The sequence below is a fragment of the Candidatus Pantoea rara genome, from assembly GCF_051136265.1.
GTDB classification, from domain to species: domain Bacteria; phylum Pseudomonadota; class Gammaproteobacteria; order Enterobacterales; family Enterobacteriaceae; genus Pantoea; species Pantoea rara.
The window spans coordinates 57672-115342 of the sequence record NZ_CP194944.1 but is presented as its reverse complement, the minus strand read 5'-3'; the positions used below and the strand labels follow the sequence as shown (position 1 = coordinate 115342).

At 48.6% G+C, this 57671-nt stretch carries 54 protein-coding genes and 2 pseudogenes (2 of these 56 cut by a window edge); 23 read left to right on the top strand and 33 right to left on the bottom strand.

Annotated features, from left to right (window positions below; genetic code table 11):
• On the bottom strand, positions 1–135 hold the 5' end (the start) of the coding sequence (locus ACR8BF_RS21235) for a sensor histidine kinase (protein ID WP_179899103.1). 1035 nt of this gene lie to the left of the window's left edge; 135 of the gene's 1170 nt are visible here — the first part of the coding sequence; the start codon lies at positions 133–135; the stop codon falls past the left edge of the window.
• Positions 132–827: a response regulator gene (locus ACR8BF_RS21230; RefSeq protein WP_179899102.1), complete on the bottom strand. Its 696-nt coding sequence runs from the start codon at positions 825–827 to the stop codon at positions 132–134. The genes ACR8BF_RS21235 and ACR8BF_RS21230 overlap by 4 nt, the downstream gene beginning before the upstream one ends.
• A 129-nt stretch (positions 828–956) precedes the next feature.
• On the opposite strand from ACR8BF_RS21230, the gene ACR8BF_RS21225 reads away from it, so the two are divergent.
• Together ACR8BF_RS21225 and ACR8BF_RS21220 are read left to right on the top strand one after the other, a co-directional pair.
• On the top strand, positions 957–1745 hold the full coding sequence (locus ACR8BF_RS21225) for a MipA/OmpV family protein (RefSeq protein WP_179899180.1): 789 nt from the start codon (positions 957–959) through the stop codon (positions 1743–1745).
• An 8-nt stretch (positions 1746–1753) separates the two neighbouring features.
• Positions 1754–1876: a hypothetical protein gene (locus ACR8BF_RS21220; protein ID WP_255434364.1), complete on the top strand. Its 123-nt coding sequence runs from the start codon at positions 1754–1756 to the stop codon at positions 1874–1876.
• Positions 1877–1951: 75 nt separating this feature from the next.
• Here the strand turns inward: ACR8BF_RS21220 and ACR8BF_RS21215 are convergent, their stop codons facing one another.
• The 4 genes from ACR8BF_RS21215 to ACR8BF_RS21200 are packed head-to-tail and all read right to left on the bottom strand — an operon-like array spanning position 1952 to position 5338.
• On the bottom strand, positions 1952–2266 hold the full coding sequence (locus ACR8BF_RS21215) for a PTS lactose/cellobiose transporter subunit IIA (protein WP_179899101.1): 315 nt from the start codon (positions 2264–2266) through the stop codon (positions 1952–1954).
• Positions 2263–3663 (bottom strand): glycoside hydrolase family 1 protein, encoded by a 1401-nt coding sequence (locus tag ACR8BF_RS21210; RefSeq protein ID WP_434746237.1) that lies wholly within the window; start codon positions 3661–3663, stop codon positions 2263–2265. Before ACR8BF_RS21210 ends, ACR8BF_RS21215 begins: the two co-directional genes overlap by 4 nt.
• A 20-nt stretch (positions 3664–3683) precedes the next feature.
• Positions 3684–5012, bottom strand: a complete 1329-nt coding sequence (locus ACR8BF_RS21205; RefSeq protein WP_434746236.1) for a PTS sugar transporter subunit IIC — start codon at positions 5010–5012, stop codon at positions 3684–3686.
• Positions 5009–5338 carry a PTS sugar transporter subunit IIB gene (locus tag ACR8BF_RS21200; protein WP_179899179.1) on the bottom strand — a complete coding sequence of 110 codons (330 nt, stop codon included), beginning with the start codon at positions 5336–5338 and terminating at the stop codon, positions 5009–5011. Before ACR8BF_RS21200 ends, ACR8BF_RS21205 begins: the two co-directional genes overlap by 4 nt.
• A gap of 284 nt (positions 5339–5622) precedes the next feature.
• Between ACR8BF_RS21200 and ACR8BF_RS21195 the strand changes: the two genes are divergently transcribed.
• Positions 5623–6576: a LacI family DNA-binding transcriptional regulator gene (locus ACR8BF_RS21195; protein WP_179899098.1), complete on the top strand. Its 954-nt coding sequence runs from the start codon at positions 5623–5625 to the stop codon at positions 6574–6576.
• 12 nt (positions 6577–6588) lie between these two features.
• Here ACR8BF_RS21195 and ACR8BF_RS21190 read toward each other — a convergent pair whose 3' ends face one another.
• The 3 genes from ACR8BF_RS21190 to ACR8BF_RS21180 form a co-directional block, all read right to left on the bottom strand.
• The gene (locus tag ACR8BF_RS21190) at positions 6589–7473 is read right to left on the bottom strand and encodes an ROK family protein (protein ID WP_179899097.1); all 885 of its coding nucleotides are present in this window, start codon (positions 7471–7473) and stop codon (positions 6589–6591) included.
• Positions 7474–7692: 219 nt separating this feature from the next.
• Positions 7693–8976 carry a beta-ketoacyl-ACP synthase II gene (fabF, locus tag ACR8BF_RS21185; protein WP_434746235.1) on the bottom strand — a complete coding sequence of 428 codons (1284 nt, stop codon included), beginning with the start codon at positions 8974–8976 and terminating at the stop codon, positions 7693–7695.
• 237 nt (positions 8977–9213) lie between these two features.
• The gene (locus ACR8BF_RS21180; protein WP_313537129.1) at positions 9214–9828 is read right to left on the bottom strand and encodes a TetR/AcrR family transcriptional regulator; all 615 of its coding nucleotides are present in this window, start codon (positions 9826–9828) and stop codon (positions 9214–9216) included.
• 395 nt (positions 9829–10223) lie between these two features.
• On the opposite strand from ACR8BF_RS21180, the gene ACR8BF_RS21175 reads away from it, so the two are divergent.
• Positions 10224–11057 (top strand): transcriptional regulator, encoded by an 834-nt coding sequence (locus ACR8BF_RS21175; protein WP_313552785.1) that lies wholly within the window; start codon positions 10224–10226, stop codon positions 11055–11057.
• Entirely contained in the window at positions 11054–11551 is a 498-nt protein-coding gene (locus tag ACR8BF_RS21170) for a FidL-like protein (RefSeq protein ID WP_179899093.1), read from the top strand. The genes ACR8BF_RS21175 and ACR8BF_RS21170 overlap by 4 nt, the downstream gene beginning before the upstream one ends.
• Positions 11552–11627: 76 nt before the next feature.
• On the opposite strand, the gene ACR8BF_RS21165 is transcribed toward ACR8BF_RS21170, so the two are convergent.
• From ACR8BF_RS21165 to ACR8BF_RS21115, 11 genes are all read right to left on the bottom strand, one after another.
• Positions 11628–12059 (bottom strand): DcrB-related protein, encoded by a 432-nt coding sequence (locus ACR8BF_RS21165; RefSeq protein WP_313537123.1) that lies wholly within the window; start codon positions 12057–12059, stop codon positions 11628–11630.
• 13 nt (positions 12060–12072) lie between these two features.
• Complete coding sequence (locus ACR8BF_RS21160; protein WP_313537120.1) at positions 12073–14235, bottom strand: peptidase domain-containing ABC transporter; 2163 nt, start codon at positions 14233–14235, stop codon at positions 12073–12075.
• Positions 14236–14252: 17 nt separating this feature from the next.
• On the bottom strand, positions 14253–15512 hold the full coding sequence (locus ACR8BF_RS21155; protein WP_314985710.1) for an HlyD family secretion protein: 1260 nt from the start codon (positions 15510–15512) through the stop codon (positions 14253–14255).
• A gap of 25 nt (positions 15513–15537) precedes the next feature.
• Positions 15538–16860, bottom strand: coding sequence for a TolC family outer membrane protein (locus ACR8BF_RS21150; RefSeq protein WP_434746234.1), 1323 nt, complete (start codon positions 16858–16860; stop codon positions 15538–15540).
• 37 nt (positions 16861–16897) lie between these two features.
• A complete protein-coding gene (locus ACR8BF_RS21145) occupies positions 16898–17554 on the bottom strand; it encodes a response regulator (protein WP_434746233.1) in 657 nt (218 codons plus the stop codon).
• 56 nt (positions 17555–17610) lie between these two features.
• The gene (locus ACR8BF_RS21140) at positions 17611–18645 is read right to left on the bottom strand and encodes a fimbrial protein (protein WP_434746232.1); all 1035 of its coding nucleotides are present in this window, start codon (positions 18643–18645) and stop codon (positions 17611–17613) included.
• A gap of 39 nt (positions 18646–18684) precedes the next feature.
• The gene (locus tag ACR8BF_RS21135; protein ID WP_434746231.1) at positions 18685–21270 is read right to left on the bottom strand and encodes a fimbria/pilus outer membrane usher protein; all 2586 of its coding nucleotides are present in this window, start codon (positions 21268–21270) and stop codon (positions 18685–18687) included.
• A gap of 26 nt (positions 21271–21296) precedes the next feature.
• Positions 21297–22076 (bottom strand): fimbrial biogenesis chaperone, encoded by a 780-nt coding sequence (locus ACR8BF_RS21130; protein WP_434746230.1) that lies wholly within the window; start codon positions 22074–22076, stop codon positions 21297–21299.
• Positions 22077–22094: 18 nt separating this feature from the next.
• Positions 22095–22625, bottom strand: a complete 531-nt coding sequence (locus ACR8BF_RS21125; RefSeq protein ID WP_179899085.1) for a fimbrial protein — start codon at positions 22623–22625, stop codon at positions 22095–22097.
• 103 nt (positions 22626–22728) lie between these two features.
• Entirely contained in the window at positions 22729–22956 is a 228-nt protein-coding gene (locus ACR8BF_RS21120; RefSeq protein WP_179899084.1) for a hypothetical protein, read from the bottom strand.
• A 9-nt stretch (positions 22957–22965) separates the two neighbouring features.
• Complete coding sequence (locus ACR8BF_RS21115; RefSeq protein WP_313700725.1) at positions 22966–23283, bottom strand: hypothetical protein; 318 nt, start codon at positions 23281–23283, stop codon at positions 22966–22968.
• A gap of 1029 nt (positions 23284–24312) precedes the next feature.
• Here ACR8BF_RS21115 and ACR8BF_RS21110 point away from each other — a divergent pair.
• Together ACR8BF_RS21110 and ACR8BF_RS21105 are read left to right on the top strand one after the other, a co-directional pair.
• Complete coding sequence (locus ACR8BF_RS21110) at positions 24313–24903, top strand: helix-turn-helix domain-containing protein (protein WP_434746229.1); 591 nt, start codon at positions 24313–24315, stop codon at positions 24901–24903.
• 36 nt (positions 24904–24939) lie between these two features.
• Positions 24940–25569: a helix-turn-helix transcriptional regulator gene (locus ACR8BF_RS21105; RefSeq protein WP_434746228.1), complete on the top strand. Its 630-nt coding sequence runs from the start codon at positions 24940–24942 to the stop codon at positions 25567–25569.
• Between the two features lie 595 nt (positions 25570–26164).
• Here ACR8BF_RS21105 and ACR8BF_RS21100 read toward each other — a convergent pair.
• Positions 26165–26344 (bottom strand): hypothetical protein, encoded by a 180-nt coding sequence (locus ACR8BF_RS21100; protein WP_434746227.1) that lies wholly within the window; start codon positions 26342–26344, stop codon positions 26165–26167.
• Between the two features lie 728 nt (positions 26345–27072).
• Between ACR8BF_RS21100 and ACR8BF_RS21095 the strand changes: the two genes are divergently transcribed.
• Positions 27073–31242 (top strand): S6 family peptidase, encoded by a 4170-nt coding sequence (locus tag ACR8BF_RS21095; RefSeq protein ID WP_434746226.1) that lies wholly within the window; start codon positions 27073–27075, stop codon positions 31240–31242.
• A gap of 180 nt (positions 31243–31422) precedes the next feature.
• Here ACR8BF_RS21095 and ACR8BF_RS21090 read toward each other — a convergent pair whose 3' ends face one another.
• The 3 genes from ACR8BF_RS21090 to ACR8BF_RS21080 form a co-directional block, all read right to left on the bottom strand.
• Positions 31423–31626 (bottom strand): Hha/YmoA family nucleoid-associated regulatory protein, encoded by a 204-nt coding sequence (locus tag ACR8BF_RS21090; RefSeq protein ID WP_179899078.1) that lies wholly within the window; start codon positions 31624–31626, stop codon positions 31423–31425.
• Positions 31627–31864: 238 nt separating this feature from the next.
• Positions 31865–32302, bottom strand: coding sequence for a PACE efflux transporter (locus ACR8BF_RS21085; protein WP_434746225.1), 438 nt, complete (start codon positions 32300–32302; stop codon positions 31865–31867).
• A 437-nt stretch (positions 32303–32739) separates the two neighbouring features.
• A complete protein-coding gene (locus tag ACR8BF_RS21080; protein WP_434746224.1) occupies positions 32740–33750 on the bottom strand; it encodes a LacI family DNA-binding transcriptional regulator in 1011 nt (336 codons plus the stop codon).
• A 108-nt stretch (positions 33751–33858) separates the two neighbouring features.
• On the opposite strand from ACR8BF_RS21080, the gene ACR8BF_RS21075 reads away from it, so the two are divergent.
• From ACR8BF_RS21075 to ACR8BF_RS21060, 4 genes are all read left to right on the top strand, one after another.
• Entirely contained in the window at positions 33859–34872 is a 1014-nt protein-coding gene (locus tag ACR8BF_RS21075) for a Gfo/Idh/MocA family protein (RefSeq protein ID WP_434746223.1), read from the top strand.
• Positions 34873–35014: 142 nt separating this feature from the next.
• Entirely contained in the window at positions 35015–35551 is a 537-nt protein-coding gene (locus tag ACR8BF_RS21070) for a tetratricopeptide repeat protein (RefSeq protein ID WP_434746291.1), read from the top strand.
• A 36-nt stretch (positions 35552–35587) separates the two neighbouring features.
• The gene (locus ACR8BF_RS21065) at positions 35588–36088 is read left to right on the top strand and encodes an RNA polymerase sigma factor (RefSeq protein WP_179899177.1); all 501 of its coding nucleotides are present in this window, start codon (positions 35588–35590) and stop codon (positions 36086–36088) included.
• Complete coding sequence (locus ACR8BF_RS21060; protein ID WP_313700710.1) at positions 36085–36870, top strand: anti-sigma factor family protein; 786 nt, start codon at positions 36085–36087, stop codon at positions 36868–36870. Before ACR8BF_RS21065 ends, ACR8BF_RS21060 begins: the two co-directional genes overlap by 4 nt.
• 33 nt (positions 36871–36903) lie before the next feature.
• Here the strand turns inward: ACR8BF_RS21060 and ACR8BF_RS21055 are convergent, their stop codons facing one another.
• Complete coding sequence (locus tag ACR8BF_RS21055) at positions 36904–37473, bottom strand: YceI family protein (RefSeq protein WP_434746292.1); 570 nt, start codon at positions 37471–37473, stop codon at positions 36904–36906.
• A 709-nt stretch (positions 37474–38182) separates the two neighbouring features.
• Between ACR8BF_RS21055 and arnB the strand changes: the two genes are divergently transcribed.
• Genes arnB through arnF form a run of 7 tightly spaced genes read left to right on the top strand, consistent with a single transcriptional unit; the run spans position 38183 to position 45532 of the window.
• Entirely contained in the window at positions 38183–39319 is a 1137-nt protein-coding gene (gene arnB, locus ACR8BF_RS21050) for a UDP-4-amino-4-deoxy-L-arabinose aminotransferase (protein ID WP_179899072.1), read from the top strand.
• 1 nt (position 39320) lies between these two features.
• On the top strand, positions 39321–40304 hold the full coding sequence (arnC, locus tag ACR8BF_RS21045) for an undecaprenyl-phosphate 4-deoxy-4-formamido-L-arabinose transferase (RefSeq protein WP_313700707.1): 984 nt from the start codon (positions 39321–39323) through the stop codon (positions 40302–40304).
• On the top strand, positions 40301–42280 hold the full coding sequence (gene arnA / locus ACR8BF_RS21040; RefSeq protein WP_179899070.1) for a bifunctional UDP-4-amino-4-deoxy-L-arabinose formyltransferase/UDP-glucuronic acid oxidase ArnA: 1980 nt from the start codon (positions 40301–40303) through the stop codon (positions 42278–42280). The genes arnC and arnA overlap by 4 nt, the downstream gene beginning before the upstream one ends.
• A complete protein-coding gene (arnD, locus tag ACR8BF_RS21035) occupies positions 42280–43182 on the top strand; it encodes a 4-deoxy-4-formamido-L-arabinose-phosphoundecaprenol deformylase (RefSeq protein WP_313700703.1) in 903 nt (300 codons plus the stop codon). The genes arnA and arnD overlap by 1 nt, the downstream gene beginning before the upstream one ends.
• Complete coding sequence (gene arnT / locus ACR8BF_RS21030) at positions 43182–44849, top strand: lipid IV(A) 4-amino-4-deoxy-L-arabinosyltransferase (protein WP_434746290.1); 1668 nt, start codon at positions 43182–43184, stop codon at positions 44847–44849. Before arnD ends, arnT begins: the two co-directional genes overlap by 1 nt.
• Positions 44850–45170: a 4-amino-4-deoxy-L-arabinose-phosphoundecaprenol flippase subunit ArnE gene (arnE, locus tag ACR8BF_RS21025; RefSeq protein ID WP_179899067.1), complete on the top strand. Its 321-nt coding sequence runs from the start codon at positions 44850–44852 to the stop codon at positions 45168–45170.
• A complete protein-coding gene (gene arnF / locus ACR8BF_RS21020; RefSeq protein WP_313537343.1) occupies positions 45167–45532 on the top strand; it encodes a 4-amino-4-deoxy-L-arabinose-phosphoundecaprenol flippase subunit ArnF in 366 nt (121 codons plus the stop codon). Before arnE ends, arnF begins: the two co-directional genes overlap by 4 nt.
• A gap of 97 nt (positions 45533–45629) precedes the next feature.
• On the opposite strand, the gene ACR8BF_RS21015 is transcribed toward arnF, so the two are convergent.
• Positions 45630–46325, bottom strand: coding sequence for a haloacid dehalogenase type II (locus ACR8BF_RS21015; RefSeq protein WP_434746289.1), 696 nt, complete (start codon positions 46323–46325; stop codon positions 45630–45632).
• A 399-nt stretch (positions 46326–46724) separates the two neighbouring features.
• On the opposite strand from ACR8BF_RS21015, the gene ACR8BF_RS21010 reads away from it, so the two are divergent.
• Both ACR8BF_RS21010 and ACR8BF_RS21005 read left to right on the top strand, forming a co-directional pair.
• A complete protein-coding gene (locus ACR8BF_RS21010; RefSeq protein ID WP_434746288.1) occupies positions 46725–49049 on the top strand; it encodes a P-loop ATPase, Sll1717 family in 2325 nt (774 codons plus the stop codon).
• Positions 49050–49068: 19 nt separating this feature from the next.
• On the top strand, positions 49069–49923 hold the full coding sequence (locus ACR8BF_RS21005; protein WP_434746287.1) for a DUF4231 domain-containing protein: 855 nt from the start codon (positions 49069–49071) through the stop codon (positions 49921–49923).
• Positions 49924–49952: 29 nt separating this feature from the next.
• On the opposite strand, the gene ACR8BF_RS21000 is transcribed toward ACR8BF_RS21005, so the two are convergent.
• The 5 genes and pseudogenes from ACR8BF_RS21000 to ACR8BF_RS20980 form a co-directional block, all read right to left on the bottom strand.
• A complete protein-coding gene (locus tag ACR8BF_RS21000) occupies positions 49953–50357 on the bottom strand; it encodes a TIR domain-containing protein (protein ID WP_434746286.1) in 405 nt (134 codons plus the stop codon).
• 626 nt (positions 50358–50983) lie between these two features.
• A pseudogene (locus tag ACR8BF_RS20995) lies at positions 50984–51220 on the bottom strand (type II toxin-antitoxin system RelE family toxin).
• A gap of 47 nt (positions 51221–51267) precedes the next feature.
• Positions 51268–51366, bottom strand: a pseudogene (locus tag ACR8BF_RS20990) (type II toxin-antitoxin system Phd/YefM family antitoxin); the annotation flags it as partial.
• A 289-nt stretch (positions 51367–51655) separates the two neighbouring features.
• Positions 51656–52126: an SgcJ/EcaC family oxidoreductase gene (locus tag ACR8BF_RS20985; RefSeq protein WP_313700687.1), complete on the bottom strand. Its 471-nt coding sequence runs from the start codon at positions 52124–52126 to the stop codon at positions 51656–51658.
• Complete coding sequence (locus ACR8BF_RS20980) at positions 52126–52407, bottom strand: DUF1471 domain-containing protein (protein ID WP_434746285.1); 282 nt, start codon at positions 52405–52407, stop codon at positions 52126–52128. The genes ACR8BF_RS20985 and ACR8BF_RS20980 overlap by 1 nt, the downstream gene beginning before the upstream one ends.
• Before the next feature lie 749 nt (positions 52408–53156).
• On the opposite strand from ACR8BF_RS20980, the gene ACR8BF_RS20975 reads away from it, so the two are divergent.
• Positions 53157–54194 carry a tyrosine-type recombinase/integrase gene (locus tag ACR8BF_RS20975; protein WP_434746284.1) on the top strand — a complete coding sequence of 346 codons (1038 nt, stop codon included), beginning with the start codon at positions 53157–53159 and terminating at the stop codon, positions 54192–54194.
• Positions 54195–54518: 324 nt separating this feature from the next.
• Here the strand turns inward: ACR8BF_RS20975 and guaD are convergent, their stop codons facing one another.
• Entirely contained in the window at positions 54519–55877 is a 1359-nt protein-coding gene (gene guaD / locus ACR8BF_RS20970) for a guanine deaminase (RefSeq protein ID WP_434746283.1), read from the bottom strand.
• Positions 55878–56226: 349 nt separating this feature from the next.
• On the opposite strand from guaD, the gene ACR8BF_RS20965 reads away from it, so the two are divergent.
• Complete coding sequence (locus ACR8BF_RS20965) at positions 56227–57222, top strand: alpha/beta hydrolase (protein ID WP_313537318.1); 996 nt, start codon at positions 56227–56229, stop codon at positions 57220–57222.
• A gap of 129 nt (positions 57223–57351) precedes the next feature.
• Here ACR8BF_RS20965 and feoB read toward each other — a convergent pair whose 3' ends face one another.
• Positions 57352–57671: the 3' portion of a Fe(2+) transporter permease subunit FeoB gene (feoB, locus tag ACR8BF_RS20960; protein WP_434746282.1), read on the bottom strand. The gene runs 2008 nt beyond the window's last position; the window shows 320 of its 2328 coding nt (coding positions 2009–2328); its start codon lies beyond the right edge, outside the window; its stop codon occupies positions 57352–57354.

Genomic DNA, 57671 nt, shown 5'->3' with positions numbered 1-57671 from the left:
GTAATAGACCCAGTACGCCTGTACCGCAAAGCGCAGCCACATACAGAAGGCGATCAGGATGACGCTGCCAATCGCCAGAAACATGACCCTGACGCAGATCCAGCGCCACAGAGAGTTGTAGATGTTTTTATTCATGGCTGTCTGAACCGGTAACCCACGCTACGCACCGCCGGTAACACGTCAGAGATGCCTGCAGCTTCCAGTTTACGGCGCAGGTTGTAGACGTGTGTATCCACCACCCGCTCCAGCGCATCGCTTTCTGGCAGACAGTGCTCCAGCAGAAACAGACGGGTAAACGGACGCGTCGGCGCACGCATCAGGGTGACCAGCAGGGAAAATTCAGTGGGTGTCAGATCGAGACGGCGTGGTGTGCCGCTGTCGCATTCAATGACAGCAGTGAGGGCGATCGGGTCGACGACCAGATCGGCCCAGCGCAGGATTTCGGTGACCGGCGCGCTATTCTGACTGCGGCGCAACACCGCCTGCACGCGCGCCACGACTTCGCCCGGATGATAGGGCTTGACCACATAGTCATCCGCGCCATAGCGGAGTGCACCGATGCGGTCCGGCGCATCGCTCATCGCCGTCACCATGATCACCGGCGTATCGTCGCGACGTCGCAGTGCGGCCAGCACTTCGGTGCCGTTCATGCCAGGCAACATGATATCCAGCAGGATCAGATCGGGCTGCCAGCGTCTGGCGGCATCCAGCCCGCCAGGACCGTCACCGGCAATCATAACCTCATAATTTTCACGTTTCAGGTACGCCTCAAGGACGCCAGCCGCGTCAGCGTCATCTTCAATAATCAGGACACGTTTTAACTGCATTTCAGATCACCTTGACTGTTTCTTCATAAATCCCTGGTCATTCATTGACACTCGCCTCGCATACTCCCGGCCAGTGACGCGGCACTGAATCCCTCAGCTCCGCACCTGATGTGATAATGAGGAAACATGATGATAACCGGAAAAATAACGCTTCACATGGTCTGTTTTTCGCTGGGATTAAGTGCCGCAGCCGTCAGAGCAGATGACAGTGCCACGCCGCCGCCCAGCGTGACGCTGGGCATTGCAGGCATCAATGCACCGCGCTACAGCGGCGCAGATAAGCAGCACTGGCAGCTGACCCCAATTATTCAGGCGCGCGACGGGGCCTTCTTTCTCGATTCGCAGAAAGGGATTGGCTACGATCTTCAGGCGGATAATGGGCTTTATCTGGAACATACGCTGGGCTATGGGCTGGGTCGATCTGACCGGAACTCCTCATGGCGCGACGGTGACGACCGGCTCAGGGGTATGGGTAAGATCGATGCCACGGTCAACACCGCGCTGGCGGTGGGATGGTCAGTCACGCCGTGGTTTGTGCTGGAGGGCAAAGCGACGCTGCCCCTGAGTGACAGTCAGGGCGTGCAGTATCGGACTTCGGTTACGCTTATCCCCTGGCAGACCAGCGACGATACTGTGGCACTGCAGGTGGCGGGACTGTTTGGCGACGGACGTTATATGAACACCTGGTACGGTGTTAACCGCGAGCAAAGTGCCCGCAGTGGATTTGAACGCTATGACGCGGCGGGTGGATTTTATGGTACTGACACCAGCCTGACCTGGAGCCATCAGTTCACGCCAGCCTGGGCTGCCAGTGTCATCGGTGATTACACCTGGCTGGACAAGCATGCCTCAGATAGCCCGATTGTCGCGCGGCACAACGGTGCCTCTGCTACCCTGGCACTGAGCTATACCTTCTGAATGGCGCCATGAAAAAAAACGGGATGCGCAGCCACCGTTGTTTGCTTGCTGCGCTGATTCTGTTGTATCTGCTGGTATATGCAGTGATTGTTGTGGCGCTGAGTCTGTTCGATGCGCCGGTGCGGGGATAAGGTACGACAGCGGCTATTTGCTGCTGTGAGGCGCAGCGTGACTGCGCCATAAATTTTTACTTTCTGCTAACGGCATCAGGTTCGTTGTTCGCGTTGATAAAGATGAATGATCTCTTCAGAGAGTTCACGAGCCAGCATCGAGGTCATCAGGTGATCCTGAGCATGAACCATAATTAAGGTCATGGGCTGCCGGCCTTCCCCTGCATCCTGTTCGATCAGTCGGGTTTGCATTTTATGTGCCTGCCGGGTAAAGGTATCCGCCTCGTGCAGCAGATCCCGCGCCTGTTCAATTTTACCCTGACGCGCCGCCTGTAATGCCTCAAAGCAAAGGCTGCGCGACTGGCCTGCATTAACAATAATTTCCATAACAGCCTCTTCCTGATCGATCATGCTAAATTCTCCGGATGGGTAAAACCGTTACGGGTAGCAGTGGCAGCAAACCATTCACCGCTTTTTTTCACTGTGCGTTTCTGGCTGGTGATATCAAGCTGGACAAAACCGTAACGGTTTTTATAGCCGTTGCACCATGACCAGTTATCAATAAAGGTCCACATATGATAACCGAGACACTGGCTGCCCTCGCCAATCGCCCGGTGAACCCACTTAAGATGTTCCGCAACAAAGTCGATGCGGTAGTGATCCTGTATCTGCCCTGCCTGAATGAATCGTTGTTCATCCTCGACACCCATTCCGTTCTCTGAAATAAAGCAGCGAGGATTGCCATAATTCAGCCGCAGGTTGGTGAGAATGTCATAGATGCCGGGCTCGTAAATTTCCCAGCCCCGATAAGGGTTCATCTTCCTTCCGGGCATCTCATAACTGTCAAAAAACCATTCAGGCATAAAAGGGGCTGCCGGATTGATCGCGCTATCGCGGCATTTCACCCGTCGTGGCTGATAGTAATTGACCCCCAGCAGATCGATGATGCCGTCAGCGATCAGCGCGCTGTCCTCAGGCTGCGTCAGCGGTAGCTGGTCGTACTGCCTGAGTAGCGCAACCAGATCCGCCGGAAATTCGCCGCGTAAAACCGGGTCGAGAAAACTGCGGTTAAACAGCAGGTCTGCATGATGAGCGGCCGTCAGATCCGCCGGGTTCTGTGACCGGGGATAGGAGGGTGTCAGATTCAGCACGATGCCGATCTCTCCGGCCGTGTTACAGGACCGGAAAGCCCGAACCGCCGAGGCATGTGCCAGCACGGTATGGTAGGCCACCGTCGCCGCGCGGCGAAAGTCCACCACATTGGGATAATGGAAATCATAAAGATACCCTCCCTCGACGGGCACAATCGGCTCATTAAAGGTAAACCAGTGCAGGACACGATCGCCGAACAACTCAAAGCAGAGACGGGCGTAGCGACTGAATGCTGCAACGACCTTACGATTCTCCCAGCCGCCCTGTTCCTGCATCGCCATCGGCATATCGAAGTGAAACAGCGTAATAAAGGGCGTAATACTCTGTGCCAGCAGTTCATCAATGACCTGGTTATAGAAGACCACCGCCTCCTGATTGACGTCGCCGGTGCCATCAGGGATTAACCGAGACCAGCTGATGGAGGTGCGAAAACTATTGTGATTCAGTTGCTTCAGCAGGGCGATATCCTGGTGCCAGTGCTGATAAAAAGTGGACGTCTCACCCGGGCCAATCTGCTGATGAAAACGTGAGGGTTGTTGTGAATACCAGTGATCCCAGATGGTGGCACTTTTGCCACCGTTCAGGCTATCGCCTTCAGTCTGCAAAGCGGAACTGGCACTGCCCCACCAGAACGAATCAGGAAATGTATAGTGCATGATGCCTCTCTCTTAAGTAATCAGGATGTACCGGCGGTTTCTGCCAGCGAAGCAGGCGACTGCGCCTTTTCCTGCTCATTTTTTATCAGCGATCGTTCATAAGCTCGCAGGAACGGCAGGTAACACAGCGCAGAAAGCACCATGCAGACCAGGCACATGACCACAGGACTGATTGCCCAGTTAGCCGCCCAGGAGGCGCCAATTGGCGCGGGCGTCGTCCACGGCGTGAGCGAAACCACCTGAGCCAGCCAGCCCATCCGGGTGGCGGTATAAGCCAGTACGGCGTTTAGCATTGGCACGCAGACAAAGGGAATAAACATCAGAGGGTTCATGATGATCGGTGCGCCAAAGAGGATGGGCTCATTGATATTGAAAAAACTTGGCACGATGCCCATCCTGCCGATAGTTCGCAGATGGGTGGCGGGACTGCGCAGTAACAGGAAAGCCAGGGGTAAAGTCGATCCGACACCACCGATCAGAAGATAGTGATCCCAGAAGCCCTGCAGATAAATGTGTGGTAACACAGTACCTGCCGCCAGGGCGGCCTGATTAGCAGAGAGATTAGCCATCCAGAAGGGATTCATGATGCCGGTTACAATCAGCGCGCCGTGAATGCCGGCGAACCAGAAGATCTGACACAGCAGCACCGACAGCAGAATGGCAGGTAAAGAGTCAGATGCGGAGACCAGGGGAGCGAGCAGATGCATAATGGCCTGTGGAATGATCATGCCTGTTTTAGCTTCAATAAACAGGTTCAGCGGATGAAGGGTGCCGATAATCACCACCACCGGAATCAGAATCTCAAACGATCGTGCTACGCCAGTTGGCACCTCTTTTGGCAGACGGATAGTGATGTTGTTGTGCTTCAGCCAGGCGTAAACGCGGGTAGCGTAAATGGCCGTAATCAGCGCGGTAAAAATGCCCTGACCGGAAAGATACTCAGTGGAAATTGTGTGATTGGAGTAAGGCGCTGCCACCAGCAAAAAAGCCATAAAGGCCAGCAGGCCTGACATCACCGGATCCAGCGCGAATTGCCGCCCCAGGCTGGCCCCGATACCTACCGAGATAAAAAAGGTCATCACGCCCATACTGAGATTAAACGGCAGCATCAACTGGTCACGATAGGTGGCGGAAAAGTCGAGCCAGGCCCTGGCCACACTGTTGGTGCTGGTGGCGGAAAAGGGGGGAAAGATAAACACCAGCATAAATGAGCCAATGATCATAAACGGCAGGGCGGCAGTGAAGCCATCACGAATGGCAATCACATACTTTTGCTGACCCAGTCGGCCGGCAAGTGGCGTAATTGATTGCTCGATCACTGCAATCATCGACTGATAGAGTGAGCTCATAAATCCGCCTTTTCATTTGCTGCTGCGATCAGCGACAGGGCAAAATCCAGCACCTTGTCTCCCCGCTGCATGCCGTAATCCATCATATCGATCGGTTGTACCGGGATACTCTGGCCTGCTGTTTTTTCCGTCAGGCTTTGCAGCATGTATTTTACCTGTGGCCCAAGCAAAACCACCTGATAATGGGAAAACTGCTCATCAAACTCCGCCACGCCAAACGCCTTGATCTCGGCGGCTATTCCCTGCTGAGCAGCCGCTTCCTCCATTTTTCGCACCAGCATGCTGGTAGACATGCCTGCTGAACAACACAACATGATTCTGTACATGGTTACTGTTCCCTGCCTTAGACACTGAAGTGAGGCTAATTGGATATCATATGGAAACCGGTTTCCATGAAAAGTCAGAAGAAGTGTGATGCCCATCAATAAGCAGGGTTTAAGGATATTTTTATTTCGATTAGGATCACAAAAATAGGTGGATAAGCGAAGGTAATGCGAACATATGGAAATTCGGTTTCCATGTGAAACTGAAATGGCTATACTTCCGGCGGCAAACACATGCACAGCCGGACTACGCTGATTATAACTGGCCGCCTTTTCAGGGGAGAAAAATGTCTACTATCAACGATGTATCGCGGCTGGCTGGGGTTTCTAAAGCCACAGTTTCCCGGGTGTTGAGCGGTTCACGCGGCGTTAAGGAAGCCAGTCGGCTGGCTGTATTAAAAGCCGTTGAAGAGTTGAATTATCGGCCTAACGTTATAGCCCAGTCATTATTTAGTCAGACTACGCACTGTATTGGTGTGATCTGTGCCCAGGAAAATGTTAACCAGATTACTGCATGGCTTTTTGCGCTGGAGAAGCAACTACGCCAGCATCAAAAACATCTGCTATTGCGCTTTGCCCGCAGTAAAAGTGAAATCCTGACAGCCCTTGACGAGCTGAGTTGCGGCCTGTGCGATGATGTGCTGATCATCGGCGCGCATTTTCCGCTTAATATCGACGATGAGCATGTGATTCTGGTCGACTGTGCCGAAGCGGAAGGGCCAAACAGTCTGCAATTCGATCACGCTTTTGCCGCAGAGACAGCCTGCAACTTCCTGATCAATCAGGGGCGCCGTCAGATCGCTGTCATCCAGCCAGAGAACAGCAGCACGGCCGGGCAGGTCTTACAGGGCTACAAAGTAGCGCTGGAAAATAATGTCTTACCTTTTAACCGTAATCTGGTGATTAGCGATGCGGTCTCATCATCTGTAGCGATTCAGATGCTATTGAATAATGCCGGTAGCCGAAATTTTAACGCATTGCTGGTGGCGAACGAAATGGAAGCACAGAATGTCATCGGCCAGTTACAGGCATTCAAAAAAGCGGTGCCGGACGACATAATGGTATTTAGCCTTGCAGGTTCAGTTAATTTACCGGGGTTGCCCACTATTCCGGCCATTGAATATTCGCTTGATGCGATGGCGTCACGAATCGTCAGTTGGTTAACTGCCACTACCCAGCAGGTGCTGGGCAGCGCAGTATTACGGGGTGATTTAATTATTCCCGACTGGCGACAGCGCTAATAATCTGCGCGGTTAAGCGAGATTATGCTGCCTGCGTTGCAGGAAATGCCAGGTTGCGCCCAGCATGCCGGAGTCGTTGCCGTAGGTCGCAGTATCAATCGGGATATCAAGATCATATTTTGCCAGCTGCTCAGCCAGTTCACTGAGGAATGGCTCACGCCCGGTCATTCCCCCACCGATAAATATCATCTCCGGATCGAACACGCTGAACAGGTTATATAAGCAGGCCGCCAGATCCTGGTAGAATTTATTGACCACCTGCTGCGCGGCTTCTTCATTGCGGTCATAAGCGTCAAAGACATCTTTACCACTGACGTCGTCGGTGGGCCGACCGGTGAGCTGGCTGTAATTCTCCCGCAGTGCCGTCATGGTACAGCTCTGGCTCATGGTGTGGCGTTCAATATTGCTGCTGGTGGGACGCGACGTCAGCAGGCACCCAAACTCGCCCGCCCTGTTTCGGTTACCCCGGATCAGCGCGCCGTTGCAAAATGCCGCTCCGCCTAAGCCGGTGCCGATAGTCAACATCAGAAAATCATTGCGTTTTTTCGCTTTTCCCAGCCATTGCTCCGCCAGCAGGGCACAGTGTGCATCGTTTTCGACTGTGGCAGGCAGCGCGGTTTTTTCTGTCAGCCACTGGCTCAGATGATACTGGTCAAAGTCACGAATGGTGCCACCCATCGCAATATATCCGGCTTTTGCATCAACATAACCGGGCGTGCTGACGGCAATGCCTGCACAGCCGGGATTTTTCTCAAGCCATTGCAGGATTTCATCAAGTATTTTGTCGCGTGAGTTATGGGAAATATCCGCACTGTCACTGCACAGAATGGTCCCCTGTTCATCAATCACGCCCATTTTTAAAGAGGTACCACCAATATCGAAAGCTGCAATTTTCATCAACGTTCTCTGAGGTTGTTTTCATTCGATTAATTGTAGTGCTGAAAGAAAAGGGCAGGCGTCGGGAGGACGGCATTTTTTGTCAGGGAAGGTACAGATTTATAAAGCTATTGCAAAAGGGTAGCCTCTGGAATTATCCAGCGAAGCGTCATGTTCCGGAGAGTTGAACCCTGCGCGGCCAGTGTGGCTGGTGGCGCAGGTTGAGTCGTCACTAAGACGTCATTGCCACTTACGAAGCAGCAGGCTGGCGTTGACGCCACCAAAGCCGAAACCGTTCGACATGGCATAGGTCAGTTCGGCCGGGCGTGCATTGAGCGCCACCAGGTCAAGATTGCCTGCAGCGTCATCGGGATGATGAAGGTTCAGCGTCGGCGGGATAAGCTGCTGACGCAGTGCCATCAGGGTGAATATCGCCTCAACGCCGCCCGCTGCACCCAGCAGATGGCCGGTGGCAGATTTGGTTGACGAGATCGCGACCTGTGAATTATCGCCAAATACAGCCTGGATAGCGGCCAGTTCGCCGTGATCGCCAACCTGTGTCGAGGTCGCATGAGCATTAATGTGCTGGACGTCGTCCGCGCTGATACCCGCCTGGCGCAGAGCAGTTCTCATTGCCCGCGCAGCACCACTGCCATCTTCCGGACCTGCGGTAAGATGGTAAGCATCGGCACTGGTACCATAACCAATAATCTCCGCCAGTGGCGTCGCACCCCGTGCCTGGGCATGGGCCAGCGACTCAATCACCAGCAAACCAGCACCTTCGGCCATCACAAAGCCGTTTCTGTCGCGATCAAACGGACGTGAGGCGTGATGCGGGTGATCCTCATAGCCTGCGCACAGGGCACGCGCTGCCGCGAAACAGCCCAGCGTCACGCGATCCAGCGCTGCTTCGGTCCCGCCACAAATCGCAATGTCCGCTTCGCCGCTTCTGATTAATCTTGCTGCATCACCAATGGCCTGTACGCCTGCGGCACAGGCTGTAACAGGTGCCCCCAGCGGGCCGGTAAAACCGTATTTAATCGAGACATGGCCAGCGGCCATATTGGCCAGAAACGACGGGGCAGTGAAGGGCGAGAGTCTGCGCGGACCGCGCGCATCTGTGGTGCGCACGGCGTCAGCAATAGCGCCAAAACCACCAACACCGGAGGCAATAATGGTCGCGGTGCGTTCACGCGCGCCCTCATCTTCAGGATGCCAGCCCGCCTGGGTCAGGGCTTCTTCTGCAGCAAGCAGCGCAAATTCAATAAATCGCGACATTTTTTTACGCTCTTTCGGCGCAATGAACGACTCCGGGTCATATCCCGCCAGCGGGTCTTCATCAATGTCGGGCACACAGCCACCTACTGAAATACCGGTGCCGGCAGTGAGCGTGTCGGGCAGAATGCGGATACCGGACTCACCCGCCGTTAATCGCGCCCAGACGTTTTCAACGCCACAACCTAACGGCGAAACGATGCCCGCGCCGGTAATGACGATGCGTTGTGATGAGGATGATTCACTCATGTAGTTGCTCCCGTAAGCTGTCCGGTCAGCGATTGACATGCTGACGCGGAGAGTTGAAACGCGCCTGAAGCGCAAATAGCGAGGCCCTGCACAGGGTAGTGCGCTGTGCGGGCGCAGAGATGAAACAGCGCAGAATGAGATAAGTGGAACAGCATCAGAATCCAGAGTGATGACAAAACAAGTTGCTATAGTTAATCTTGTGACTAATTAAGTCAATAGTCACCGTATGCACTTCACTCAGGGTGCAAGGCTACGTAATACCAGGGCGGCCAGTTGTGCAGAGGCTTCTTCCGCGTCATCGAGGCTGTACTGCAGCAATAACGGATTGGCGTAGGGTTTGATAACCCGATAGATGGCCTCTGCTGCTTCGTCAGCGGGGGTTTTACGTTCAAATTCACCCGCTTCACGCCCGCGACGCAGAATCTGCTGAATCAGGCTAAGCAGTCGCTCTTCATGTGCCCTGGCTGAGGGCCAGCGATCGCGCGACGCCACGGCGGCAATGTCATAAAGTTTGCGTTCGTGAAAAAAGAGTTCAGTGCCGGTGACGGTAAGCGTCCGAAACAGCCGCCGCAGCTGTTCCGATGCGCCAGATGCATCGCAGATTGCGACGTCTACGCGCTGCATCATCATCGCCAGCCGGGTAGAACAGATCACTTCCCCTATCGCCTGTTTGGATTCAAAAAATTTATAAATATAGGCTTTTGAAAAGCCGATTGCGCGGGCAAGGTCAGAGACGGTGGTTTTTTCATAGCCGTAGTGCGCGAAGTGCTGCATGGCTGCATCAACAATCTGGTCACGAATGTTGTGCCCGGCCGGGCCGCGTGTGCCATTTTCCGTTACGGATTGGGTCATTGTTATCGCCTGATAATCGGAGTGGGTGAACAATTAAGTGACTACTGTTATAAGTAGTCACATTTTATGCCCTGTTGCTGGCAAAATCCATGATTTGCGGCGGATGAAGGGTGCTGAGGGTCGTTAACCTGCACATTCAGCATGCCGCTGGCGTCGCGGCTGAAATGTGTTTGCTAAAAGCGCTGACAATGCAGCCACTTTCGCAGATGACAGGTGCAGACGAGTCGTTCCAGGGCGTAAAGCCAGAGACATCAACCCAGTGCCGGCCTGAAAGCCACATTTTAGTGCCAATGTAAATTCACCACGGTGAGTTAACTGATTCAGGTCTCTTTAGTGCTTCTTTAAATAAGCTGAATTATACTGTCGCGAATCAGCGTAAATTCAGTGATTTCTTAATGATTTATATTATCGATGAACAGATTACCTACAATTCAGATGACTGTACGCTGAGCCATCTTCCTACTCAGGAAACGCTGAGTCTGAGTATTTCATCGGGTCGGCTATTTGAGCAGTTACTTAATTCTGACGGTGAAATACTGTCGCGCGATAGCCTGTTGACCGAAGTCTGGGATAAATATGGTCTGCGCGGATCAAATAGCAATCTGAATCAGTATCTGAGTATTCTGCGCAGAGCACTTGCAGCTTATGGCTGTGAAAACCTGATCATCACCATTCCGAAAATCGGCATTCGACTCAATACTGACATCAAAATAGAACGCGAATCGTCTCCGGCTTTTGTTGCGACGCCGGTTCAGGTTGATGACATGCCCGCGGAGCTGGTAGTGTCTGTCGCGGAGGGGCAGAGCGTGCAACCGGCTCCCGTTATCGCAGAGCCTGTTGTTGAAAAATCTGCTCTAATTCTCAGACAGGCCCTGTTCGCCCTGATCATGCTGGTGTTGCTGGGAAGTGCTTTCTGGTATTTCACTGCACGTCAGCCTGCTGAAAAGAGCGCCTCTATGAACAACATTAAACTGGAAGGCGGCTGTGAAGCGGTTATTATTCCGGGATTAGATGTGTTTGAACGAAAGTCACTGGAGAAGCAAATTCTTGAAATGCTAAAAGAGAATAATCAATCCTGTTTACCGGGACGACGCATCTTTTTCGATAAAAACACGGCATTCACAACAAAAGATTATGGCAGGACCATTCTTTCTGTATGTAACCTGAACAGCAGTGGTCATATCGTTTCCTGCGACAACTTCTACTATCTTGACTGGAGAATGTTTTGAAACGGAAAGCCACTTTCACGCTGACGATAACGCTGGCTATGCTCTTGCTGGTGACCTTTGCAGGAATTAACTATTTTAAACCCAGTGAAAATGATCTGCCTTTCCGTTGCTCAGCGTTCAACCGCTACGATCTTAGTCGCAATGACAATAAAAAGATTGAGTTTGCTGTTTCCCAGGATCTGCGTTTTATTAATTCTGATTCGGGGTATCTGTTACTGAATGGACAGGTGACTTTTGGTGATCAGGTCACAACGGTTAATCGACGTATTGCGCTTAGTGCCGGTAATAAAATTGATAGTGACACTTACCGCTACAAAATAAGAACGATTATTACTTCGGCTAACGATACGACGCAGGATGCCGTATTTAATCTGCTGCTGGCTGAGATCACTCTTGATCCTGGTTATCTTCAGCTGGATATTACTCAGGTCGATAAAAAAGCGTATCTGGTTGGCGGACCACTCTCCTATCTCTTCACCTGTCAGCGTTACTAAACACAATGACTGATAGCTTAAACGCAGACCGGAAGAGCACGTACTCTTCCGGTCTGTTTTATCTTTGCATTGCTGGTTACCAGGTACGGAAGCTTTTCAGAGTATCAGAGAAAAGCTGAATGTCTGTAGCGGTTATGATGCTCGCTTTTGACAGAGAGAAAATCAATATATCTTCCATGTTAAGCGTGAATACGGCTTGTTTTTGATAAAGACGAAGATTATCTGGCCGCAGAAAGTCATAAGTGATCATAATACCCGTCGTCAGGTTATTCCCTAAAGCCACGGGCTGATGAGCTTCCTGTTGCCAGTCTTTCATCTGTTTTTGCAGGATAGCGAGCTGGCTAAGAATATACTCTTCCGGATTGTTATGGTTGCCTAACTTATCACGGGAAATAGTGATGGGTGGCAGAGCAGATCGTGTATCAGCCAGGGTGTTCAGTGTTCGCTCGCAATAGCCTTCCGGCAAGGTGATTGTGCCTTCAGTGAAGCGGCAAATAGTCTTATCCATGGGTCATCTCCGTTTAATTATGGCTTTCTGCCTGCCCAAATAACTGCTCTGCGGTGACTTCGCTGAGCTTACCGTTATTTAACAGGACGATTTTATCGGCACTTCGTATAGTTTCCGGGCGGTGTGCAATGATGATTCGGGTAATCTTCATCTGCTTAATTGCGTTGTTGATCTGCGCTTCGTTATAGATATCCAGATGACTGGTGGCCTCATCCAGCACCAGGATTTGTGGATCGCGATAGAGCGCGCGCGCCAGCAGGATACGTTGCAACTGGCCCCCCGATAAAAACGAGCCCATATCGCCTACCAAACTTTGATAATTCATCGGCATTTTCATGATATCGCCATGAATCTGAGCCACACGGGCCACGCGGGTAATCTTTGCGTGGTCGGGCTCGTTGTCAAAGAAGCTAATGTTCTCGCTGATTGAGCCTGAAAAGAGAATGTCATCCTGCATTACGCAGCCGATGCGGTTACGATGATGTTCAAGTCCCGTCTGAGTGATGTCCATGCCACCCACGGTGATCGTGCCTTCTTCCGGGTGCAGCAGGCCAAGAATAATTTTGGCCATCGTCGTTTTACCCTGGCCGGATGGCCCCACAATGGCAAGACTCTCACCTGCTTTAATCTCCAGATTGGCACCATCGACAACCCAGGGTTCAGTCGGCGCATAGCGAAAACGGATATTGATAAGCTTGATATCCTGCGGTACGTCTGGCTCATTGTCGGTTTCCTTACCTGCCAGACCAGGATTGCCTTCAGAACTGGCTTCTGTTTCAGAAAGAACAATATCGGCCAGGCGTTCACCATGCATTCTCAGCATACGGAAATCGATGATGGCATTGATCAAACCCGAACCACGACTCATGAATTGATCGGAAAAGCTGATAAAGGCGGTCAGCATACCGGCAGAGAAATTGCCATCCAGGACCTGTAGCGCAGCAAGCCAGACCAGCACCACCCGACCCACTGAGGTCAGCAATCCCTGAGCCGAACCAAACAGGATATTGAGCTTCTGTAACACGATGCCTTTATTGGTGGTATCCACCAGAAAGTTCATGTAAGCCGAGAGTCGGGGCACCTGTTTATTATTTGTTTTGACCGCCTGGATCCCGCGCAGCGTTTCAAGCAGAGAAGATTGGGTTCGGGCCGAGCTGATGATTTGTTCCTCATTAGCGCGGCGAACCGGATCGTAGGCCATGAAGCGCAGCAGTGCATAGGCGAGAAAAAGTCCAATGACCAGCCACGCCAGTTGCGCGTTATAAATGAAAAGCATGACGACCGTGACGATTGACATGACACCGTCCAGTACGGTGCTGATAAAACGGGATGTCAGCGTACTTTGAATCGTATTAAGCGAACCGTAACGAGAGAGAATGTCTCCGACGTGGCGTGACTCGAACCATTCCAGCGGCAGCTTCAACATATGATGGCAGACGTTTACGGTCCACTGCACACTCAGCTGGCTCGAGAACCAGCTCATGACCCACGACCGCAGGGCTGTGACGATAGTCTGAAACAGGGCGATCATGATAAAGCCCACACCGAGCAACGACAGCAAAGAGTAGTCAGCCGAAACGAGCACCATATCCATAACCCACTGCATAAAGAAGGGGCCGAGGACGCCGAAAAGCTCCAGTGCGATTGAGAGGATAAGCACCTGAGCAAAGGCAGACTTTACGCCAGTCACGCTGCCCACCAGCTTCATCATGGAGATGCTTTCTTTCTCTTCTTTTACTTCAAAGGTGGAAGAGGGAACCAACTCCAGCGCGACGCCGGTGAAGGCAGTCGATGCTTCTTTAAATGTCAGTTCTCTGATCCCGCGCGCAGGATCGTGAAGAGTAATTTTATTGCCACGTACTTTCTTCAATACCACAAAGTGGTTCAGTTCCCAGTGCAGAATGCAGGGCATGCGCAGTTTAGACAGCTCTTCCATTTCCACTCGCAGTGCGCGGGAAGTCATGTTGAGTTGTTGTGCCATAGCGATGACATCAGCCAGTGTGGCGCCTTTGAGTGATGTGGCGAACTGGCGACGTAACGTGATCATGTCGATCTGATGACCATGATAATTAGCCACCATGCCAAGACAAGCCAGCCCGCACTCCGTTGCCTGTGACTGACGAATCATCGGTAAGCGGTTAAACCATTTAAAATTGAGTTTCTCTAATAACAACACAGAACAGACCTTCTAAATCAGAGAGAAATTTTGTGTCCCAGCGCGAAAATCGGCTCCAGTACCCATTCATAGAGACGACGTTTGTCGACAATAAAGTCGGCATCCAGCGCCATACCTGGCTTAAGTTTTTCATTCTGCGAATAAGCAGAAATAGTTTGTTTATCCAGAGAGACCAGTACCCGGTACTGCTGTTCCTGAATATTGTTTTTACCGGTTAAGGTGGTGACTTCCTGAGGAGAGAGGGCCGTTCGCGAGACCTCGAGCACCCTGCCATATTGCTGACCAAATTTTTGGTAGGGGAAGGCCTTATAACGCAGTACGACACGCTGACCTGGCTGGATAAAGCCAATGGATTGCGTGTTGACCATGATGCGGGCAACAAGATTGGTGTTATTGGGCAGAATCGCGACGGCCGACTGGCCGGCGTTCAGCATCTGACCATTTTTAACCATGATCAAGCCGACATAACCACTTTTCGGCGCACGAAGCTCAATGGATCGGCGCGCTTCATTTTCTGCCAGTGATTGACGGTTATCTGCCAGTTGACGTTCGATATCGTTACGTTTTTTCTCATCATCCAGCGGCTTTTCATGCAGTTGCTGCTCAGCCTGAACAATTTTTTGCGACGTATCCAGCAGCTGACGCTGGTACTCCTGGTAACGCGCCTGGCTGTCGAGAAGATTTGATTCCTGCTCTTCCAGTTGACGGTTTGAGGCGTACCCCTCCAGGTGCATTGCGTTGAGTTTATCCAGTTGCAGTTTTACTAACGCCACCTGTTTGCGACGGTGTGTTAGCTGTAGTTTCAGCTGTTCCCGCTGAAGTTTCAGACTGGCGATGGTGTCGGATAACCCTTTCATTTCGACGTCATGCAATTTGGCTAGTGTCTGAAGATCCTGCTGAAGTCGTTCCCGCTGACCCACCAGATTTTCGGCGATAACCTGACGAGTCTGTCCTATCTGCGTGGAGACTTCTGACGACAACACCATAAGCACATCATCTTTTTTGACCCGCTGTCCCTCTTTAACCGGAATATCCACCACTGTTGCGCTAACAGGAGGCGGAACGATTAACATGCCATTTTCAGGCAGCAGTTCACCGGTAGAGGATTCATATTTGGTGTAGCTGCCAAATATGAAAAAGAGGGCAGTAACAGCAGTAATAAAAATCACCACGGAAATAACAAGCCAGCGATAGGGTGGACAATAAAGTGCCACGATGCCCAGGTTACCCCGGTTAGCGGCATCAAGTGCCTCCTGGCGGAAGAGTGACTGTTCCATTTATTGATTCATCATGATTAAAGGATTAACGGCACTGAAAGAATTTCAGCATGTCGGGTGATAACGATCCGGTGCTTTGTGCCAGATTGATCAGGGCGTTGAGATAACTTAAACGGGCTTCAGCCTGGTCTTTGAGTGCGGCGTAATATTTTTGCTGGGCATCCAGTTCGTCGTTAACCGTGCGGAAGCCCATTTCCCGTCCATACCGGACCGACACAACTTTTTCACGTGCTGAGTCGACCGCATTCTTCTGAGCACTGATTAAGGCTTTGCCATTGGTCAGGCTCAGCCATGCAGAGCGGGTATCGGTTGCTGCTTTGCGTTGCGCTTCCATCGTGGAATATTTTGCCGCCTGACGACGATAGGCCGCTTCAAAAGATTGTGAAACCTGACTGCCGCCAGCAAACAACGGAACAGATACGTTTACGCCGTACTGCAGGTTATTACTCTTTGAGTTCGTCCCAAAAATCGCGTCATACAGGATATTGTCGTCGTCGTCGTTACGGCTCCAGTTCTTGCCATATCGCGCATAGAGTGAAACCACTGGCATGTGCGCGCCATCAGCTGCCAGCACATCTGCGTCTGCCTGATCAGTCTGAAACAAGGCAATCTTAATATCGCTGTTACGTTGCTGGCTGGCATTGATTGCCTCAGTCAGAGAAGAATAGGGCGATGCTTTAAGACACTGGAAATTAACTGGCTCTATACTGTCCGGGCTGATACCGGATAAACGGCGAAATGCCTCTCCTGCCAGCAATAGTTGATTACCGGCCTCTATTTCCTTAGCTTGTGCAAGCGCGTAGTTAGCCTTTGCCTCATCCAGTTCCGTACGGGTATTCTGCCCATTGATTAAACCGGTCTGAAGTTTTTGCTGTTGTTGGTTAAAATTATGGCTGGCGGCTTTTGCTGCCTGCAAAACTTCCTGTTGATATAGCACCGTAAAATAAGCATTGCTGATGGAATTAAGTAACTTCTCTTCAGCCTGTTTTGCCTGTGCTTCAGCAGTGTTGGCAATAGCAACACCTTTACGCCATCCGGCATATTTACTCATATCAAACAGTGGCTGTCGGACGCTAAGATCGTAACTATGGTTAGTTACCCCACTCTGATATTTTTTATCAGGCTGTTCCTGACGATCCCAGTTTCCTTCCAGTGTTAATGTTGGCAGCATTCCAGCCATACCCTGCCAGTATTTTTGTTTATCTGCAGCACTGGCCATTTGGCTGGATTGTAATGCAGAGTCATAGGTCAATGCAGCCTGAGCAGCTTGCTCGAGGCTGGTTGCCAATGTGCAAAATGGAGCACAGGTTAGTGCCAGCAATGCAATGTTCAGATTATGGGATTTCATGATTTTCGCTATATATAAAAATCTTTGTGCAAGGGGGTTAAATGAGTTTCTGTGCAAAAACATACTTAATCAAATCTGTATTTGACTGGAGCTGAAGTTTACGCATGGCGTTATATTTCTGCGTTGCAACGGTGCTTATGCTGCGTTTACGCGCTTTTGCTATGTCCATCAGGCTATATCCAATGGCGAATAAGCGAATGACCTCTACTTCTGATGGCGATAAAAGTGCCGAATCTGCAGGTGCAGAAAAAACAATTTTTTTCATCTGTTCTGAGTAGTATATTCCTGAATTAGATGAGCACACCCAATTGAATGCCTTGACCAGATCACGAATGTCATCTCGTTTGTGCACAATGGCATTAACCGGGATTCGTAATAAGCCTTTCAAAATAGCCTGGCTGTTTTGTGCAGTGAAAACAATAATTTTTAAGTTCTGATTTTGCTTATGTATCTGCTCTATTTTCCGTACTCCATTGACATCATTACCCTCAAGATTAAAGCAAAAGTCCGTTATTAATATGTCTGGGGCATCCTCTTTGAGGATAGGAAGTAAATGATCGCATTCAACCGGATAAGCAAAAATATCAAGTTCTAAAAACTCGTTTATGAGTATGTTTTGAATGGAGTGAAGAATAAATGGACTTTCATCAGACACACCAAGTCTAAGCTTGTTTTCTTTCCCGAATTTATACACAGACAATCCTTTTCTGTAGATAAAATTTGAAGAAGGGCTCTGCAGAGCCCTGCTAATTACTGGTAACTAAGCGTGTATGTCGCTACCGCATTTGCTGTGCCAGGATTTATTTTCGCTGCTGTCTGATAATAACGCGCATAGAGGGGCACCGTGATTAAAGCAGATGAGAGTGGGTAACTCGCAATGTTAAACGGTGTTGCGAGTGCAATTGGTTGCTGATTTTCATTAAGAATTTGTACCCCGACACCACTGGCCGTCGAAGTTGTATTAAGCGCGACTACGCCAGCCTCTGAGAGTCCACTGGACGCATCACCATCGAGCTGCATCATAACGTCAAATGTCCCTGATAGCAGAGCCTCACAGTTCAGCCGAATATTAAACGCTGTCGTAGCGCTGGTCTGGCCTATTCCTGAGCCTAAGCCACTGCTGGGGTTGGTGGTGTAGCTGCCCAATGGTACTGGTAGATTGGTATTACCCGCGACTGAGCAGGTCTGATCTTTTACAGTGAAACCTGTTTTGATATTGGTGAAGTTAAAGGTCTCATCGGTACCTTTTACTAACGAACCAACATCAAATGGGTTCACATAGCTTTTGAGGTAAGTCGATGGCGTCATAGTATTGGATGTCTTTACAATTTGATAAGGTACGTTCAGAGAGACATCCGTATAGGCACCGATGGTTCCGCCGCTGGTTAAAGCATATGTGCTAATCTTTATACCGGTTGGAATACTTGCTACTTCGGTACCCATCTCACCACCATAGCCGGTATAGAGTGTTAATCCATAGCCGAGAGCATTCTCTGGTATCGCCTTACGTTTAAAATAAACTTCGCCGATCAACCCAGCTGCATACTGCTGCAAATTGCTCAGCGCGCATTGGAAGTTAGCCGTTGCTGTGCCGCTATAAACAATTGTGCCCACCGGCACAGCGGCTGAAATGTTGATGCCTAATGATTTCACGTCAACCAACGAACGCGTGGTCGTCATTTTACACATCAATGTCACATCGGTTGATGAGCCCGCAGCATTAACGTTAAAAATAGTCATCAGTATCAGACTTATTGTTAATAAAACAGAGCCAGTGAGGCGCATTATTTTCTTTCCTGATAGTAAACACATGATGTCACCTCATTAACCCTGATTATCTTTATTATCGGTATTGGAAGCGTAACGAACTGGCTGCATTGGATCATTGCTGCAGGTTGTCGTTAGTCTTGCCAGTGTTTTATTGTCACTGGACTGAATTGATCCAGACTCAAGGTTAACCAGGCAATTATCATTTCGCGTTTTCCCCCATGAAACATGAAGACGACTGACATCTTTGTTTATTCTGACGTAAATCTGGCCACCCTGTGAAACCGTCGTCACCAGATTGCCATTTTCGTCATTCACTGACGCACCAAAAGGTAATGCATTACCATCAGGCTGATTCGCCCTTATTAATAGTGGTTTCCCCTTAGTGGTTTTATAATCCAGTCTGACCACTGCACCTTCAACTGGAATAACACGCTGTTGGGTTGATTCCAGCTCAACGTCAAGCGGAATACCCTTAGGATCAATCGCCAGCTCATTTATTCTGTACGGATTCAGATTGGGTACAATTGCTCTGCCGCTTCCGTTTAATACTATATTTGGATAACCGAGTACCCTTGCACCTTCAGCATCATCTGCTGTCACCACGGCATATGTAGTCGACTGATAAGCACTAAAGTTAATGCCATCAGGCAGGGCAACCACGGCTCCGCTGGCGCCGCCAGAAGCAGAATAGTAGTTCTCTCCCTGGGTATATGACGCTGTCAACATGCTGTAAGGCGAACGATATTGTCCACTTACTGAACCTGATTTTTTATTATCAATGTCGCGTGCGGCACCTACGTTATAACTGTATTGGTCATATTCACCCAGGACACCGTTAACGGCGGTTTGTGCCGTCACGCCTTCTTTATTATGCGTGGCACTTGCTGTTACATAATTTTTACTTTCGCTACCAAGTGGTATTGAGAGGTCCAATGAGAGTTGGGTATCGTGTCCGCCTGTTGAATATAATAATCGGTTTGCTGATAATGTATAGGATACGCGACCAATTCTATTATTATAGCCTAATTGAAACTGGGTGTTTGTACCGACACTTTCCCAATAATTTTGAACGAAACCAGTAAGATAGATATTCCCATATGAATCTCCAAAATTTTGGCTGGCAGTCAATGAAAAGCGTTGTTTAGGACGGGATAGATAATTTATTCCATCACTTTTGTTCTTCTTGTAATAATTATTAATTTGCAAAGCATTGTCATAGCTGTAATAGCCGGAAGAAGAAAATCGATACGCGGCGAGTGTAAAGTTCGTATCAGTCTGGGGTACTTTTTTACTGTAAGTTGCGCGATAGCTCACGCCCTGCTTTTTCTCATTGCCATATTTGGTCTGAGCCCCGGTGACATCAAGAGAGATAGCGCCTATGGGTAAACCAAATGCACCGCCTAGCAGCGCCGATATGTAGTTATCTGATCCCAGGATACCGGTATAGCCCGTCAGACTGTTGGTAAAACCATGTTGGATGGTGCCCTGATAAACAGAAGGCGTATAGGCCATATTGTCTTTACGCGATACACCACCCGTCACAGAATAAAACGTCATACCGGGACGTTTCAGTCTTGTCATGGCTGCATAGGGCACAGAAAAACGGGTTTCGCTGCCATCCGCTTCTTTTACCGTAACATCTAAATCACCACCGTAACCGGTAGGGTAGAGATCGGTAATGTTAAAAGGACCCGGTGATACCGTTGTCTCATAAATTTTACTGCCGTTTTGCGAGACGGTTACCTGAGCACTGGTACGGGCAACACCCCGAATCTCAGGTGCGTAACCCCGTTGCGAATCAGGCCACATTTGATCAACTGTCGATATTTGCGCACCGCGAAATGAGAGAGTATCGAAGAGTTCGCCACTGGTGTTTCCTTCACCTAAGAGCAGACGTGACTTCAGTTGCGGGATATCACGCTGAACATAGGTGTTAATTGCATTATAATTATGTGATTCATCACCTTGCTGGCGTCGCCAGCTTAATGAGCCGTCATGGCGGAACATCCAGCCACCCAGGTTAAAGCCTGCCAGCGCTCTGCCATAAAAAGAATCATATTCACGACCGTCGTTAACAGAACGGTAATAGTTAGTGTCATAGTTGAGTGTAAATGCCGTTTCACCTTTATCCCAGAATTCGGGTGCGACATAACCACGTGCTGAACGCAGGAGGTATATCTGTGGAATGGATATGTCCATCTGCATATCCGCAGAGTTAATTGCAGCATGACTTTCTCTGACCACCTCTTCAAGGGATATACACTGTTTACCCGAACGTAATTCCTCAGCTTGTTCAGAACTGAAAACGGTGTCTTTGATTGAGAGACTTTTTACCAGATCATAGGAAAGACAGGCCTTGGTACCTGTTCCTTCACGTACAACCTGAACATTTTCACGACTGATTTGACGACCATTTAAAAAAATATCCAGCGTATACACGCCAGGATCAATAGGGTTACCTGTTGCATAGCGGGCAACATCTACTTTTACCCCCGGCAAGTTTTTTACAAAAGATTCATCAAAATCATAAGCACTCTCAGCAAACGCGGCTTGGGTTGCTGCGGCCAAAAAGAGCGCCATAAATGATAGATATAAATCTCTGCCAGTTGGTTTATTTGAACGGGTCATCCTTGCCATCATAATTTCCCCTGGTTAATTACCAAAAGTTAGTCGGTTATTTTACTTTCAACCTTACGTGCAGCACCAAAATCGTCCAGATACTGATAGTTAAATGTTGTTTTTATTTGACTTGTGTTCATGCCTTTCATCAGGAATTCTTTTTTCTCGCCTGGTGCCAGCATTTCACCTTTTTCACTGACTAATTTATGACCTGCGTTATCTTCAGCATTAATCTGTGAGACGTTAACGTAGAAAGGTGAGTTGTTCATTGCGGAAAGGGTGTTAATTTTTTGACCGTGACGCCATACCAGTCCTGACGCAGCTTTATTTGCCTGCGCTGTATCGAACTGAACCGGACGATAGAATATTTTGATACGACTTCGGATCGCCATTTGCAACTGATTCTGATTAGACAGACTTTTAACACGAGGGGGAATATCCAGAACGTTAAGCCAGAAAACAGACTCTTTGTCGGCGGGCAGACTGGCACCAGTAAATACAATGCGTAACGTTTGCCCTTTGTTAGCCTCCATGCGGAAAACAGGGGGAAGTAAAACAAAGGGAACATCAATTTTATCTACGGCTTCATTTTGATTTCCGCTGTCAATCCATGCCTGGACCAGCGCGGGCTGATCGCCCCGGTTATCAAGTCGAACGGTAACCTCTTTCTCAGAAGCTGGATAGATTACCCGGGTGCCAATAATCGTCACGCTGGCAAATGCAGACGACGTCATTGCACAGGTTAGCAGGCAGGATAGTAGAAAGTTAACGCTTTTTTTTTTCATGATTTTAACAGGAATGATGAAGAGGAAGAGAGGTGAGGGCATTGCCCCCACCCTAATCAATTACAGGTAATTGATTGAATAATTTACTGTTGATGCAACACTACCCGCTGTTGCAGGTGCAGTAGCGTAGTATTGAGCTGAGTACGACAGAGTACCTGCACCCGCTGTCAGAGCCACAGTTTTAGGTGCAGTAGACTGCTCAGTGCTACCTGCATTGATGGCCACATTAGCACTGTCCAGCAGTTGCAGATCAACACCCGTTGCCGTTCCGGTATTAGTCAGACGACCATTTGCATTAACACCAGCGCCCTGCTCAAAGTAAGCGTAAACATTACCTGTTTGGGCCGAGCAATCGCTCAGTGACAGAGTGAAACGGGTGTTGCCCGCAACAGAACCAGCCGCGTCCAGGACACCAGCAGCAACTTTTGGCAAGGTAACGGTGGCAGTGCTGCCTGCGCCGTTAACGCTTACGGTACAGGTCTGAGATGCAATGGTGCCGGTGAAGTTAATGGTGCCATCTGAAGCTTCTGCTGCATTAACCTGAGCTGCAGCCAGCAGCAGACCCATAGCAACCATAGATACCTTTTTCATATACTTTCCTTTGTATAAAATAATTAACATTTTTATTTTTGAACTTGTGCATTTAAATGCAGCCGTTCATTATGCCGATAAGGGTGACGCTCTTATCAGAAAATCAGACGATCAGCATGCCGAACGCGACTGCGGCGACAATACCTACAATACCCATACCAAAAGCGTTACCACTGATTGGGTTTGCTGCTGGCACTGAGTCCGGCCGAACCCATTCAGTTTTCTCAGTTGACGTTGAGCTGTCACCTAATCCCCTGAAAAAATCCAGGATTAAAGATGTAAGTGAGCCGCCGCTAACCCCTTCGATTTCTTTAGTGTTTAATTCTCGCATGGTACTTCCTTATGCTTTAATTACCGGAGCAGTGGCATCGAATTGGTTTTCAACAATCTGATTGAACCAGCCCGCAGTTGAGTCCCAGCCATTGATTGCGCCATAAAGTGCACCATCAACCAGACCAACAACGGCACCGACAACCAGGCCGACGCCAGCAGAGATAATGCCTGCACCAGCAATGCCACCAGTGCTACCGCCGCTCATAGCCCACTTCAGACCGAAAGACGTGATACCAGTAACGCTACCTACTGCGACCGAACCAATAAAATCAAATAAACCTGCGCCTGAAACGTTTTGCATTTCAACAGATGTTAACTCTCTCATTTATATCTCCAATATTATTCAGTTGTTCAGATTATCAGTATTGAATTTTTAAAATGCCGCTCCAAGCGAACGGCGCTATTAGATTCGGTGACCATAAAAAATAAAATAGTAAAATATCCATAATCGATATTCTGTGTAATTTTTAATAGGTAAGAAAGTTTTATTTCATTACATGTTATTTACATTAATGGTAATTTAGGTAGGCAGGGTAAACTTAGCTTCAGTGCCAGTACATTATTTCTGGCATTATTTTCGGATGTCCTGATTGGTAGTGCTACTACCATTTTCAGGTGGTAAAAATGATACTCACTCAGTCGTGTGAGGGTTTTTCAGGTAATTCACATTCTTTCCTTAGAATAGTCGGGTTCTGACGAAGATCGCTTCATATGCAATCAAAGGTAAAAACCAGCCACACAGAATAATTCACACGTTTGGATTTTAAACCTAAAATATTTTAAAAAACAGAATATAAAACTATATAATAATAACTTTGCGATTTAAATGTCTGCTATGGGGATCATATGGTTTAATTTATGTCATCAGATTATGGTTCTTTTATTTTTAAGGAGAAATTAACAATGATTATATTATGAATAGTCATGTGACTAATATTGCAAATTTTTCAAATGTTACACTGTATTTTCTTGTTTAATACCGTGGTTTTATAACATTTGTGTTCATATGGTTATGATTGATTCCTTTTTTAAGAAAAAAGTTATAACACTATCAATAAGTCTCTACTTATTAGTTTGATGTACTGACTAAAGGACTTTAAAACGGTGAAATATCTGGTTGTGATGTCATTGGTTGGCATTATTCTCCTCCTTTTTGCATGTTTGTGGTGTTGAATTTTATCGCAATGGTTTTACTATGGTAAAACCAACAACGACCTCTTCTATGGCTTACATTGGAGAGAAAGCCAGCGATCAGAAATACACCAGGCGAAAAAAGAGAGACTATAACAAACGGATTTTTGCTAATTTTTCTACTAATCACTAACTTCGTGTCAGTTAGATTGAGTTAATTATTATGTATAGAGTGACTGAAAATCATGAGCGGATCATTGATGCGCTAGCCGGGTACACCCAGGTTGCTAATCCAGATGAGATTTCACGCGGTAAGCGTCGTTACCATCTTACTAAAGATAATGTACGCCGGGTTATGTTCATTCTTGATGGTGATTTCTTACTGAAACTAAAGAGCGAAAATAAAGTATTGAATATCGTGTCGGCCCCCTTTGTTGTCGGTGTCACTCCGGCACTCGATGAACCTCCTGTCTATCTGGAAAGAATCGATTATGGGAAGGTCAGTTTCATCGATTACGATGTGTTCTGGCGATTAGTATTTGAGAAGGATCTCTTTAACGATGCCATGTCTATTCTGTCTGGTCAGTACTCAGACCTGATGAACTACATTCAGCTGCCCAAGAATAACTCACATGATGAAGTGATTTCTTTAATTGGCCGCTGGGGAAAATTGCCACCTCATCTTAAGAAGCGATTTTCGGCTCTTTTCCTGATTGAAAATAGTTCTCATCTTTCAAAAAGCTCCATTTGCAGAGTGCTGAAAGAATTAAAAGATAAAGGTGAGCTGTCTTTGGTAAATGGCAAATTCACCTGATTTATTTATTTAACTTTTGAGATGCTTAAGGGAAAAATGGATTTTAAAGTCGTTTGTACAAATGAGAATTACTTCTTTCGGCTGGGCATCTCCAAAATTATTGAAGAGGCACTGTTATCTGATACGCCAGTAGAATTCTTACCTGCCTATGACGCGAAAAATTTATGTCAGGCGGACTTTATACTGATTAGTGTTGCACAGTGGCGCCTTTATATGTGTCAACCTGCCTATCGGGATCGGAAGCCTGGTGGCATTTTAATGGTTTTTGTTGAAAGCATTGAAGACATCACTACTGATCATTTGCCTCTTTGCTATCGCTCTTTGATTATCATTCCGCGCACTGATTCTGTACGTGATATTTCAGAAAAAATTATCCGTTTCTGGCTGGGAAGACAGGGAAACGTTAGAGGATTTGTCTCCACGGATTGCTCGAATTGCGATTTTGCGCGTATTACAGTAGTCCAGTTGCAGGTGCTAAGTTTTCTGAAGAAAGGGTATAGCGTGGGGCAGACAGCTAAACGCCTGAATCTTTCAACTAAAACAATTTACGCACATAAATACAATGTTATGAAGAAGTTTTCGATAAGTGGTGATATGGCCTTTAACGCCTTCATTAATGATCTGACTTTGCTTGAGCTTTATAAGGGTGTTATTGATTTTGCATAATTTTGAATGCTGATTCACCCCATAGGCGAGTCGATCTGCGAAATAAAGAGTTAATTCAGATGCCCGGATTTTCTGTGATGCATGATGGCATGCCCAGGCTACCCTCTGGCAGCTAAGCGTTGAGAGGTTTTTGTGAGAAAGCAACTGCGGAAAAAAGATAAATCACTAACCATCCCTTTTAAAATGGTAATCGCAATCATGTCAGGGATGATTTTTTTATTATCTATTTATATTTACAGTAACTATTTTGTTGCTGCACACGTATTTCATCTTCACGATGCATTTCAGTCAGGCGTGGATAGCTGTAATCCTTCTCAATCTGTGCGGATACTCAAAGAATCGCACACACGTAAGCAGAAATTCCCCGGGCAACATTGCGCGTTATTATCTGGATCGCTAAAGAGCTTTTGAATCACCCCACTTGTGCGATAGTGGCTTTCAACCATAATCGGTGTAGGGGTATGACGTTTGTGCCATTGACTCTTGCAAGCGATAAGGTATTTGTAACTTCCGATAAATTAAGACAAGTACAAAGTCAGCGTCGCCGCTGGCTTTTTCATGATCATTTCAGCATATAAGAACGGCCTACATTGATTTAGCTGTAGCTATCATCAAGGGTAACGTCTTCCTCTCGCTGGCTTTCGACAACAGCAGCATAACTGAGCATCGGCAACATACCCATTCCACCGGCCAGCATCATTGCTTTTACGAGTTTTTCGATCAGTCGGGAGAGCCAATTGAACAGTGGGCGCTGTTTCACCGCGATCATCTGCACTAAATTATTCCCATTCGCCTGCAGACACACCGGGTAAAGAGTCAGGCGAATGCAAGGAGTATAAATACTAGATTCTAGCTGTTCTCACCTGAGTTCGGCCTTTATTTCTCTACGTCGCAGCACTCCTCCTCATGTTGTCGCCACTGTCTGCTTTCCTGACATAACGGGCTTTTACAGCCTCACTCAGACTAAAAGCGTGCAAAGGTCGGGCGTGTCATGTCTGCCTGACATCGTCTCAAATGATAAACATCATGAATAATATTCAGGGATTTTTTTTGGGAACGTCTGCGCTGATGTTTAAATAATCATATTTATGAGCGTTGCATTAGCAATTTATTCAACGTTGAGCGAAATAATAAATTAAATTTTCATCCAAACGTGTGATTGTTACATTATTTTGAGGTCATTTTATAATTCTGTACTGATGGGCATTTTGCGGTATATTAAACAATGAATAACATTCATTTTATTTTGGTTATGTTTTTTTATTTTCATATAATACAGTTAGTTATAATCTTAATGATGCTTAAGTAGTGTTATTTTTTGATTTATATCAATATTGCTGCTGAAGCCCGATTTAGCTAAAGATTGCCGTAATGATACTATTTATTTATTAAATAATATTTCTTAAATAATAATAGTATCGTGAGGGTAATCCATTGAAGCATTTTGGAAGCGCAGCGCTGTGCTGTACATTTTTTATCTGCACTAAATCCTATGCGGGCATCATGCGACACGATATTGATGTACAGGAGTATCGTGATTTTGCTGAAAATCTGGGCAAGTATACGGTAGGTGCCACCCATATACCTGTCTATAAAAAAGATGGCTCTTTATCGGGAACTCTCGACTTTCCTATGCCAGATTTTGGCGGCGTTTCCTCGCTGGGATTTTCGACGCTGATATCACCCTCTTATATTGTCAGTGTGAAACACAATAGCGGTTACAAAACAACCTCATTCGGTAATGGCGCTCAATACGCTGCTACTTACAGCCTTATTAATCGTAATGAGCTCACCTCTGAAGATTTCCATATGCCACGACTCAATAAAGTGGTCACGGATGCTGCTCCTTATGACACTGTTGTGAAAGCAGACTTTCTTGCAAACTACAAATCACGTTATGCATGGTACACCCGGGTAGGAGCAGGGAATCAGGAACAGATCAATGACGATCAAACGGCGAGAATACAGGTCTCGGGCGGTTATAACTGGAAGTCTGGCGGAACTATCAGTGCCGATAACGTGCGTCAAATATCCTACGACACATATTTGCGTTATTTTAATTTGGGTCCTGATGATGTCGGTACGACCCCTCTTTCTATTGGCACCGGTGGGGCAGACAGCGGTAGCCCGGTGTTTGCCTGGGACGAAGTGGAGCAGCGGTGGAAACTGGTCGCGGTTCACGTAGGTTACGATCAGGATAATAGCCTTTATCGCAGGCGGGCTGTGGCGGGATATCTGCCGGGTGATTTTATTGCTTCGGTTCAGGAAAAAAGTATCTCGCCAGCTATCACAGATAGTGATGTAAACGAGGCCATTTACTGGGATAAAACAGCGCTTAGCCAGGCTGATAATACCTGGTCATGGCAGGGGCTGGCTGATAAATATCAGAGTGTGGCCCCTTCTCAGGCAACCGCCGAAGAACTTGATGCGACTAAAGATCTCCGTTTCAACGGGGCTGGCGGACTTATCACGCTGAATGCACCAATCAATATGGGCGCAGGCAAACTTCAGTTTTCCAATAATTACACTGTAACCTCGGCGAATGGTGTCAATGCAACCTGGGCTGGCGGTGGTATCGAAGTTGACGCAGATAAAGAAGTCCTGTGGCAGGTAAATGGATTGGCCAATGATGCCCTGCATAAAATCGGCATGGGTTCACTGCATATTAATGCCGTGGGTACTAACCCGGGTTCGCTGAATGTGGGAGAGGGTACCGTTATCCTCGATCAGCAAGCTGATAGCTCAGGAAAAAAGCAGGCTTTCTCTTCTGTAACTCTGGTTAGCGGGCGGCCAACGGTTGTGCTGAACGATGAGAGTCAGGTTGCCGCTGACCAGATCTATTTTGGCTATCGCGGTGGCCGGTTAGATTTAAATGGTAATGCGCTTAGTTTTAAAAAGATCAACCATACCGACAGTGGTGCGACGCTGGTAAACAACAGCGATAAGCCGTCAACCCTCAACATTACTGGCTATACCGCCGCAGACGTCCCCTTTTATAATTATACGGGTAGTAACCGTAAAGGCACACCAGGCAATGTCTATGTGTATAGCAACCCATACACAAAAGATACCGAGTATTTTCAGTTAAATACCTCCGATTACGGTTATTTCCCGACTGATAAATCTTCGACAGCGACCTGGACTTATCTGGGCACTGATGCCGATGAAGCCATTAATTATCGTCTGACACAGCTGAACGTTCAGGTATTCCGCGGTTTCCTGGGTGAAACGCTTGAGAATGCGTTGAATGGCGTGATGAACGTTAACATTCTGCCACGCAACGCCACGGCGATCACGGCGCTGACCGGTGGCATGAACCTGAATGGTGACCTGAATGTCAATAGTGGCACCTTGGTCCTTTCAGGTCAGCCCGTCGCACATGCCGGTGGTCTTGTCATTGATGACGACTGGAACACTTCACTGTTCAAAGCCGATCAGATCAATGTTGGCACCGGTGCGCATTTCCAGGTGGGAGAATACGCGGGTGTCAAAGCGAATATTGTCGCCGCTGAATCTGCAACCCTCTCTCTGGGATACAACGACAGCGCGCAGGCAGGGGAAAAAAGCTGGCGTTGCTATTCTGCCATCTATTCTGATGATCTGTCCTGCAGCCAGCCAGTGCGAAGCGCAGACGCCCTGGCGCTGCTGCCCGCCAGTGAAGTGGAAGGCGATGTTCAACTGGCAAATAACAGTTCTCTACATCTGGGCAAGGTGAATTATCAGGGTGCTGTGACTTCTATCGGTAGCAGCCTTATGACGCTGGGTACTCATGCGAACTGGACGATGACCGGTAACAGCAACGTTACCGCGCTGTTGGCTCAGCGTGGCTCAACACTTTCGATGATTCCTTCAGGCAGCTGGAGCGCAAAAACGCTGAGCGTTGATTCACTGGATTCGACCGGCCTGAATCTGATGCTGGGCGTCAAACCGTCAACACTGGAAAGCGACAAACTGATTGTAAAAAACTCGGTGAGTGGTGGCGACAACGTGCTGGACGTAAGTCTGCTGGTCGGCAGCAAAGAGCAGGTTTCGCTGACCCAGGATCTGGTAATGGTTGATGCACCCGCTGGCACCTCACACAGTTATTTCGCTTTCGCAGACAGCTACAGTGGTTTCAGCGTTTACACCCCAAATTATCAGGTGAAAGACGATAACGACCGCGTTTTATGGGTGTTGGAAAGTAACAAATCGGCTGAACCTGTACCTGAAGTGACGCCTGTACCGGAACCAGCACCTGTGCCAGAACCAGCACCTGTGCCAAAACCAGCGCCTGAGCCAGAACCAGTACCTGTGCCACAACCAGCGCCTGAGCCAGAACCAACACCTGTGCCACAACCAACACCTGTGCCTGAGCCACAACCAACACCTGTGCCAGAACCGGCGCCAATGCCAGAGCCGACCCCTGTACCGGAACCAGCGCCTGTGCCGGAACCAGCGCCTGAGCCAGCACCTGTGCCAAAACCAGCGCCTGAGCCAGCACCTGTGCCAAAACCAGCGCCTGTGCCAAAACCAGCGCCTGAGCCAGAACCAACACCTGTGCCAGAACCGGCGCCAATGCCAGAGCCGACGCCCACACCGGAAGTGACGCCTGCACCAGAAAATCCGGCGGCTGACCAGGCTGCTGCAGAGGAAGAAAAAACTGACGCCGAAGCAAAAGCGAAATCAGAGGCAGAGGCCAGGGCAAAAGCCGAAGCTGAAGAAAAAGCCAAAGAGGAAACAGCAAAAGCAGAAGAGGAAGCCATAAATCCGACATTCAACCCGGATGACTGGTTCTCTGTTTACGACAACCTGCCACTCATCCAGCGCACGCGTGCCTTAATCGCCTCGCGGCAGTATATTTTCAGTGAAGCGGTCAGCCAGTTGCATAACCGCACTGACAGTCTGCGCGCCTCGCCAGAAAGCAGCGGATCATGGGCAACCATCGAGCAGAGAAAAGGGCATTTTCTGGGGATGAACGCTAACCAGCAGACACTGAATGTGGGATGGGATACGCGCAGAGAGACGCAAACAGTGGGGATCAGTGCCAGTTATACCCAGGGAGAGGTTAAAGGGGGAGGCCGTGAAAAGCATCGACTGGCCACTGTAGGGGCTTACTACTCCTGGCAGTCTGATGCCGGGTGGTTTATTGATGCAGCCAGTCGTTATATGTACCTCAATCAGGAGATATCGCTGGATCCTGCACTGCATATTAATGGCGTGAAAAAGGAGAGTCAGATGCTGGCTGGCAGCCTGCGGACGGGGTATCAGTTCGGTCTGTCTGACGATACGCTGTTTATTTCACCTTACGTGGGAGTCAGCGGTGGCGTCATGTCCGGCTACACACTCAAAGGGAATGACGCAGAAGTTTCGCTGAGTTCAGCGACACCTTACTTTACGACCACCGGCATTATGGCGCAGAAACGCGGACTGGGTGTCTTGCTACCAAACGTAAATCTGAGTGCGAGTATTGAATATCAATATTCGCCAGGTAAAAACGGATCAACCACAACGCTTTCCGACCGTCATTTGAATCGCCGGTACAGCGCCTGGTCTGATAATCGTTATCGCAGCAGTGTGGGGCTGCAGGGTGTCATCACGCCTGACCTTTCTCTTATCGCGAAAGTTGATACCAGTTTTGGTGGTGAGTTTAAAACCGATTACAGCGGCCAGGTCGGTTTCGCCTTGCGCTTCTGATATCGTTTAATAACAGAGCATCATGGCCAGGCTGCGATGATGCTCTGTTTATTATCGAGTGGTATTGTTCATCAGCCATCGTCAGAGATATCTCATCTGAAAGATCGAATAATATCCCACCGGAGTGCGAACGCTCGAAAAATAAGTTAATGTTTTTCAACCCTCCGCCGTTTTACCGGTTTAGCATACCAGTCTCCATACTTCAGAAGGGACTTCACTGTAGGTCTCGTTCATTATTATTTCGGCTTTGCGATGATCATATGCGCCTTCAAAAGATGAGAGATCGTCAGAAGGAAGTTTTTTACGCATATAGCTTGTTACGATATCCAGGATATCGGTTGATGGGCAATTTCTTAACTTATTCAGATAATAGACTTTTTTCATAATTTTTTGCTGAAGTTAACCTGTAGAAATGAGCTTATGCGCGGTCTTAACTTTACTAAGCTGACGCGCAGTGATGTCGACGATGCCAGAAAAAGATATCCGTTCCTGACAACAGATATACGTGTGCCCGTGCGCACGGATGTGTGATGTCGCCTCTGACGGTTCACTGTCCCGACTAAGCGGAAGGCTAAAAAAGCTGTTTTGCTATCTTAAGGTGCTCAGGGTTTTTTATGTTTACTTAAATATTATTTTTATGCACACACCTGCCGTAATCCCATACCAGATTGAACAGATAGGCATAGACCAGAAAAAAAAGCACCAGTCCACATTCCAGTTTCAGCGCGGCGAGTAGCGTAATATTCAGCCACCAGGCTGCAAAAGGTATCAATATTAATAACAGACCCAGCTCAAATAAAATGGAATGGAGGCACCTCATTCGCCAGTCTTTTTTAAATCCTTTTCGTAACTGAACGCTGTCAAATATCAGGTTGAACAGATAGTTCCACCCCATTGCCAGCGTTGATGAAACGATGGTCAATAATGCCGATTGCGAAGGTGCTGCTGAGGCAAGAATAATCAGAATGATGAAAACCAGTACATTAGCGATGACTTCGAAGAGAACGGCATGCAGCACTCGCTCTGTGGTTGTACGTACCGGGGGTAAATAGTGTTCCAAACCTGGATCTCATTAATCAGTCAGGCACCGTTGAGGGTGCGGAATAATTTCAGGATAACCCTCTGGCCAGGACGCTTATATTCACCTCTCAGTTAGCCGGGACCAGAGTGGTTAATCTGCTATGTTTTTCGCTGCACGCGGTGCTGGTCTGACGGATTGGAGGCGATGATAACAATCCTGAAGCGGAGTGGAATATTAAAATAAAAAATTCCGTGTATATAGATTTATATTTTAATATTTAGATGGTAAGCAGGCATAAAGTCTGCCTGTCGGCAACATGTACCGTTCAGACGCGATGGCGATCCGGAAGAGCAGAGCAGAGTAGAGTTGATGCTGCCTGAGGTTAACCGCGCGTTATCCGCAGGGCCATCCTCTGACACTTAAAACAGATTTAAGCAGCCGGGCCACCGCTGAAATGTGCGATCTGACGGTTTACCTCATATTGAGTTCTCGGCGGTATAAATCATGAAGTCCACTTTACCGCTGGCATACTCATCGGGTTTCACCCCATGCTCCAGATAATTCAGCATCAGCTGCAGGGCGATTTGAGCATGTTGCCGGGTATTCTGGTCCAGCGTCAGTGCAACGCTCTGCTGCGCCATTAACGTGCGGGTGGTGGCGTAAAGTTCATGAGTGATCCAGATACACTTATTCTGCAGACGATGTCGGGCAAGTGCCTGACCAATCTCGGTGTTTCCCAGGCCGGTATTGTAAATTCCCTGCAGATTGCCGCTCTGGATAAGCTGCTTCTCCAGTAACTTACTGAGGGTAGCGCGATTTTCCTGAGCGGCAAGAACTTCACGAAGCTGAAGGTGCGGATATCGTTCAGTAATCAGCATGCGAAATCCTTCAATGCGCTGACGATGCGCGCTGTAATCCCTGTGCCCACTGACCATCAACACCTCCCCAGGCTGATGCAGCATTTTACCCATCAGCTGAGCGGCGGTGCGTCCTGCCTGCAACTGATTAATTCCCACATGACAGAGCCGCGCGGCAGCGGGCAAATCCGTGACCAGCGAGATCACCGGGACGCCACGCCTCTGGCAATGTTCCAGCGCCTCATAGATTGCTGGATGCTCATGTGCAAAAACGATCAATCCATCCCGCGTTACAGCCCCCTCCCGGATGAGCCTTGCCAGTCGCTCAGGCTGTGCTTCAGGCACAAAGGTGCGATGCAACGTCAACCGGCGATAGCCCAGATGCGAGGAGAACGCCGTAAAATCCTGCGCCAGTTGCTTAAAGAAAAACGAGTCATTGCTGCTCAGCAGCAGTTCTATCTGCCACGGATGACGATGCTCCTCAGGCAGGGCCCGCTTCAGGCCGATTTCCCGTGCTGCCTGCAACACCCTGTGAACCGTTTCCGGCGCGACGCCGCCACGTTCATTAAGGACCCGATCCACGGTTGCCAGCCCCACTCCTGCCCGCCGGGCGACCTCTTTCAGCGACATAACGATCTCCTTTGAGGTAAACACCTCAAAACACCATGCCGTGAGTGTAAAACGCAGCGCTATTCTGCTGATGCAGCTTTCTGCCGGACTATGATGGAGTTCAAATAAATGAATAAAAAGCAATGTGTTGCCCTGCTGGGATGTGGCTTTATTGGTGAAGTTCATGCCGCGAATCTGCAGGCGCATCCCGGAGTTGAACTGGTGTGGGTGGCGGATGCGGAACCGGTGCGTGCTTCCGCTTTTGCGACTCGTTTCGGTGCCCGGGCCGCGTCTGTCACTGAGGCGATAAATGATACGCAGATTGACATGGTGTTGATCGCCAGCGCAACGCCGACCCATGCCGATTTGCTGGAAGCCGCTGCCCGTGCCGGTAAAGCAATCTATTGTGAGAAGCCGGTCGATCTCTCTCTTGAACGCGCCCGTAAGGCCGTGGCTAATGTCCTCCCTTACAACGTGCCGGTCACGGTGGGGTTTAATCGCCGTTTCGATGTTAGCCACCAGCAGCTGAAGCAACAACTTCGGGAAGGGCGGATAGGTCCGCCGGAACTGATTCAGATGGTCTGCCGCTCCTCGACCATGCCGCCGCTGGCCTATCTTCAGGCGTCCGGGGGTCAGATGCGCGATCAGGCTATTCACTTTTTCGATCTGCTGCGCTGGCTGACTGAAGAAGAGGTGACAGAGGTGGCAGCCATGGGAGCCGCGCTGGCTCTGCCTTCGATCGATGAATTTGCCGATGTTGATACCAGCACATTGCTATTGCGGCTGCAGAGCGGGGCGCTGGCGCAGCTCGATAATACCCGCCGCACCGGCTATGGCTACGATGAACGCATCAGCGTGATGGGACCGCACGGAATGCTGGAGTCATCTACTCAGCTCCAGCGCGGCGTCACCTGCTATCAGGGTGCGCAGATTCAGCAGCCAGGGTTGCTGCCCGACTGGTTCAGCCGGGTGCAGCCAACCTATTATGCTCATCTGGATGCATTTATTCGCTCGCTAAACGGTGAGCAGATAGCGGATCTGCCAGGCCTGGAGGATGGTCTGAAAGCACAGGCGATTGCAGAAGCTGCGGTCATCTCTCTGGCGGAACGGCGTTTCTGTCAGGTGGAAAAGCACGTGTTCTGATGCGGCGAGGCACCTGACAAAAAATAATTTTATTTTTATCGAATAGAAACCGGCGCTGAGCTGTTTACCGTATAGCGCCGCGATAGCGGACTGAATCCCGCAGGCTTTACCATCTGCTCCCCAGCCCCGATAAGGATAAATTATGACAACGCGTTCTGGTCTTTCTCTGTTTGCTGTTCCTGCCCTGATGCTGATGCTGCACGCTCCGCTGAGTATGGCGATGGGTGACAATGACAGTGAGAAAAAAACGCCTGACTGCCCCAAAGGTCAGGTCTATGACAGCCAGACTAAAAGCTGCGTGCCCGAGAAAACCAGCAAGCTGAGTGACGACGATAAAACGCGCTACGCTTATCATCTGGCGAAAAAGGGCGAATATCAGGCGGCACTGAACCTGCTGGATACGCTTAACAACCCGGATACCCGCGAAGCCTGGAACTATCGTGGCTATGCCACCCGTAAACTTGGTCGCACGGATGAAGGTATTGGCTATTATCAGCGCGCCATTGCACTCGATCCCCATTACGCTAAAGTGCGTGAATATCTGGGCGAAGCCTGGATGATTAAAGGGCGTCCCGATCTGGCGCGCGAACAGTTAAAAACGATCGCCGGAATCTGTGGTATCGATTGCGAGGAGTACCGCGATCTGCAGGCCGCGATAAATGGCCATCCCGAGGTCTGATGCGGCAGGGAGGAGCGAAAAATCACTCACAGTGACATCCGTCAGCACCTTGCGGAACATCTGACGCGACTCTGGCGTTACGGCTATGTGCTGTCGCATAACCGTGACATGGCAGAAGAGCTGGTGCAGTCAACCTGCGTACGCGCGCTGGAACGCAGCGCGCAGTTCACGCCGGGCACGCGTGTTGATCGATGGCTTTTTTCGATCCTTCACTCCATCTGGGTCAGCGATTTACGGGCGAGAAAGGTGCGACAGGGACAGGGATTCGTTGATCCCGATGCGTTACTGGCCGCAGATAACCACGCCATTAGCGACGACAACCGTCATTTCCAGCGCATTATGCAGCAGGTTAACGCCTTACCCGAGGCGCAGCGCAATGCGTTGTTTCTGGTTTATGTCGAAGGACTGACCTACAAGGAAGCGGCGGAGACGCTGGCCGTTCCGATTGGCACGATTATGAGCCGTCTGGCCGCTGCACGTACCACGCTGGCAAGACAGCCAGCGACCTCGCCCGTACCCCAGGAGAAACGGAGATGAACAGGGAAACTTTTACGCCACCGTGGCGCGATGAGGCGATAGTCGCCTGGCTGGATGGTGAGATGACCCCGCAGGAAGCCGCGCAGTTTGAGCAGGCGATGGCGGAGGATGCGGAACTGGCCGCGCGGGTAGAACAACTCCAGCACAGTAGTCTCGATTTTGAGCAGGCTTTTGCGCCGCTACTGGAACAGGCACCCCAGGCAAGAATGGCACAGCAACTGGCGGACATCCCGACACCTGCGCCGATACCCGCTAAAGGCTACAGCCGCCGGGCACTGATTGCGGCATCAGTCAGCTTTTTGCTGGTGGGCAGCAGCATCGGTTTTATGGCAAGACCGTCAGATGATGAGAAAGAGGAAAGCCAGAATATCCGCGATCTGGAAGCACGCTATATGTCACTTTACAGTGCTGAAACGCTGGCTGATACGCTCAATGACGCCGCTATGCTGCAGAGAGGCCTGGACCGTACCCGACTCGATCTGGGATTGCAGCTGCACCCGCAGCAACTGCACCTGCCAGGGGCTGAACTGAAAATGGTGCGGATCCTGCGATACGAACGGACGTCCATCGCGCAGATTGCCTGGCTGCACGCAGATTATGGCCCGATGGCGCTCTGTATCTCGCCCGCGCCGCACGTTACGAACCCGATTACCCGTGAACAACGCCACGGCATGCAACTGGCATGGTGGAAGCGTGACGGCTATCAGTATGTGCTGATTGGCCGCAATCCACCGGCCCAGCTGGCTGCCACAGCAGAAACATTGCAGACCGCGCTCAGTTAAACCGGCTTTCCCGCAGCGGAGACTGCAACAAGATTATCTGGATTGCGCGGTAATGGTCAGCGCAATGTTTACACGGTCATCAACCACACCGACCAGTCGATCCATGCCGAAGGCAGAACGCGAGATAGCTGTGGAGGCATGCAGCGCCAGCGCTCGAGACGCCGGGTCAATTGTCTTTCCGCTGTCCAGCGAGGCCAGCATAACCACTGGCCGGCTGACGTTTTTAACCGTCAGTACGCCAAAAATCCGGTAATTACCGTCACCCAGTGAGGCAACGCGGCTGCTCACAAAGTGAATCTGTGGGTAACGTTCTGCATCAAAAAACAGGTCACTTTTCAGTTGCCAGGTTAACAGGCTATTCGAAGCCACCAGCGTTCCCACCGGAATATTCACTTCAATGCGGTCGTCATGATCCTCTTCGGGATTGAGCGTCACCATGCCGGTTACGCCCTGCAATCTGGCCTGCGAAAAGTCGTGACCAAAAGCGCGCCATGAGAGGCCAATCGATGTTTTATCGGGCGTTATGGCATAGGTTACCGGTGCGGCATAAAGCGCCGGGCTGAACAGGGCGAACAGAGTACATAAACAGGCGGTACGTATCATCACTATTTTCTCTTTATTAGGCAGACCAAACGTTAACGCCTGAAACCGCGATCTTATTCACTTTTTTCAGCACTGTTTTTACCCTGCAGGCACAGATAATCTGACAGATGTTAACTGACTGTCACCAGAGATTCATCAAAGTGTCATGATTATTGAGAGGGCGGAGCATTAATAACTAACAATATTAAGAATACATTAAGACGCTATTATTACGCTGTGATTTTCCTGGGATGAGCGGGGTGCTATTTTTTTCAAATATTCTGCAAATATAAAAGCAGGATCGGAATAGTAAAAATACTCTATAAAATCATTAATTTATTTTTTTCATCAGTAAGTCACTTTTCTCTGATGTGCTGATTCCTGGCCTGATGACAGTAAGGATCAGCTCTTTTTAAACAAATTATAAATAAATCAAAAAGAGTTGAGGTCAGAATCACTATCGGCAATTTAATAATGAACTTTTTCGGAAACCCTTAACTCACTGCTCCTTGATTTTATTGTCATTCACGCTATTCATTTAATGTTCAGTTAAGTTTCATACGGTAGTTTGTATTAGCGGTCCGGTAACCTTAATTCCATAAAGGGAAAACGTGGTGTCAATAACACCATAGCCGGATGTTGATAATGTGCTTTTTCTTTTCTTATTCCGGCGTTGTCCCTGATTAACAACATGCGACAGCTTATAGGTTAGATCTGCAGGAGTTTTAGCATGGAATTTTTGCCATTTTCCCGCCCTTCATTTGGTGATGAAGAGCTAGCTGCTGTTAAAGCGGTATTTGACTCTGGGTGGATAACAACTGGCGCAAAATGCGCCGAGCTGGAGCAGGCCTTTGTTAAGCTGACCGGCAACCAGCACGCCATTGCGGTGAGTTCAGCCACGGCGGGCATGCATGTCACGTTGATGGCGATGGGAATCGGGCCAGGCGATGAGGTGATCACGCCGTCCATGACCTGGGTCTCTACCCTTAACCTGATCACCTTGCTGGGCGCCACGCCGGTGATGATTGATGTCGATCCAGATAACCTGATGGTCACGCCGGAACGGATAGCCCTGGCGATAACACCCTGCACCCGCGCCATCATTCCGGTGCATTACGCCGGTGCGCCTGCCGATCTCGACCCAATTTATCAGCTGGCTGAGCAGCATGGCATCGCCATCATCGAAGATGCGGCTCACGCGGTGGGCACCACTTATTGCGAAAAGCCGGTAGGGCATCGCGGTACCGCTATTTTCTCTTTCCACGCCATCAAAAATATTACCTGCGCGGAAGGGGGCCTGGTGGTGACTGATGACGCCGCACTCGCCGATCGTATCCGCAGCCTGAAGTTTCATGGCCTGGCGGTGGATGCGTTTGACCGCCAGACCCAGGGGCGTCTGCCGCAGGCTGAAGTGATGATGCCGGGCTTTAAATATAATCTGCCGGATATCAGCGCAGCTATTGCGCTGGTGCAGTTACAGAAATTACCGGGCTTTATTGCCCGCCGCCGTGAGATTGCTGAACGCTATCTTGACGCGCTGCGCACGCTGCCATTTGAACCGCTGGCGTTGCCTGCCTGGCCACATCAGCACGCCTGGCACCTGTTTATTATCCGCATTGATGAACAGCGCTGTGGCCTGTCGCGCGACGCCTTCATGCAGGCTTTGAAAACGCGGGATATTGGCAGCGGTCTGCATTTTCGTGCGGCGCATACCCACAGATATTATCGCGAGCACTATCCCGACTTACGTCTGCCCGCCAGTGAACTTAACAGCCAGCAGATGTGTTCGATCCCACTGTTTCCGTCAATGACGGATCAGGATGTCGAGCGAGTGATTCAGGCTTTACATGACATTGCGGGAGCCTGAGATGCGCGATATCAAACCGATCAATATGCTCTCCGTGGTCATCCCGGTCTATAACGAGGAGCAAAGCCTGCCGGAGCTGCTTAACCGCACCACCGCCGCCTGTGACGCCATCAATATTGCGTATGAAATTCTGCTGGTGGATGACGGCAGCAGTGATCGTTCAGCCGAACTGATTGAACAGGCCTCAGTCGTTCCCGGCAGCCGGATAAAAGGTGTGCTGCTCAACCGCAACTACGGTCAGCACTCCGCCATCATGGCCGGTTTCAGTCAGGTTCGTGGCGATCTGATTGTTACGCTGGATGCCGATCTGCAGAACCCGCCGGAAGAGATCCCGCGCCTTGTCGATGCTGCGCGTCAGGGTTATGACGTGGTGGGCACCGTCCGGCAGCAGCGCCAGGACACCTGGTTCCGGCGCAAGGCATCGCGCACGCTCAATCACCTCATTCAGCGGGTTACCGGCAAAGCGATGGGAGATTATGGCTGCATGCTGCGCGCCTATCGTCGCCACATCGTCGAGGCGATGCTCAACTGCCATGAACGCAGCACCTTCATTCCGATTCTGGCCAACACCTTTGCCCGACACACCATTGAGCTGCCGGTGATCCACGCCGAGCGGGCCTTTGGTGATTCGAAATACAGCTTTATGCGCCTGATCAACCTGATGTACGACCTCGTGACCTGCCTGACCACTACGCCATTGCGATTGCTCAGCGTGGTGGGGAGCCTGATTGCGCTCTCCGGCTTCGCCTTCTCGCTGGTGCTTATCGTACTGCGACTTTTCTTTGGTGCGGCGTGGGCGGGAGACGGCGTCTTCGTGTTGTTCGCCGTCCTGTTCATGTTCATCGGTGCCCAGTTTGTGGGTATGGGACTGCTCGGAGAGTACATCGGGCGCATTTATAACGACGTTCGGGCGCGTCCGCGCTATTTCGTTCAACGCATTGTTCAGGCTCCAGAAGAGCCTTCAGTACAGGATACTCAATCATGAAGACCGTTGTTTTCGCCTATCACGACATGGGCTGTGTCGGCATCAATGCGCTGCTGAATGCAGGCTATGAGATTACCGCCATTTTTACGCACAATGATGTGGCGACCGAAAATCACTTTTTCGGCTCAGTAGCCCGTCTGGCGGCCGAGCACGGTATTCCGGTCTATGCACCGGATGAGGCGAATCACCCGATCTGGCTTGACCGCATCCGCACCATGGCGCCAGAGATGATCTTCTCCTTCTATTATCGCCATCTGCTGAGCGATGAAATCCTGCAATGCGCTGAAAAGGGAGCTTTTAACCTGCACGGTTCACTGCTGCCAAAATACCGTGGCCGTGCACCGCTGAACTGGGCGCTGGTCAACGGCGAGCGTGAGACGGGCGTGACGCTGCATCGCATGGTGACGCGCGCGGATGCCGGTAATATTCTGGCGCAGCAGACGGTGGCGATTGTGGATCCGGACAACGCGCTGACGCTGCATCGCAAACTGACCCAGGCCGCAGAGCAGTTGCTGAACGATGTATTACCTCGCCTGCGTAAGGGTGAGGTCAGTGAGTGGCCGCAGGATGAGAGTCAGGCAACCCGTGTGGGCCGTCGCACGGCCGAAGATGGCCGTATTGACTGGAATCAGCCTGCTGAGACGATTCACAATCTGGTCAGAGCGGTTACCGATCCGTGGCCGGGTGCCTTCGCCTTTGCCGGTTCGGTTAAATTTATCGTCTGGAAGAGCCGGGTTCATCCGCAGCAACATCAGGCGAAGCCAGGCACCGTGCTCTCCAAACAACCGTTCCTTATCGCCTGTGGCGAGGGCGCGCTGGAAATCCAGACCGGACAGTCTGATCATGGCGTCTACATGAACGGCAGCCAGCTGGCACAGAGTCTGGGCATGGTGCCTGGCGCACTGCTCTATTCAAAACCGCAGTCGGCCTTGCAGCGTCGTACCCGTGTGTTAATCCTCGGCGTTAACGGCTTTATCGGTAACCATCTCACCGAACGTTTGTTACAGGATGAGCATTTTGAAGTCTATGGCCTGGATATCAGTTCAGACGCTATCAGTCGCTTCCTGGATCATCCGCGCTTCCATTTTGTCGAAGGGGATATCGCTATCCATTCCGAATGGATTGAGTATCACATCAAAAAATGTGACGTCATCCTGCCGCTGGTGGCGATCGCTACGCCGATTGAGTACACCCGCAATCCGCTTCGCGTGTTTGAACTCGATTTCGAAGAAAATCTGAAAATCATCCGCGACTGTGTGAAGTATCAAAAACGCATCATTTTCCCCTCCACTTCAGAAGTCTACGGCATGTGTACCGATGACAGCTTTGATGAGGATACCTCTAATCTGGTGGTCGGGCCGATCAACAAACAGCGCTGGATCTACTCCGTATCCAAGCAGCTGCTGGACCGCGTGATCTGGGCGTATGGCGAAAAAGAGGGACTGCGCTTTACCCTGTTCCGTCCGTTCAACTGGATGGGGCCGCGTCTGGATAACCTCAATGCGGCGCGTATCGGCAGTTCCCGTGCGATCACTCAGCTTATCCTCAACCTGGTGGAAGGCTCACCGATTAAGCTGATCGACGGCGGCAAGCAGAAGCGCTGCTTTACTGACATCAGCGATGGTGTTGAAGCACTGTTCCGCATCATCGAAAACAAACAGCAGAATTGTGATGGGCAGATCATCAATATCGGTAACCCGGATAACGAAGCCAGTATCAAAGAGCTGGCGGAGCAGCTGCTGGAAAGCTTCGAACGCCACCCGCTGCGCAGCCAGTTCCCGCCGTTTGCCGGTTTCCGCGAAGTAGAAAGCAGCAGTTACTATGGCAAAGGTTATCAGGATGTCGAACACCGCAAACCCGCTATCCGCAATGCGCGTCGCTTACTTTGCTGGACGCCGACTGTGACCATGGATGTCACTATCGACAACACGCTCGACTTCTTCCTGCGCACCATTGAGCAACAGGCTGATAAGTGATGAAGAAGATCGGTCTGCGGATTGACGTAGATACCTGGCGCGGCACGAAGCAGGGTGTGCCGGCGCTGCTTGAGCTGTTCCAGCGTCATGCGGTGCGGGCCAGTTTTTTTTTCAGCGTAGGACCGGACAACATGGGCCGCCATCTCTGGCGGCTGGTGAAACCTGCGTTTCTCGTGAAGATGCTGCGATCACGCGCTGCGTCGCTCTATGGCTGGGATATTCTCCTCGCCGGAACGGCGTGGCCGGGAAAGCTGATGGGACGAGGCTTGCGGCATGTCATTCAGGATACCGCCCGCTATCACGAGATGGGCCTGCACGCCTGGGACCATTTTGCCTGGCAGACCTGGGCGGGCGTCTGGCCGCAGGATAAGCTGGTGGAGCAGATAGCGCGCGGCACCGAAACGCTGAGTGAGATCCTCGGCCATCCTGTCAGTTGCTCGGCCGTCGCAGGCTGGCGCGCCGATGGCCGGGTGATCGCCGCTAAACAGGATTTTGGGTTTCACTACAACAGCGACTGTCGCGGCATCGGGCCATTCCGGCCCATGCTGCCGGATGGACAGATCGGTACCGTACAAATTCCGGTGACGTTGCCTACATGGGATGAAGTGGTTGGCCGCGAGGTCAGCGCAGAAGGTTATAACGACTATATTCTGGCAAAAATGCTCGCTTCTGACGAGGGCGCCGTATACACCGTGCATGCCGAAGTCGAGGGGATCATTGGCTACCCGGACTTTGACCAGCTGCTGACTGCTGCGGCACGCAATGGCATTCAGTTCTGCCCATTAAGCGAGCTGCTGCCCGACGATCTGAGCACCTTACCGGTGGGCAGGGTCGTCAGAGGCGAAATCCCTGGACGGGAAGGGTGGCTGGGCTGCCAGAAACTGACTGAAGAGGCAAACTAGTGCGGATACGTAACAACACGAAGTGGCTACTTTTTTTCAGCTTTTTTGTTCTCTATTACCTGATCCCGCCGACATTCCGCGACCTCTGGCAGCCGGATGAGACTCGCTATGCGGAAATCAGCCGGGAGATGCTGGCAACCGGTAACTGGGTCACGCCGCACTTCTTCGGCCTGCGCTATTTTGAAAAACCGATTGCTGGCTACTGGGTTAACTCGCTGGGGCAATGGCTGTTTGGCCACACCAACTTTGGCGTGCGGGCAGGATCGATATTCTCAACGGCGATCACTGCCGCACTGATCTACTGGCTCGGAAGGCGGCTGTTTGGTTCATCACGCACCGCCGTGGTCGGTTCCCTGATTTTCCTCAGTTCGTTGCTGGTGTATGGCGTGGGCACCTATGCGGTGCTGGACCCGATGCTGATGCTCTGGCTGGCCGCCGCGATGTGCAGCTTCTGGCTGGCGACGGAGGCGAGCGGACGCGCTGGTCGTGCGGGCGGCTTTCTGTTGCTGGGTCTCGCCTGCGGTATGGGGTTTATGACCAAAGGCTTTCTGGCGCTGGCAGTGCCGGTGCTGGCAATTCTGCCGTGGGTGCTTTGGCGTAAGAGACTTCTTGAGCTACTTTGCTTCGGGCCGCTGGCGCTGATTTCAGCCGCAGCGATCAGCGCCCCCTGGGCGCTGGCCATCTATCATCAGGCTCCCGATTTCTGGCACTACTTCTTCTGGGTTGAGCATATCCAGCGCTTTGCGGAAGACAATGCGCAGCATAAAGCACCTTTCTGGTATTACCTGCCAGTTCTGCTGCTGGGCACGCTGCCGTGGCTTGCGCTGTTACCGGGCGCATTGATGACCGGCTGGCGCGAGCGTCAGCAACATCCGGGTGCGCTTTATCTGCTGAGCTGGACGGTGATGCCAGTGCTGTTTTTCAGCCTGGCAAAAGGCAAGCTGCCGACCTACATTCTGCCCTGTTTTGTCCCGCTGTCGCTGCTGATGGCACACTATGGTCTGAACGCCGCGCAGCGTACTGGTCGCGCATTAACAGTGAATGGCTGGCTTAACCTGATTTTCGGCATTCTCACTCTGGCAACGGTTGCGCTGGTGCTCGCGCCCTGGAGCGTGACGCATCATCCGCTGTTTGCCACACACGAGATGCTGAAACTGGCGCTGGGTGCACTGGCGTTTCTCATCTGGGGCCTGGTGGGTGCATACAGCTGCCGCTCTTCACAACGCCGCTGGCTGGCGGCTGCGCTTTGCCCGCTGGGCGTCGCGCTGTTTATTGGCACGGCGATTCCGGACAAAATCCGTGATGCCAAACAGCCGCAGCACTTTGTCTCGACGATCAGCGAGCGTCTGGCCTCCAGCCACTTTATCCTGGCGGATAATCCTGGCGTAGCCTCTGCCGCAGCCTGGCATCTGCAGCGCAGCGACATCGGTTTCTATGACACTAAAGGCGAGCTGGAATATGGGCTGAGCTACCCGGACGCGCAATCCCGCTTTGTCTCTCAGGCGGACTTTAGCGGCTGGCTTGCCGAACATCGCCGCACGGGAAGTGTGTCATTGCTGTTGCTGTTTGATTCGCCACACAGTGATATAGGCGAGGATGTTCCGGTGCCGGACGCCGTCTATCGGCAGGGCAGGCTGGTCTGCCTCTATTACAGTCAGATGAAGTAAATGCTGCTGCTGATTATATTGGTGAGCCTGCTTAGCTGCAGCGCACAACTGTGCCAGAAACAGGCGACCCACGCGGCAACGCGGCGGGTTCGCCTGAGCTGGATTGGTGTGAGTGTGCTGCTGTTAGGTATAGCGATGCTCCTCTGGCTGCTGGTGCTGCAGCGGGTGCCTGTCAGCCAGGCCTATCCGATGCTGAGCCTGAACTTCATCTTCGTTGCGCTGGCCGGACGCATCCTCTGGCGTGAACGGCTGACGCTGCGACAGATTGCCGGCACGCTGCTGGTGGTGACGGGTGTGGCGCTGATGGCGAGTCAGCTATGAAAGGGTACGGATGGGTCGCATGCAGCGTGCTGCTGGTTTCAGCGGCACAGTTAATGATGCGCTGGGCAATGCCACGTCTGCCCGATGTCAGTAGCCTGACGTCGCTGCCCGCCTTCGCCATACTGCCCGCTTTGCTGTTGCTGGCCGGGCTGGGCGCCTATGGCATTTCCATGCTCTGCTGGATTCGGGCGCTACACTATTTTCCGCTCAACCGGGTCTATCCGCTGCTTAGTCTGAGTTACGTACTGGTCTGGCTGGTGGCGGTCTGTGTGCCAGTATTCCATGAGGCATTCAGCTGGCATAGCCTGGCGGGTGTGGTGATTATTGTAATCGGTCTGCTGTGCATTGTGGTTAAGCCCTGAAATGAGTATTTTCCCATAAAACTTACTTCTTATTAGCGTTTTCGGGCAGCGATTAACGCTAATAAGAGGCGTACTGGTATTAACAGATAACTGCTGGTTAGCAGAGCGGTTTGATCTTAGTGGCTAACGCACTGATGTCGCTGATAACCAGATCCGGCGCAGGCGCCAGCGGATACAGCGCCTGTCCCTTACGGCTGACAAATGCAGTCTTCATTCCTGCACGTTTTGCTCCCCCGACATCCCAGCCATGCGCCGCCACCATCATGCACTCAGAGACCGGCTTACCCATCTCTTTCATGGCCCATTGATAGACTTTGAGATCGGGTTTATACACCTGAGGCTGTTCCACGCTGAGAATACGGCTGAAAAGCGGAGCCAGCCCGGCAGAACTGAGTTGCTTTTCAGCCAGGGCGGCAGAGGAGTTGGTCAGTGCAACCAGCGTAAAACCCTGCTGCTGCAATGCAGACAAGCCAGGGGCTACGTCAGGGTGAGCGGGCATGGCCGCGATAATGTCAGAAAGTGGTGCCGCGTCTGCTGGCAGAGTGACGCCGTACCTCATGGCCGTCATCTCCAGTACGGCTTCGGCGATGTCACCAAAGCTATGCCAGCTGCCCGTCACTGACTCGACCAGTGAATGATGCAACAGCGAGGTGAACCAGGCCTCGGCGCGTTCTGGTTTGTTGCCGAGCCGCTGCGCGACAACCTTGTTCAGTTCTTTTGTATCCAGCAGGGTTTCGTTGACATCGAAAAACAGGGTGCCGCTATAAGGTGCGGGATAATAGCTGTCGGTCATCGTGCCTCCGGTTAGTTTAATGGATGTGACTGGTGAGGCGTTAAGGTCGCTGACTGAAAGTAGAATACTGCAGAGGATTGCTCAAGATTGGGGCTTTGGTAGTTAAAACTGAACTACGGAAAGTGAAGCTATGATGGGAGTGTACATTGTGCGCAAAATACTTATTATGTTAAATATATGTATATTGTTGAATCTTCATCACTTAAATCCTGCTTTTCACCTATTCACCAGTCTCCATAAGCCCATTTACGCTATTAGCTGTAGTTATCTTTAAAAAGGCTGGGCAGGAAATGCTATGATCATAGTGAAGTTATACTTCACTCTTCCATAAATCTGTAATATGTGATAAGAATGCATGAAATGAGATTTATCTTAATAATTTACTAGTCAGGTGCTTTTATGGATGAAAAAGCTTTTTTTGGTTATCCCGGAAATCCAAATGAGATCGGTGAAGTTATTGAAGCTGCAATAGCTTCTTATAACAAACGTTCAATGAATGCAATTGTGTCATGGAAGGCACTCGAAATCGCCGGGGCATTTATTGCTGATCAAGTTTTGAAACAGATAGATGAATCTGACTTATTTTTAGCTGACATAAGCCATTTGAATTTCAATGTTACTTATGAAATAGGTTATGCTATAGGTAAATCAAAGAGAGTAATATTATTTAAAAATAAAAGTTTGGTTTCTAAGGGTGTCAAAATTAGTGATGTGGGGATTTTCGATACATTAGGATATCATGATTATGAGAACTCTTCAGATTTGATTAAGTTATTTTCGACCCCTCACTCAAGTAAATCTTTAGATGCATTAGTCGATAAAAACCTAAAGGCTCCTGTTTACCTTCTTGATACACCTAATAAAACGGATTGGTCCACAAAAATCATATCAAGAATTAAAAAAGCGGGATTCATTTTCCGTAACTTTGATCCAAATGAATCTCCGAGGCTTTCCGCCTATGATGCGATTAATCAAGTATCACAGTCTTACGGTGTTGTTGTACCACTCCTAGGCTCGAATTCCGCAGGGGCTGAAATTCACAATATGCGTGCAGCTTTTATTGCTGGCCTTGCTGATGGAATGGGTAAGGCAATGACAATAATTCAATCTGGGGATGAACCTGTTCCAATTGACTATAGAGACTTTGTAAATTGCACCTATCACCCTGATGATGTAAACCAGTTTATTGAGGTTTTCGCAGCGGATGTAACTCAATCATTTCAGAACAGTGATTCTAAAAATGTAAAAACTGAGCGTTCTTTCCTAAAGAGAATAAATTTAGGAGCAACATCTGCTGAAAATGAAATGAGAGAGTTGGAAAGGTATTATCTCGAAACAGATCAGTTCCTAAAATCTTTGAGAGGTGAGGCTCATTTAGTTGTCGGGAGAAAAGGCTCCGGTAAATCAGCAATTTTCATTCAAATTAGAGATGCTGAACGTGGAAAAAATAGAGCAAAGAATATTGTGCTTGACTTAAAACCTGACGGCTATAAGTTAATAAAATTCAAAGAAAGGATTTTAAAATTTTTAGCCGAAGGTACGTATCAGCATACTGTTACAGCTTTTTGGGAGTATGTTCTACTTCTTGAAATATGTTATAAAATTTTAGAAAAAGATAAACAGCGTCATATACATGATCATCAATTGTATGAAGGTTATAGACAACTTTCAGACCTTTATCATGTTGATGATTATGATTCAGAGGGGGATTTTTCTGAAAGAATGTCTACATTGATGGAGAAAATATATTCAGAATATCAATATCAATATGGTTCAGAAGAAAATGTTTCTTTAACGTCCCCTGAAGTAACAGAGCTTTTATATAAGCATGATGTAAAAAAACTAAAGAGTTTACTTTCTAACTACCTAAAAAACAAAGAATACTTATGGTTATTGTTTGATAATATTGATAATGGTTGGCCAACTTCTGGTTTAAAGCATGAAGACCTATTAATGATAAGGGCTTTAATTGATGCTACTAGGAAAATTGAGAGGCAATTTCACAACGATGATCTGAAAGTTCGCTCCATTGTTTTTTTACGCAATGATGTTTATGAGCTTTTAGTAAAAGAAACCTCAGATCGGGGTAAAGAAGCTAGTGTTCTTCTTGATTGGACTGATACGGACCTTTTAAGAGAATTGGTGAGGCTTAGAATCGTTTCTAATGGTTTGGATGAGAGTTTAGATTTTAAATCAGCGTGGCTCAGACTTTTTGTGAGTCATCATAAGGGAGAGGAGACATCTCAATTCCTCATTGAGAGGTCTTTGATGCGACCAAGATTTCTTCTAAACTTGATAAACCATTGTAAGAGTTTCGCAATAAATTTAAATCATGATTTAATCGAAAGCTCAGATATTGAGAAAGGTACAACAGCTTATTCATCAGATCTTCTTAGAGATATTGGATATGAATTAAGTGATATATACAATGAGTCAGACGGCATACTATATTCCTTTGTTTCGTGCCCTTCAGAGTTATCAGAGGAAGATGTGTTAGGTAAAATTAGCTCATTTGGTATTGATCAAGATAACGCAAAAAGAATTCTTGATTTACTTTTATGGTATGGATTTCTGGGTATAAAAATAAACTCTGATGATCCTAAGTTTATTTATGATTTTAGTTATAATAAAGCGCTTATGGATGGTATTAAAAAGAATTCTAGCCATTTAATTACACTGGTCATAAATCAAGCATTTTGGCCGTCATTGATGATTAATCATTAAAATAATTCAAGAGCTTATCATGTTTGAATATCCATATGTGTATGTATTTGCTGATGAAAAATCAACTATAATGCAGCGTCTGTATCTGCGTTTGTTGATATTAGAATATTTCTTATTATTTTGTACTGCCGCCAATTCTTTTCTTTCATATCAAGAAAAATACACAACTTCTGCGATATTGTTGTTTTTCTTAATGATTTTATTATTTGTTAAGATGAAGTTTTCCTCATCGAGTGATTGGTATAAATATAGGGCATTGGCTGAATCAATTAAAACCATGAGCTGGCGTTATAGTATGAAAAGTTCGCCTTTTAATTCAGGGGATGATTTAAAGGACTACAAGAAATATCAAGTTTTCTTAGAGGAAATACTTAAGGATAGTAATTATATACCTAGAAAAGTTAGTGGGAATGTCTTGACCAAGAATAACTTCACTGGCTCAATGAAAACAACTCGCGAAATGAGCTGGGAGGATAGGAAAGAATTTTATTTAACACACAGAATACTGAATCAATGGGAATGGTATCGATCTAAATCTACATATAATTCTAATATGGCAAAAAAATGGTGGAGAGGGATTTTGGTTTTATACCTTTTTGCTTTTTTCACCTCACTGTATAATATATGGTTCAACGATTATTTTATTTTTCCTGTTTCAGTTTTGACAACACTCGCTTCATCATTGTTAGGTTGGTCGCAGATAAAAAGGTTTAATGAATTGAGTTCATCATATTTATTAACCTCTGGAGAAATAGGTTTGATGAAGGAGCAGGTGAATTATATATATACACAAGATTCATTTTCTGACTTTGTAAATGAATCTGAACTCGCTTTTTCTCGTGAGCACACGCAGTGGGAAGCAAGAAGGAAATAAATAATAGGGGGTCATCACCCCCTTAGATATTAGCTCGCATGCTTTCTAATAGATGTAATTATACTTTCAGTGTTCCACCGAACGATTTCTACTGCCCTTGAAGACACAACTGTCGATATTCTTTCCGCTCCTCTAGGAACTACACCGATAATAGGTATTTTGAGTTCCAATGCGGTATCAAGCTCCCACTTCATCCATTCGCTATGTGAAGCGAAAATACCAGCCAACCCTATCATTATACTTGAATTTTTTATTTTTTCTTTTAAGACTTTTTTCACGTAATATGCATTTTCTGAATTTATTGGCGTATCACGGTTTACGTGTGAATAGTCTGCCTTAAAATGACTTCTAGCGTCTATTAATCTTATTAAGTCAGCCAGTGTATTGTTGTGATCCCAAGAGTGACTAATAAATATTGTGTGTGTTTTTGCCATTTCCTTAATCCTTTATATTTGTTCCGCTTTCTTGACTAGTGACTTTGAGATTAGCTTTGTTATTTTTTTATTCAAGTATTTAAATAAAACTGAAATAAATTATATTTTAACGTGTGTTTCAATGCAAATATTTCACAACGAATTTATTACCTCCTCCAAGAAATTTATTTATTTTTATCAAGTTTGTGTTAATTAGTCTGGTTTTAATCTATTCGCTTACTGAGTTAAATTGATTTGATGAGACCGTTTTTCGGATTTTTCACCCTGTCTTCAACATTACCACTATTGTAGTAATAAATAAAACTGACCCTACATAATTTGGATTTTATGAGAGAACTTTTTCGTAGGCACGCTGCAATTACTGGATCATTTTATATAATCCTTGCTTCATATAATAAGGGTTTTACGAACTGGGATGGGCCAGCACTCACCTCCAGATCGTAAGCTCACCCTAAATCACTAACCTTATATAATTATCATTATTTAACTCTAAAGATAAGATTAAGCAACCTTAAGATAAAAAATCCTTATTTTTATCTAAATAAAGACAAAAAATAGAGATAGATCCTGTAGGCGTTTGATGGTCTTCTCTACCATGTTTGTTCATACCGCCGTGTCTTTACTCACTACAGCACCCTCTCGCTGGCAAGATGATAAACATCGCTGCGCTCGCGTTTACCGACAGCCACAACGGCAATCAGCAGCTGACCGTCTATCACATGATAAACCAGGCAAAACATGGACACTCTGAGTGTGATTTTATGGTAATCATTAATATCACGAAGTCTGGCAGAAGGAATATGGGGAATGTCACAACATTACTTCATCTTTCAGGCAGACTGCTGCTGGAGAGATTTTTGCAGCGTCTGCCACTCTTTAAAGGCCTCTTCTCTGAATTTGACGGTATAAGTTACAAAAGCGCATCCAGATCCACATCAGGCAGAGACTGGTTACTTCGTTCGTGGGCCAGCTTAACCAGTTCCTGATCGTCAACGGCATCATGCATCTGTTTATAAACATCGCCTGCTCTGGTTATTGTCAGCGCACTATGACCAGCAACTGTAGAAACGTTTAGTAAAACAATGTTCGAAGCTTAGCTAATAAAAAAATGGATGCCATACCTTGTCTGTTTCCCGAATGACGAGACTCAATGATATACATATGCTCGTGAGATAAATGCATTTCGAAATGCAGCAGATGTAATCCAGCGTTGATATTAATTGAGTCACTAAATATGGAATGTAACAAAGCCAGCGTCTTAGCATGACGCTGGCTTTCACTCTGCATGAATAATACTGTTATGGCTTGCTGACAGGCTCTGGCATGGCTGAGGAGTGGTGAGTAGAGATTTTCCAGCCTTTGCCATCCCAGACATAGGTGAAAGTATAACGTGCTGTGACGTGCGAATTATCTTTAAAGGTAAACGTATAAACACCGGTATCAATCGCTTTATTACAACCTATGCGAATAGTGCGAGAGTCGATTTTACCGCTTGGGCCTTTTTTCAGGAAGTCTCTGAAGTAATCAATACGTTCCTCGTCGGTCAGGCGCACCTTATTTGAAATTGTTGGCAGCAAAACGGCATCGCTGACGTATAACTCAGAGACTTTAGTCGCGTCACCGGTTGCCAGAGAATTATTCCAGGTTTCAAACAGGCTGGCGACATCCTGTTCAGACACTTTTACACAAGTAACCGGTTGCTGTGCTAACGTAATCACGGGTGCGGTGAAAAGGCCCAAAAGGCACAGTGCGAGTAAACTTTTTTTCATTATTTTGACACCTCATTTTTTTCCAGTGTAATCGCTGTACCACGCCATTGGCTGGAGTCACCACCTGTGCTGAGCGAGGTAATAAAGAAATATCCTGCACCTTTTTTATCTGCTTCATGACTCATGGCATTAACGGCATGAGATTTTCCACCACGAACGCCCGAAATTGATATACGATCTTTAATCGAATAATTACCTAATTCAGCACGCTGAACCTGTGTGGCAGCAAATGACGACCCTGTTAGTACAAGTAATGAGAGTAATAAGATTGCTTTTTTCATGGATTGAACCTCGACATCAGTAAGGATGATTAAATGCCTGATAAGAACTGATGAGCAAAATAGCGAAGAAACAGTTGTAGCCAAACTTAAATCTGTAAAATATACATAATTAGTTTTTTATACTGACATGCGTGACAATGTCAGATTCCATCAAAATTTAAAACTGCCGTAAAAATAATAAATTTAATGAGTTTCATTGTTTTTAACATTCAGTAAATAAAGATATCCAGGCGGAGAGAAGTATGGCCATTTGGCACTTTGGTACAGAAATAGAAACATAATGATTAAATAAATCACTTAATAGCAAAACGATAATGTGTTTTCATTCTGGATTTGATGAAATGTTCCTGATGAGGACGCATGGGTTTATTAATTATATATCCGGGATTACAGGGTATTTATTAAGGTTAATTACAGTCATCAAATCTCACCGCATACCTGATGCATCTGAGACTTCTTAAGTGAATATCAGATTTACAGCTCTATAAGGGAATGCAGACCCTGGCATCCCATGATCCCACCCTCGGCAGCGCTAACAATAAGATGAATAGCTTTAGATGTCATGACTTCGTATAATTGTTCTTATACGAAGTCATGACACAGCGATGCTGCCGGGTTAATATGAACAGCAGTTAAGTCAGTACTGAAAATGGCAACGCTACGTAAATTCTGCACGGTTATGCTACTGCTGAATTTTCAGAATTCACGTAGCGCGATCAAGGCTGTTTTTGGTAGATTAGTGAGCAAATATGAGCGAGTTAGTACCGACAACCAGCCTGAAGGCAAGCCGCAATAGCGACATCACTGAACGACTCAGGCAGTTCGTCCAGGATAAAGAGGCTTTTTCACCGAACACCTGGCGACAACTGCTGAGTGTCATGCGGATATGTAATCGCTGGTCGGAAGATAACCAGCGTAGTTTCCTGCCCATGAGCGCGGATGATTTGCGCGACTATCTCTCTTTTCTGGCTGAAAGCGGCCGCGCCTCTTCGACCGTTACATCACACGCAGCACTGATCTCGATGTTACACCGTAACGCCGGGTTGCCTGTCCCCAATGCTTCTCCGCTGGTTTTTCGGGCTATGAAAAAGATAAATCGAGTGGCCGTAACGAATGGCGAACGCGCTGGACAGGCCGTGCCCTTCAGGCTCACGGATTTGCTGGCGCTGGATAAGGAGTGGTCAGGTTCAGATAATCTTCAGGCGCTGCGTGATTTAGCTTTTTTGCATGTCGCTTATGCAACGCTGCTCCGTATCAGTGAGCTTTCACGGCTGCGGGTGCGGGATGTCATGCGTGCCGGTGACGGTCGTATCATTCTTGATGTGGCCTGGACAAAAACATTTGTGCAGACTGGCGGATTGATTAAGGCGCTCAGTGCCCGTTCAACTCAGCGCCTTGAAGCGTGGATCGACGCCTCCGGGCTATCCAGCCAGCCTGATGCATATTTGTTTAGTGCAGTGCACCGCTCTGGTCAGGCATTGGTTTCCGGGAAGCCGATGAGCACAAGGGCGCTGGAACATATCTTTAACCGTGCATGGCTTACCGCTGGAAAATCCGGCGCAGTTAAGGCCAATAAAAATCGCTATACCGGATGGAGTGGCCACAGTGCAAGGGTCGGTGCAGCCCAGGATATGGCCGATAAAGGCTACCCAATAGCCCGTATTATGCAGGAAGGTACCTGGAAAAAACCGGAAACGCTGATGCGCTATATCCGGCATATCGATGCTCACAAAGGGGCTATGGTGGAGTTTATGGAGCAACACGCTAATACCGATTTTCCCGACTGATGACTTGATTAAAAGGTCACTCCGTGATCTTTCAGGCTAAAGTTATCCACAGAAAAAGTGGACAGCCTGTGTGTAAGCCGGTACTGAATAGGCAGGTACCGGGCATCCTCCGGATGCATCCCTTTGATTTATTTGATTTCTTGTCAACGTCATTCAGCCTGCTGCTTATCGGTCAAAAAAAGCAGACTCATGTGTGTCAGCATCAATCCTTCTCGTGGCAACTCTTTCTTCACCGGCGGGGGTGACTTCAGCTGGCAGGGTCGTCAGAAAGGCCAGGCTTAAGTGGCCCTCTCAATGGTTAATGACGTGATTTCATCCTGAGCACTACTTCATTTTGTTTCCCATCACATAAGTGTGAGCAATGGTACGGTCGTCACCTAACATTTCAATGCCAAACAGGATCTCTTCGATGGTTTTTGAACCTTCATTGCGTCCGGCAAGCACCTGCCCGGCCAGAGGGTCCAGGACGACAAAGTCAGCTTCTTTGCCCGGCGTTAAGCTGCCTATTTTATCCTGTAGCGATAGCACTGTTGCGCCGCCCAGGGTGGCAAGATAGAGGTTTTCCATGGGTGTCACTGAGTGGACGTCATCGGGGTTATCAGTAAATGCCTTGCGCATCTGCGTCACTTTGTAGGCTTCATCCATGGTCTGAAGGATGGACAGACTTGTGCCTGCGCCGACATCGGTACCTAAGCCAACCGGGATATTATACTGATGGGCCTTATCCAGGTTAAACAATCCGCTTCCCAGAAACAGATTCGATGTCGGGCAAAAGGCAATACTGGCGCCTTTCTCTGACATGACTTTGTAATCGGTGTCATCAAGGTGGATAGAGTGCGCGAAAATGGATTTCTTTGTCACCAGTCCGCTTTTGTCATACACATCCAGATAACTGCGGCTTTTCGGGAACAACTCTTTAACCCAGGCGACTTCCTGCTTATTTTCCGCCAGATGGGTTTGCAGATACACATCGGGGAATTCTCTAAGCAATTTCCCGGCTATACTGAGTTCTTCCTCAGTGGAAGTAGGCGCGAAACGTGGCGTAACGGCATAATCAAGTCGGCCTTTGTGTTGCCATTTTTTAATCAGCGCTTTGCTCTCTTCATAGGCTGATTGTGGTGTATCCAGTAATTCGGCTGGCGCGTTTCGATCCATCAGTACTTTCCCACTGATCATGCGCATATTACGCTTTAACGCTTGCTCAAAAAATGCATCAACCGAAACTGGCGAACTGGTTGCAAACACCAATGCTGTTGTTGTGCCATTTTCCACCAGTTGATCCAGGAATACCGAAGCTTTCTGGGAGGCATACGGATGATTGCTGTATTTTATTTCAGTTGGAAAAGTGTAGGTATTTAACCAGCCTATAAGTTGTTCACCATATTCACTGATCATGGTGATTTGCGGATAATGAACATGGGTATCGATGAATCCAGGTGTGATAATTTTCCCTCTGTAGTCAATCATGCTATCAACAGGCTGGTCTTTCAATGTGGCATAATGACCTGATTTTAAAATATATCCATCTTTAATAATGAGATAGCCATCTTTGTAATGTACCGAAGCATCTTTCTCTTTGGCCGGATCGGCTTTGAAATAGAGGATTTCAGCGCGATATCCAACCGTTTCCGCTGCTGCGCCAAATGAGCAAAGACAAAGTAAAGCGACAAGCTTGATGTTCATGGACTACTCCGTTAACTTTTTAAAAATCCGTATTTTTTAGGGCAGAAATGATAGGTGAAATGAGATAGGGTTCAGATACTAAAAATGCGGTGAAGTTCTGAGTCTGAAAAAACAGTAACAATACTGAAATTTATTCCTTATGCTGCTGCCTTATCAGTATGTCAATAATGCCTGAAGTTAAATCTAAAGCTGGTCGGGTGTGTCAATAATAAAACACCCCAATTTTTTCCTCTGCTTTACTAAGCTATAGCTTTTATTCATATACTTATATAGAACAAATTATTAACATTTAAATTCTTACAGGACGAAAAATATGAGAAATCTGGACCTCTTAATGTCGGGAGTCTTTATGCTTTCAATCGCTACTACAGCCATCGCAACTGGCCAGGATCAGCTTCCAGGTTATGCTCAGGGTGCAGAGATTCTCCACGTTAACACCCGTCAGGACCAGATCGACAATATTGGAGATGTGGTTTACCACCAGGTAAAAAACATGCGCTCAGTCAGGCAACTGCATATGTCACTGCTCGTCCCTCGAACCGATAAATTGAAACCAGCGATCATCTATTTTCCGGGTGGTGGTTTTCTGACAGCGGAACATGACAAGTTTATTTCAATGCGGCTGGCGCTAGCGGAGGCCGGTTTTGTCGTTGCCGCAGCAGAATACCGCACTATTCCTGATGTTTTCCCGGCACCGGTTTTAGATGCTAAAACTGCAGTCCGATATCTGCGCCAGCACGCCTCAGAGTATGGCATCGATCCGACGCGTATAGGGGTTTTGGGCGACTCGGCTGGGGGATGGCTTGCCCAGATGCTGGGCACTACCAATGGTGATAAATCGTTTGATAAAGGTGATTTCCCTGATCAGTCTTCAGATGTTCAGGCAGTGGCCACACTGTATGGCATCTCCGATCTGCGAAGCATCGGTGAAGGCTTCCCGGATGCAATACAAAATGTGCATCGATCCCCTGCCGCAACTGAAGCTCTGCTGGTTAATGGTACCGCTTTCCGTAATTTCGCCGGGGCATCAGTGATCGACCAGCCTGAGAAAGCGTTATACGCGAGTCCGATTGGACACCTGAATGGTGCTAAGCCCCCTTTTTTAATTATGCATGGCAGCAAAGATACTCTCGTCTCTCCAGAGCAGAGTGCGAATCTTTATAACGCGCTTCACAAAGCACATGACCGCGCTGATTACGTATTAGTAGAAGGAGCTGAGCATGGTGATTATCGCTGGTATCAGCCTGAGGTAATCAGCAAAGTCACCCGCTGGTTCCGTCAGGTACTGGGTGAACCGGTGAAATCACAGAACCTATCAGCGGCAGACCCTGACGCCAACCTCTGACATTCGGGGAAGTTTCCTTGCCTGTTAACCTGTGCAGGCAAGGAACGCTTTCGTTTCGCACCACATTTATAATTACTCGTCTGCTGCAGGTCCGTATCGCATCTCAGCATAGTAATGTGGCCTTTACGGTTACTGCGCATACTCTTTCTGTTTATCACAGTCGCCGTGGCAACCGTGGCAACGTCCCTTTTCCTCCCGCAGCATTACCGGTATTGCCTGCACCCGGCTTCTCGATTTACGTAAGGCCAGCAGGATGATCCCGTTCAGTATCATTACGCTTATCAGGCAAATTGAGCTGAATGCGGGATGTTCGGCAAAAGTGACGGTCTGATAAAAAAGCGTGGCCGTGGTGTAGGCGATGTTCAGTCCCCAGAAGAATGAGAACATCATCCATTTTTTGCCGGCTTCGCGTGCAATCGCGCCCATAACAGAGACGCAGGGTACATAGA

Bases quoted from the DNA above. Each gene is read 5' to 3' on its own strand.
- ACR8BF_RS21210 (WP_434746237.1), bottom strand. From the start codon at position 3,663: ATGCACTATACATTTCCTGATTCGTTCTGGTGGGGCAGTGCCAGTTCC.
- ACR8BF_RS21055 (WP_434746292.1), bottom strand. From the start codon at position 37,473: ATGATACGTACCGCCTGTTTATGTACTCTGTTCGCCCTGTTCAGCCCG.
- arnE (WP_179899067.1), top strand. From the start codon at position 44,850: ATGCTGCTGCTGATTATATTGGTGAGCCTGCTTAGCTGCAGCGCACAA.
- ACR8BF_RS20975 (WP_434746284.1), top strand. From the start codon at position 53,157: ATGAGCGAGTTAGTACCGACAACCAGCCTGAAGGCAAGCCGCAATAGC.
- ACR8BF_RS20965 (WP_313537318.1), top strand. From the start codon at position 56,227: ATGCTTTCAATCGCTACTACAGCCATCGCAACTGGCCAGGATCAGCTT.
- ACR8BF_RS20985 (WP_313700687.1), bottom strand. From the start codon at position 52,126: ATGAAAAAAAGTTTACTCGCACTGTGCCTTTTGGGCCTTTTCACCGCA.
- ACR8BF_RS21220 (WP_255434364.1), top strand. From the start codon at position 1,754: ATGAAAAAAAACGGGATGCGCAGCCACCGTTGTTTGCTTGCTGCGCTG.
- ACR8BF_RS21190 (WP_179899097.1), bottom strand. From the start codon at position 7,473: ATGAAAATTGCAGCTTTCGATATTGGTGGTACCTCTTTAAAAATGGGC.
- arnD (WP_313700703.1), top strand. From the start codon at position 42,280: ATGAAGAAGATCGGTCTGCGGATTGACGTAGATACCTGGCGCGGCACG.
- ACR8BF_RS21015 (WP_434746289.1), bottom strand. From the start codon at position 46,325: ATGACCGACAGCTATTATCCCGCACCTTATAGCGGCACCCTGTTTTTC.
- ACR8BF_RS21005 (WP_434746287.1), top strand. From the start codon at position 49,069: ATGTTTGAATATCCATATGTGTATGTATTTGCTGATGAAAAATCAACT.
- ACR8BF_RS21155 (WP_314985710.1), bottom strand. From the start codon at position 15,512: ATGGAACAGTCACTCTTCCGCCAGGAGGCACTTGATGCCGCTAACCGG.
- fabF (WP_434746235.1), bottom strand. From the start codon at position 8,976: ATGAGTGAATCATCCTCATCACAACGCATCGTCATTACCGGCGCGGGC.
- ACR8BF_RS21215 (WP_179899101.1), bottom strand. From the start codon at position 2,266: ATGATCGATCAGGAAGAGGCTGTTATGGAAATTATTGTTAATGCAGGC.
- ACR8BF_RS21150 (WP_434746234.1), bottom strand. From the start codon at position 16,860: ATGAAATCCCATAATCTGAACATTGCATTGCTGGCACTAACCTGTGCT.
- ACR8BF_RS21230 (WP_179899102.1), bottom strand. From the start codon at position 827: ATGCAGTTAAAACGTGTCCTGATTATTGAAGATGACGCTGACGCGGCT.
- ACR8BF_RS21195 (WP_179899098.1), top strand. From the start codon at position 5,623: ATGTCTACTATCAACGATGTATCGCGGCTGGCTGGGGTTTCTAAAGCC.
- ACR8BF_RS21205 (WP_434746236.1), bottom strand. From the start codon at position 5,012: ATGAGCTCACTCTATCAGTCGATGATTGCAGTGATCGAGCAATCAATT.
- ACR8BF_RS21180 (WP_313537129.1), bottom strand. From the start codon at position 9,828: ATGACCCAATCCGTAACGGAAAATGGCACACGCGGCCCGGCCGGGCAC.
- arnC (WP_313700707.1), top strand. From the start codon at position 39,321: ATGCGCGATATCAAACCGATCAATATGCTCTCCGTGGTCATCCCGGTC.
- ACR8BF_RS21000 (WP_434746286.1), bottom strand. From the start codon at position 50,357: ATGGCAAAAACACACACAATATTTATTAGTCACTCTTGGGATCACAAC.
- arnB (WP_179899072.1), top strand. From the start codon at position 38,183: ATGGAATTTTTGCCATTTTCCCGCCCTTCATTTGGTGATGAAGAGCTA.
- ACR8BF_RS20980 (WP_434746285.1), bottom strand. From the start codon at position 52,407: ATGAAAAAAGCAATCTTATTACTCTCATTACTTGTACTAACAGGGTCG.
- ACR8BF_RS21165 (WP_313537123.1), bottom strand. From the start codon at position 12,059: ATGGATAAGACTATTTGCCGCTTCACTGAAGGCACAATCACCTTGCCG.
- ACR8BF_RS21175 (WP_313552785.1), top strand. From the start codon at position 10,224: ATGATTTATATTATCGATGAACAGATTACCTACAATTCAGATGACTGT.
- ACR8BF_RS21070 (WP_434746291.1), top strand. From the start codon at position 35,015: ATGACAACGCGTTCTGGTCTTTCTCTGTTTGCTGTTCCTGCCCTGATG.
- ACR8BF_RS21075 (WP_434746223.1), top strand. From the start codon at position 33,859: ATGAATAAAAAGCAATGTGTTGCCCTGCTGGGATGTGGCTTTATTGGT.
- ACR8BF_RS21140 (WP_434746232.1), bottom strand. From the start codon at position 18,645: ATGCGCCTCACTGGCTCTGTTTTATTAACAATAAGTCTGATACTGATG.
- ACR8BF_RS21010 (WP_434746288.1), top strand. From the start codon at position 46,725: ATGGATGAAAAAGCTTTTTTTGGTTATCCCGGAAATCCAAATGAGATC.
- ACR8BF_RS21110 (WP_434746229.1), top strand. From the start codon at position 24,313: ATGTATAGAGTGACTGAAAATCATGAGCGGATCATTGATGCGCTAGCC.
- ACR8BF_RS21200 (WP_179899179.1), bottom strand. From the start codon at position 5,338: ATGTACAGAATCATGTTGTGTTGTTCAGCAGGCATGTCTACCAGCATG.
- ACR8BF_RS21225 (WP_179899180.1), top strand. From the start codon at position 957: ATGATAACCGGAAAAATAACGCTTCACATGGTCTGTTTTTCGCTGGGA.
- ACR8BF_RS21060 (WP_313700710.1), top strand. From the start codon at position 36,085: ATGAACAGGGAAACTTTTACGCCACCGTGGCGCGATGAGGCGATAGTC.
- arnA (WP_179899070.1), top strand. From the start codon at position 40,301: ATGAAGACCGTTGTTTTCGCCTATCACGACATGGGCTGTGTCGGCATC.
- ACR8BF_RS21095 (WP_434746226.1), top strand. From the start codon at position 27,073: ATGCGACACGATATTGATGTACAGGAGTATCGTGATTTTGCTGAAAAT.
- ACR8BF_RS21125 (WP_179899085.1), bottom strand. From the start codon at position 22,625: ATGAAAAAGGTATCTATGGTTGCTATGGGTCTGCTGCTGGCTGCAGCT.
- ACR8BF_RS21080 (WP_434746224.1), bottom strand. From the start codon at position 33,750: ATGTCGCTGAAAGAGGTCGCCCGGCGGGCAGGAGTGGGGCTGGCAACC.
- ACR8BF_RS21135 (WP_434746231.1), bottom strand. From the start codon at position 21,270: ATGATGGCAAGGATGACCCGTTCAAATAAACCAACTGGCAGAGATTTA.
- ACR8BF_RS21130 (WP_434746230.1), bottom strand. From the start codon at position 22,076: ATGCCCTCACCTCTCTTCCTCTTCATCATTCCTGTTAAAATCATGAAA.
- ACR8BF_RS21090 (WP_179899078.1), bottom strand. From the start codon at position 31,626: ATGAAAAAAGTCTATTATCTGAATAAGTTAAGAAATTGCCCATCAACC.
- guaD (WP_434746283.1), bottom strand. From the start codon at position 55,877: ATGAACATCAAGCTTGTCGCTTTACTTTGTCTTTGCTCATTTGGCGCA.
- arnF (WP_313537343.1), top strand. From the start codon at position 45,167: ATGAAAGGGTACGGATGGGTCGCATGCAGCGTGCTGCTGGTTTCAGCG.
- ACR8BF_RS21115 (WP_313700725.1), bottom strand. From the start codon at position 23,283: ATGAGAGAGTTAACATCTGTTGAAATGCAAAACGTTTCAGGCGCAGGT.
- ACR8BF_RS21105 (WP_434746228.1), top strand. From the start codon at position 24,940: ATGGATTTTAAAGTCGTTTGTACAAATGAGAATTACTTCTTTCGGCTG.
- ACR8BF_RS21120 (WP_179899084.1), bottom strand. From the start codon at position 22,956: ATGCGAGAATTAAACACTAAAGAAATCGAAGGGGTTAGCGGCGGCTCA.